General features: G+C 52.6%; 56 protein-coding genes. 27 read left to right on the forward strand and 29 right to left on the reverse strand.

What is annotated here, in order from left to right:
- The 3 genes from VE954_RS32980 to mtaB all read right to left on the reverse strand — a co-directional run.
- On the reverse strand, nucleotides 1-183 hold a 183-nt coding region (locus VE954_RS32980; protein ID WP_324961046.1), incomplete at its 3' end, for a VOC family protein.
- A complete protein-coding gene (locus VE954_RS32985) occupies nucleotides 180-1,772 on the reverse strand; it encodes an alpha-amylase (RefSeq protein WP_324961048.1) in 1,593 nt (530 codons plus the stop codon). The genes VE954_RS32980 and VE954_RS32985, both read right to left, overlap by 4 nt.
- A 239-nt stretch (nucleotides 1,773-2,011) precedes the next feature.
- Nucleotides 2,012-3,367: a tRNA (N(6)-L-threonylcarbamoyladenosine(37)-C(2))-methylthiotransferase MtaB gene (mtaB, locus tag VE954_RS32990; RefSeq protein ID WP_324961050.1), complete on the reverse strand. Its 1,356-nt coding sequence runs from the start codon at nucleotides 3,365-3,367 to the stop codon at nucleotides 2,012-2,014.
- Between the two features lie 211 nt (nucleotides 3,368-3,578).
- On the opposite strand from mtaB, the gene VE954_RS32995 reads away from it, so the two are divergent.
- The 5 genes from VE954_RS32995 to VE954_RS33015 are packed head-to-tail and all read left to right on the forward strand — an operon-like array spanning nucleotide 3,579 to nucleotide 7,377.
- The gene (locus VE954_RS32995) at nucleotides 3,579-5,582 is read left to right on the forward strand and encodes a heme lyase CcmF/NrfE family subunit (RefSeq protein ID WP_324961052.1); all 2,004 of its coding nucleotides are present in this window, start codon (nucleotides 3,579-3,581) and stop codon (nucleotides 5,580-5,582) included.
- On the forward strand, nucleotides 5,579-6,130 hold the full coding sequence (locus VE954_RS33000; RefSeq protein ID WP_324961054.1) for a cytochrome c-type biogenesis protein: 552 nt from the start codon (nucleotides 5,579-5,581) through the stop codon (nucleotides 6,128-6,130). Before VE954_RS32995 ends, VE954_RS33000 begins: the two co-directional genes overlap by 4 nt.
- The gene (locus tag VE954_RS33005) at nucleotides 6,127-6,459 is read left to right on the forward strand and encodes a hypothetical protein (protein WP_324961056.1); all 333 of its coding nucleotides are present in this window, start codon (nucleotides 6,127-6,129) and stop codon (nucleotides 6,457-6,459) included. The genes VE954_RS33000 and VE954_RS33005 overlap by 4 nt, the downstream gene beginning before the upstream one ends.
- The gene (locus VE954_RS33010) at nucleotides 6,452-7,114 is read left to right on the forward strand and encodes a hypothetical protein (protein WP_324961058.1); all 663 of its coding nucleotides are present in this window, start codon (nucleotides 6,452-6,454) and stop codon (nucleotides 7,112-7,114) included. The genes VE954_RS33005 and VE954_RS33010 overlap by 8 nt, the downstream gene beginning before the upstream one ends.
- Nucleotides 7,111-7,377, forward strand: a complete 267-nt coding sequence (locus VE954_RS33015; RefSeq protein WP_324961060.1) for a hypothetical protein — start codon at nucleotides 7,111-7,113, stop codon at nucleotides 7,375-7,377. Before VE954_RS33010 ends, VE954_RS33015 begins: the two co-directional genes overlap by 4 nt.
- A 1-nt stretch (nucleotide 7,378) precedes the next feature.
- On the opposite strand, the gene VE954_RS33020 is transcribed toward VE954_RS33015, so the two are convergent.
- The 3 genes from VE954_RS33020 to VE954_RS33030 form a co-directional block, all read right to left on the reverse strand.
- Nucleotides 7,379-8,551 carry an HD-GYP domain-containing protein gene (locus tag VE954_RS33020; RefSeq protein WP_324961062.1) on the reverse strand — a complete coding sequence of 391 codons (1,173 nt, stop codon included), beginning with the start codon at nucleotides 8,549-8,551 and terminating at the stop codon, nucleotides 7,379-7,381.
- Nucleotides 8,552-8,742: 191 nt separating this feature from the next.
- A complete protein-coding gene (locus VE954_RS33025; RefSeq protein WP_324961064.1) occupies nucleotides 8,743-9,198 on the reverse strand; it encodes a hypothetical protein in 456 nt (151 codons plus the stop codon).
- 220 nt (nucleotides 9,199-9,418) lie between these two features.
- Nucleotides 9,419-9,943 (reverse strand): hypothetical protein, encoded by a 525-nt coding sequence (locus tag VE954_RS33030; protein WP_324961066.1) that lies wholly within the window; start codon nucleotides 9,941-9,943, stop codon nucleotides 9,419-9,421.
- 207 nt (nucleotides 9,944-10,150) lie between these two features.
- Between VE954_RS33030 and VE954_RS33035 the strand changes: the two genes are divergently transcribed.
- Nucleotides 10,151-10,597 carry a hypothetical protein gene (locus VE954_RS33035; protein ID WP_324961068.1) on the forward strand — a complete coding sequence of 149 codons (447 nt, stop codon included), beginning with the start codon at nucleotides 10,151-10,153 and terminating at the stop codon, nucleotides 10,595-10,597.
- A 147-nt stretch (nucleotides 10,598-10,744) separates the two neighbouring features.
- Nucleotides 10,745-12,412 (forward strand): TldD/PmbA family protein, encoded by a 1,668-nt coding sequence (locus VE954_RS33040; protein WP_324961070.1) that lies wholly within the window; start codon nucleotides 10,745-10,747, stop codon nucleotides 12,410-12,412.
- Here VE954_RS33040 and VE954_RS33045 read toward each other — a convergent pair.
- From VE954_RS33045 to VE954_RS33055, 3 genes are read right to left on the reverse strand one after another with little or no spacing between them, the layout of a single operon-like run.
- Nucleotides 12,409-13,191, reverse strand: coding sequence for an ABC-2 family transporter protein (locus tag VE954_RS33045; RefSeq protein ID WP_324961072.1), 783 nt, complete (start codon nucleotides 13,189-13,191; stop codon nucleotides 12,409-12,411). The two genes, VE954_RS33040 and VE954_RS33045, sit on opposite strands and share 4 nt — an antisense overlap.
- Nucleotides 13,192-13,980, reverse strand: coding sequence for a hypothetical protein (locus tag VE954_RS33050; protein WP_324961074.1), 789 nt, complete (start codon nucleotides 13,978-13,980; stop codon nucleotides 13,192-13,194).
- On the reverse strand, nucleotides 13,967-14,908 hold the full coding sequence (locus VE954_RS33055) for an ATP-binding cassette domain-containing protein (protein WP_324961076.1): 942 nt from the start codon (nucleotides 14,906-14,908) through the stop codon (nucleotides 13,967-13,969). Before VE954_RS33055 ends, VE954_RS33050 begins: the two co-directional genes overlap by 14 nt.
- 310 nt (nucleotides 14,909-15,218) lie before the next feature.
- Between VE954_RS33055 and VE954_RS33060 the strand changes: the two genes are divergently transcribed.
- The 3 genes from VE954_RS33060 (at nucleotide 15,219) to VE954_RS33070 (ending at nucleotide 18,647) form a co-directional block, all read left to right on the forward strand.
- A complete protein-coding gene (locus tag VE954_RS33060; RefSeq protein WP_324961078.1) occupies nucleotides 15,219-15,680 on the forward strand; it encodes a hypothetical protein in 462 nt (153 codons plus the stop codon).
- 17 nt (nucleotides 15,681-15,697) lie between these two features.
- Nucleotides 15,698-16,663, forward strand: coding sequence for a lytic transglycosylase domain-containing protein (locus tag VE954_RS33065; protein ID WP_324961080.1), 966 nt, complete (start codon nucleotides 15,698-15,700; stop codon nucleotides 16,661-16,663).
- 112 nt (nucleotides 16,664-16,775) lie between these two features.
- On the forward strand, nucleotides 16,776-18,647 hold the full coding sequence (locus tag VE954_RS33070) for a hypothetical protein (RefSeq protein ID WP_324961082.1): 1,872 nt from the start codon (nucleotides 16,776-16,778) through the stop codon (nucleotides 18,645-18,647).
- Nucleotides 18,648-18,683: 36 nt separating this feature from the next.
- On the opposite strand, the gene VE954_RS33075 is transcribed toward VE954_RS33070, so the two are convergent.
- From VE954_RS33075 to VE954_RS33090, 4 genes are all read right to left on the reverse strand, one after another.
- Nucleotides 18,684-19,265, reverse strand: coding sequence for a YigZ family protein (locus VE954_RS33075; protein ID WP_324961084.1), 582 nt, complete (start codon nucleotides 19,263-19,265; stop codon nucleotides 18,684-18,686).
- Nucleotides 19,266-19,291: 26 nt separating this feature from the next.
- Entirely contained in the window at nucleotides 19,292-19,492 is a 201-nt protein-coding gene (gene rpsU, locus VE954_RS33080) for a 30S ribosomal protein S21 (protein WP_141736758.1), read from the reverse strand.
- A 135-nt stretch (nucleotides 19,493-19,627) separates the two neighbouring features.
- Nucleotides 19,628-20,248: a leucyl/phenylalanyl-tRNA--protein transferase gene (aat, locus tag VE954_RS33085; RefSeq protein WP_324961087.1), complete on the reverse strand. Its 621-nt coding sequence runs from the start codon at nucleotides 20,246-20,248 to the stop codon at nucleotides 19,628-19,630.
- 44 nt (nucleotides 20,249-20,292) lie between these two features.
- The gene (locus tag VE954_RS33090) at nucleotides 20,293-22,320 is read right to left on the reverse strand and encodes an HD domain-containing phosphohydrolase (RefSeq protein ID WP_324961089.1); all 2,028 of its coding nucleotides are present in this window, start codon (nucleotides 22,318-22,320) and stop codon (nucleotides 20,293-20,295) included.
- Between the two features lie 144 nt (nucleotides 22,321-22,464).
- On the opposite strand from VE954_RS33090, the gene VE954_RS33095 reads away from it, so the two are divergent.
- Nucleotides 22,465-23,190, forward strand: a complete 726-nt coding sequence (locus tag VE954_RS33095; RefSeq protein WP_324961091.1) for a 3'-5' exonuclease — start codon at nucleotides 22,465-22,467, stop codon at nucleotides 23,188-23,190.
- Between the two features lie 45 nt (nucleotides 23,191-23,235).
- Here the strand turns inward: VE954_RS33095 and VE954_RS33100 are convergent, their stop codons facing one another.
- The 3 genes from VE954_RS33100 to VE954_RS33110 form a co-directional block, all read right to left on the reverse strand.
- Nucleotides 23,236-23,517, reverse strand: coding sequence for an HU family DNA-binding protein (locus tag VE954_RS33100; RefSeq protein ID WP_324961093.1), 282 nt, complete (start codon nucleotides 23,515-23,517; stop codon nucleotides 23,236-23,238).
- Nucleotides 23,518-23,614: 97 nt separating this feature from the next.
- Nucleotides 23,615-24,532 carry a metallophosphoesterase gene (locus VE954_RS33105; protein ID WP_324961095.1) on the reverse strand — a complete coding sequence of 306 codons (918 nt, stop codon included), beginning with the start codon at nucleotides 24,530-24,532 and terminating at the stop codon, nucleotides 23,615-23,617.
- 64 nt (nucleotides 24,533-24,596) lie between these two features.
- Nucleotides 24,597-26,711, reverse strand: a complete 2,115-nt coding sequence (locus VE954_RS33110; protein ID WP_324961097.1) for a lytic transglycosylase domain-containing protein — start codon at nucleotides 26,709-26,711, stop codon at nucleotides 24,597-24,599.
- 254 nt (nucleotides 26,712-26,965) lie between these two features.
- Here VE954_RS33110 and VE954_RS33115 point away from each other — a divergent pair, with 254 nt between their 5' ends.
- Both VE954_RS33115 and VE954_RS33120 read left to right on the forward strand, forming a co-directional pair.
- Nucleotides 26,966-27,853 (forward strand): hypothetical protein, encoded by an 888-nt coding sequence (locus VE954_RS33115; protein ID WP_324961099.1) that lies wholly within the window; start codon nucleotides 26,966-26,968, stop codon nucleotides 27,851-27,853.
- Nucleotides 27,854-28,024: 171 nt separating this feature from the next.
- Complete coding sequence (locus VE954_RS33120) at nucleotides 28,025-28,762, forward strand: hypothetical protein (RefSeq protein ID WP_324961101.1); 738 nt, start codon at nucleotides 28,025-28,027, stop codon at nucleotides 28,760-28,762.
- A gap of 50 nt (nucleotides 28,763-28,812) precedes the next feature.
- Here the strand turns inward: VE954_RS33120 and VE954_RS33125 are convergent, their stop codons facing one another.
- On the reverse strand, nucleotides 28,813-30,480 hold the full coding sequence (locus VE954_RS33125; RefSeq protein ID WP_324961103.1) for a hypothetical protein: 1,668 nt from the start codon (nucleotides 30,478-30,480) through the stop codon (nucleotides 28,813-28,815).
- Nucleotides 30,481-30,681: 201 nt separating this feature from the next.
- Here VE954_RS33125 and VE954_RS33130 point away from each other — a divergent pair, with 201 nt between their 5' ends.
- The 3 genes from VE954_RS33130 to bcp are packed head-to-tail and all read left to right on the forward strand — an operon-like array spanning nucleotide 30,682 to nucleotide 33,908.
- Nucleotides 30,682-32,064, forward strand: coding sequence for a TldD/PmbA family protein (locus tag VE954_RS33130; RefSeq protein ID WP_324961105.1), 1,383 nt, complete (start codon nucleotides 30,682-30,684; stop codon nucleotides 32,062-32,064).
- Nucleotides 32,064-33,413: a TldD/PmbA family protein gene (locus tag VE954_RS33135; protein WP_324961107.1), complete on the forward strand. Its 1,350-nt coding sequence runs from the start codon at nucleotides 32,064-32,066 to the stop codon at nucleotides 33,411-33,413. The genes VE954_RS33130 and VE954_RS33135 overlap by 1 nt, the downstream gene beginning before the upstream one ends.
- A gap of 18 nt (nucleotides 33,414-33,431) precedes the next feature.
- A complete protein-coding gene (gene bcp / locus VE954_RS33140) occupies nucleotides 33,432-33,908 on the forward strand; it encodes a thioredoxin-dependent thiol peroxidase (protein WP_324961109.1) in 477 nt (158 codons plus the stop codon).
- On the opposite strand, the gene VE954_RS33145 is transcribed toward bcp, so the two are convergent.
- From VE954_RS33145 to VE954_RS33155, 3 genes are all read right to left on the reverse strand, one after another.
- Nucleotides 33,905-34,363, reverse strand: coding sequence for a YbaN family protein (locus VE954_RS33145; protein ID WP_324961111.1), 459 nt, complete (start codon nucleotides 34,361-34,363; stop codon nucleotides 33,905-33,907). The genes bcp and VE954_RS33145 overlap by 4 nt on opposite strands.
- 10 nt (nucleotides 34,364-34,373) lie before the next feature.
- A complete protein-coding gene (locus VE954_RS33150) occupies nucleotides 34,374-36,344 on the reverse strand; it encodes an alpha/beta hydrolase family protein (RefSeq protein ID WP_324961113.1) in 1,971 nt (656 codons plus the stop codon).
- Nucleotides 36,345-36,461: 117 nt separating this feature from the next.
- Entirely contained in the window at nucleotides 36,462-36,965 is a 504-nt protein-coding gene (locus VE954_RS33155; RefSeq protein ID WP_324961115.1) for a hypothetical protein, read from the reverse strand.
- 303 nt (nucleotides 36,966-37,268) lie between these two features.
- Here VE954_RS33155 and VE954_RS33160 point away from each other — a divergent pair, with 303 nt between their 5' ends.
- From VE954_RS33160 to VE954_RS33175, 4 genes are all read left to right on the forward strand, one after another.
- On the forward strand, nucleotides 37,269-38,087 hold the full coding sequence (locus tag VE954_RS33160) for a TIGR02147 family protein (protein ID WP_324961117.1): 819 nt from the start codon (nucleotides 37,269-37,271) through the stop codon (nucleotides 38,085-38,087).
- A complete protein-coding gene (locus VE954_RS33165; RefSeq protein WP_324961119.1) occupies nucleotides 38,084-39,844 on the forward strand; it encodes a Kelch repeat-containing protein in 1,761 nt (586 codons plus the stop codon). Before VE954_RS33160 ends, VE954_RS33165 begins: the two co-directional genes overlap by 4 nt.
- 148 nt (nucleotides 39,845-39,992) lie before the next feature.
- A complete protein-coding gene (locus VE954_RS33170) occupies nucleotides 39,993-41,534 on the forward strand; it encodes an ATP-binding protein (protein ID WP_324961121.1) in 1,542 nt (513 codons plus the stop codon).
- An 18-nt stretch (nucleotides 41,535-41,552) separates the two neighbouring features.
- Nucleotides 41,553-42,509: an alpha/beta hydrolase gene (locus VE954_RS33175; RefSeq protein WP_324961122.1), complete on the forward strand. Its 957-nt coding sequence runs from the start codon at nucleotides 41,553-41,555 to the stop codon at nucleotides 42,507-42,509.
- 8 nt (nucleotides 42,510-42,517) lie between these two features.
- Here the strand turns inward: VE954_RS33175 and VE954_RS33180 are convergent, their stop codons facing one another.
- Nucleotides 42,518-42,931 (reverse strand): hypothetical protein, encoded by a 414-nt coding sequence (locus VE954_RS33180; protein WP_324961124.1) that lies wholly within the window; start codon nucleotides 42,929-42,931, stop codon nucleotides 42,518-42,520.
- Nucleotides 42,932-43,123: 192 nt separating this feature from the next.
- Nucleotides 43,124-43,825, reverse strand: coding sequence for an energy transducer TonB (locus VE954_RS33185; RefSeq protein ID WP_324961126.1), 702 nt, complete (start codon nucleotides 43,823-43,825; stop codon nucleotides 43,124-43,126).
- A 112-nt stretch (nucleotides 43,826-43,937) separates the two neighbouring features.
- Here VE954_RS33185 and VE954_RS33190 point away from each other — a divergent pair, with 112 nt between their 5' ends.
- The 4 genes from VE954_RS33190 to VE954_RS44530 all read left to right on the forward strand — a co-directional run bounded on the left by VE954_RS33190 (nucleotide 43,938) and on the right by VE954_RS44530 (nucleotide 48,474).
- Nucleotides 43,938-46,196 carry a TonB-dependent receptor plug domain-containing protein gene (locus tag VE954_RS33190; RefSeq protein ID WP_324961128.1) on the forward strand — a complete coding sequence of 753 codons (2,259 nt, stop codon included), beginning with the start codon at nucleotides 43,938-43,940 and terminating at the stop codon, nucleotides 46,194-46,196.
- Nucleotides 46,196-46,984, forward strand: a complete 789-nt coding sequence (locus VE954_RS33195) for a hypothetical protein (protein WP_324961130.1) — start codon at nucleotides 46,196-46,198, stop codon at nucleotides 46,982-46,984. The genes VE954_RS33190 and VE954_RS33195 overlap by 1 nt, the downstream gene beginning before the upstream one ends.
- Before the next feature lie 91 nt (nucleotides 46,985-47,075).
- Nucleotides 47,076-47,957, forward strand: a complete 882-nt coding sequence (locus VE954_RS33200) for an Hsp33 family molecular chaperone HslO (RefSeq protein WP_324961132.1) — start codon at nucleotides 47,076-47,078, stop codon at nucleotides 47,955-47,957.
- Between the two features lie 397 nt (nucleotides 47,958-48,354).
- On the forward strand, nucleotides 48,355-48,474 hold the full coding sequence (locus tag VE954_RS44530) for a DUF4113 domain-containing protein (RefSeq protein ID WP_414699051.1): 120 nt from the start codon (nucleotides 48,355-48,357) through the stop codon (nucleotides 48,472-48,474).
- Here the strand turns inward: VE954_RS44530 and VE954_RS33205 are convergent.
- From VE954_RS33205 to VE954_RS33215, 3 genes are read right to left on the reverse strand one after another with little or no spacing between them, the layout of a single operon-like run.
- Nucleotides 48,437-48,676, reverse strand: coding sequence for a hypothetical protein (locus VE954_RS33205; protein ID WP_324961134.1), 240 nt, complete (start codon nucleotides 48,674-48,676; stop codon nucleotides 48,437-48,439). The two genes, VE954_RS44530 and VE954_RS33205, sit on opposite strands and share 38 nt — an antisense overlap.
- Nucleotides 48,673-48,861, reverse strand: a complete 189-nt coding sequence (locus VE954_RS33210; RefSeq protein WP_324961136.1) for a hypothetical protein — start codon at nucleotides 48,859-48,861, stop codon at nucleotides 48,673-48,675. The genes VE954_RS33205 and VE954_RS33210 overlap by 4 nt, the downstream gene beginning before the upstream one ends.
- Entirely contained in the window at nucleotides 48,858-50,198 is a 1,341-nt protein-coding gene (locus VE954_RS33215) for a deaminase (protein WP_324961139.1), read from the reverse strand. Before VE954_RS33215 ends, VE954_RS33210 begins: the two co-directional genes overlap by 4 nt.
- Nucleotides 50,199-50,684: 486 nt before the next feature.
- Here VE954_RS33215 and VE954_RS33220 point away from each other — a divergent pair, with 486 nt between their 5' ends.
- Complete coding sequence (locus VE954_RS33220; RefSeq protein WP_324961141.1) at nucleotides 50,685-51,026, forward strand: hypothetical protein; 342 nt, start codon at nucleotides 50,685-50,687, stop codon at nucleotides 51,024-51,026.
- Between the two features lie 58 nt (nucleotides 51,027-51,084).
- Here the strand turns inward: VE954_RS33220 and VE954_RS44535 are convergent, their stop codons facing one another.
- The 3 genes from VE954_RS44535 to VE954_RS33230 form a co-directional block, all read right to left on the reverse strand.
- Nucleotides 51,085-51,348, reverse strand: coding sequence for a phage portal protein (locus VE954_RS44535; RefSeq protein ID WP_414699050.1), 264 nt, complete (start codon nucleotides 51,346-51,348; stop codon nucleotides 51,085-51,087).
- A 117-nt stretch (nucleotides 51,349-51,465) separates the two neighbouring features.
- Complete coding sequence (locus tag VE954_RS33225; RefSeq protein ID WP_324961143.1) at nucleotides 51,466-51,675, reverse strand: hypothetical protein; 210 nt, start codon at nucleotides 51,673-51,675, stop codon at nucleotides 51,466-51,468.
- Complete coding sequence (locus VE954_RS33230) at nucleotides 51,672-52,082, reverse strand: terminase gpA endonuclease subunit (RefSeq protein ID WP_324961145.1); 411 nt, start codon at nucleotides 52,080-52,082, stop codon at nucleotides 51,672-51,674. The genes VE954_RS33225 and VE954_RS33230 overlap by 4 nt, the downstream gene beginning before the upstream one ends.
- A 423-nt stretch (nucleotides 52,083-52,505) precedes the next feature.
- On the opposite strand from VE954_RS33230, the gene VE954_RS33235 reads away from it, so the two are divergent.
- Entirely contained in the window at nucleotides 52,506-53,786 is a 1,281-nt protein-coding gene (locus VE954_RS33235; RefSeq protein WP_324961147.1) for a transposase, read from the forward strand.
- 20 nt (nucleotides 53,787-53,806) lie between these two features.
- On the opposite strand, the gene VE954_RS33240 is transcribed toward VE954_RS33235, so the two are convergent.
- Nucleotides 53,807-53,992: a twin-arginine translocase TatA/TatE family subunit gene (locus VE954_RS33240; RefSeq protein ID WP_324961149.1), complete on the reverse strand. Its 186-nt coding sequence runs from the start codon at nucleotides 53,990-53,992 to the stop codon at nucleotides 53,807-53,809.
- A 251-nt stretch (nucleotides 53,993-54,243) separates the two neighbouring features.
- Between VE954_RS33240 and VE954_RS33245 the strand changes: the two genes are divergently transcribed.
- Nucleotides 54,244-54,459, forward strand: a 216-nt coding sequence (locus VE954_RS33245; protein ID WP_324961151.1) for an L-threonylcarbamoyladenylate synthase, incomplete at its 3' end; no start/stop codon positions are given.

Genomic DNA, 54,459 nt, shown 5'->3' on the forward strand with positions numbered 1-54,459 from the left:
ATCCCAATTATAGGTCAATTCCACTTCCGGTTCACCCGGTGCGGTGGCAAGAAAAATCAAAGTGAAGCGGCCCTCGGGCCCTCCGTCCTTGCGCCGTGTTTCCACGAGGCCCAGGAGATTACAAAAAAAATGCAGCGATTCGTCCACATTGCGAATCCGCAGCATGCTGTGAAGATATTTCATGGTCCCACCCAGATGGAAAACGATTTGGCGTTGACAGGAAATACGCCGAAACCTTCGTTATCGATGGTCACGCAAGGCAGATTCGGTTCGATCGTATTTTTGAAGCAAGTGCCGGCAAAACCTGGTCCGACTTCCATGCGTTTGGTGCCAGCCCCATTGTCACTCAGCACCACAGCTAAACCGGAGGGATGCTGATCATCCCCACTCCGCGTCCACCCGACAATATCCGCCGCATCAAAATAGGAGCGCTGAGGGCCGTAGGCATAATCCCGCCGTGCCTTCAGCAGGACATCCAAGGTTGCGGTGATGGCTGGAATGCGGATGTTTTCATAGGACGCGCCCGTGTAATCCGCACTGAACACTGAAGGGTAACCCTCGGCCCGTAGGAGAATCAAAGCATAGGCCAGGGGCTTAAACCAATCCGCGACCGGGGATTGCAGCGCCTGCAGAGGCTGCGTATCGTGATTGTCCACAAATGTTACGGCGGATGTGGGGGCGCGTTCCAGCAAGGTATCATCCAGGAGCGTGGCCATATTATAAGAGCCGCGGGCCTGGGCCGCCTTGAAGAAATTCATATGCAAGGGCACATCGAAGAGCGAGTGGTCCTGCTCGCTCAAATAGTCGAGGAGAACATCGATAGAAGGATCCCAGTACTCAGCGACCGTGAACAGTTCCTTGCCGCTGACCGTGCGGACATGATCAACCCATTCGCGCAAAAATCCGCTCTTCATATGCTTCACGGCATCCAGGCGAAAGCCATCGAGATCGGCTATCTTCTGATACCAGGAGCCCCAGGTCTTCATTTCCGCCACAACTTCAGAGTTGTAGAAGTCGACGTCCGCGCCTATCAGATAATCGTAGTTGCCGAATTCCTTCGACACTTCGCTGGCCCAACCTTTACCCGGCGCATTGAAGCGATAGATCCGGCCCCGCTGCTGGGTCTGCTGATCCCAATCCACGCCGGTGAAATGGCTCCAGTTCCAGCGGAAATTGGAATAACGATCGCCTCGCCCGCTGAAATCAAAGAGCGTCCAGGCCTGAATGTTATATCCAGACGAAACATCCTTGCTGCGATTTTTAGGATCGACTTCGACCGCCGTAACCGATTCTGTACGATCTGCGCCCATGCGATGATTCATGACGATATCGGCAAACACGTCGAGCCCAGCGGCCTGAGCCGTCTGAATTAATTTTAAATACTGATCCTTGTCGCCATATTTCGTGCGCCTCGAACCCTTTTGCTGAAATTCGCCCAGATCATAAGCATCATAGACCGCATATCCCACATCATTCCCACCGCCAGCGCTTTTGTAAGCGGGTGGCAGCCAGAGTGCGGTAAAACCTTTGTCGGAAAGGGATTGGGCCTGCTGGGTGAGCTGTTCCCATAGGCGACCGTCAGCTGGCGTATACCAGTGGTAAGCCTGGAAGAGAGTGCCGTTGACGCCTGGCTTCCTTTGACCCTTGGGACTGCCGGTGAGGGCTGCCGACGGCTCGGGTTGTCCGACGGGTCCCGTGTGGCCCGAACTGGAGGAGCCACAGGAAATCAAACAAACCAGGCAGAAGCTTGAAACCAAACGTGGGAGCGACATGGGTCCACCTCGTGCGGCAAGGGTTCATTCCTTGTAGCAAAAACCGAGGGGATCGAGAAGAAAAAACCCCGTCCACGCCGATGTCGAACGCCAGGGCCGGTCGTTTCTTAGCGCAATGCGCTCATCTTCGTCAACGGGGTGTGGCAGTGAGCGCAGGGCCAGAGACTGCAGTGACAGTCGCTGATGCTGCACTGCCCTAATACTAGCATCGGAACATGAAAGCGGCAGCTGTCGTTGGGTCACGACAAAATCTTGCCAAGCAAACGATGGTCTTCTACAAAACCTTTTAATTGAACCCTTTGCACAACACCGGCTTCCACCACCGCATGGCTCGGCGCACAGACTTCCAGATAATTGGTGCTTTTGCCAACGCGCCGTCCCAGGCTGTCGACATCATTTTCCCAAAGCACTTCCGTTTCCTGACCAATATAGCGTTTGGTGTATTCATGCTTCAGTCGCGTCGAGAGTTCACGCAGGATGCGTGCGCGGTCTTTCACCACTTCGGGAGCCAGATGGCCTGGCATTTTTTCGGCTGCGGTATTCGGCCGTTTGGAATAGGGGAACACATGCAAATAATTGAGGCCGGTGCTTTCAATAAATCGGAGAGTTTCGGTGAATTCCTCATCGGTTTCACTTGGAAATCCGGGAATCACATCGGCCCCGAAATTGGTGTTGGGAAAATAACGGCGAGCCATGGCGACGTTTTCCGCATACTGCTGGCTGTCATATGTTCTTCTCATCAATTTCAGAATACGATCATGACCTGACTGCAACGGTAAATGAAAATGATCGCAGAAAATATCAGGGCGTTGGCTCAAAACTTTCAGCAGGTCTTCGGTGAGCTCGCGCGGTTCCAACGATGAAATCCGAATGCGGACCATATCGGGCCAATTCAAGAGTTCCCGAATCAAAGCGACGAATCCGTCGTCATGTCCGATATCCGCACCGTAGTCGCCGATATGAATTCCGGTGAAAACGATTTCCTTGACACCGAGATCAATAAGGCGGCGCACTTCGCGTGCGACTTCAGCAGGGGCAACGCTGCGTGAGGCGCCACGAGCATAAGGAATCAGGCAGTAGGTGCAGAACCCATTGCAGCCGTCCTGAATTTTGAGGAACGCGCGAGTTTGCGTCGAGTCCGCTTCGAGCATAGTCAAAGATGATTTAAAATGTCCTTGCCGATTGCCGCTGACGGCTTTCACCTGCGAGGGGAGTTTGGTGGAAGGCTCCTGAGTCAGGCCGCGCGCCTTGCGATCGGCAAAAGCGTGCGTGGCTTCGACCACCAGATCCTTGGTCTGGTTTGGAAACACAAGGTCGACTTCATCCATCTCCACCAGTCGTTTGGAATCGGTTTGCGCATAGCAGCCGGTGGCCACGACGATGGTTTCAGGATTTTCACGACGGAACTTGCGCAGAAGATAACGCGCTTCCTTGTCGGCATTGTCGGTGACGCTGCACGTGTTGAGCACAGAGACCGTGGCGGCGGATGGATCATCAACCAGATCATAGCCTAGAGCCTTGAATTGATTTTCAATGGCATGGCTGTCGTAACTGTTGACCTTGCATCCCAAAGTTTTTACGTACACGGTTGGCATAGCGCGTTGTCCTCGATCATCCACTGAACGTCATCACACGCGCAAGATTTACGGAATTCGGGCCAGGAAGGCAAGATAAGACTTTATGAAGAGAATTCGATGCTTTATATGTGGCTCCTTCAGACCTTGGGCTGACGGGCGGGACCAGGATGAGGTAAAATGGAACCTCATTATCCCGAACTATGGGGAGTAAGTGCGGAGTGAGGTGCCAATGCTCGCGAACTACGGCTTCTTTTTAATTTTTCTGTGTTTCATCTGCAGTGTGTATGGCTTTTTATCAGCCATATTGGCCGCATTCTGGCGGCACAAACGGCTCTATGTCTCGTCCAAGCTGGCTTTGACGGTGACCTGCGTCTCGGTCGTGGCGGCAGCTGCGCTTATGGTCTACGCTTTTTATCAGCGGGACTACTCGGTGGCATACGTTTACAAAAACTCCAGTAACGATCTGCCAGCCTTGTTCACGCTGACCGCGTTCTGGTCATCGCTTGAAGGCTCGCATACGCTGTGGACGTCGTTCCTCGCGATCGTGGGCACACTCGCTGTCTGGACGAGTTCCAAAGACAACGAACACATCATGCCTTATGTGTCGGCCTCGTTTCAGGCGGTGCTCGCCTGGATGTTCTATCTGGCCATCACGCACTCGGATCCTTTCGTCGCCAACCTGCCCGCACCACCGAATGGTCGCGGCATGAACGAGCTTCTGCAGAACTTTTACATGGCCATCCACCCGCCGCTTCTATTTGCAGGTTACACACTCCTCGGTGTGCCGTTTGCTTATGCCATTGCCGCCCTCTGCTATGGTGATATTACCGAAGGCTGGTTGAAAACCACTCGCCGCTGGACTTTGGCTGCGTTCTGTTTCCTGACCGCTGGTATCACCCTTGGTGGCCGTTGGGCTTACGTTGAACTGGGTTGGGCCGGTTACTGGGCCTGGGATCCGGTGGAAAACTCCAGCTTTATGCCCTGGCTTCTGGCCACGGCGTTGCTTCACTCTCTTCTGGTGCAGGAAAAACTGGGCCACTTGAAAAGACTGACCATCGTCCTGGGCATCGGCGCCTTCTTTATGAGCTATGTGGGAACCTTCCTGACCCGATCAGGTGTGGTGTCCTCGGTCCATTCCTTCGCGGAATCACCGATTGGTCCCAACTATCTTTACTATCTGGCCGGGATGGTTTTGATCTCGTCCGGCATTTACGCCTTCCGCGCCCCCTCGATCCTGCCGTCGGATACCGAAAAGGTCTGGGGTGTGTCCAAGGAATCGGCTCTGGTGCTGACGCAGTTTCTTCTGCTCTCCTTTGCGGCCATTATTTTCATTGGCACCATGTTCCCCATCGTATCGGAAGCCGTCACGGGTCAAAGAATTTCCGTGCAGGCGCCATACTTTAATATGTTTGCCCCCTGGATCGGCCTTGGTGTCATTCTTGGCATCGCCGTCGGCAACCTCATGCGCTTCCAAACCGATAAGATGCCTCACGGTAAGAAAATCATCTTGGGCGCCATCGTTTTCGCGATTCCTGTCACGATGTTTCTCATTTACATGGGCGATGTGATGGCAACGAAGAAGACGTCGTCGCTGATCGCGCAGTTGATCGGTCTTTATCTGGCTTCATGGGCCATAGGCTGCCTCATCGGTGATCTCTACTTTAAGATGGGCGATCTGAAATTCAATTTTTCGCTCTTCTTCGACCGTAACCTGGCTTACTTCGGCGGCTGGGTCGCGCACATCGGGATGATGATCGCGATCATTGGTTTCCTCGGTAACTACCGCGGCATGGAAGAACGCGTGACGGTGAAAGCCGGTGAGAATTTCTCATTCTTTGGCTATCGCTTCGAATTCGGTGCGGAAGGGATCCAGCTCAAGCAGGTGGAAAATGCCACGCATTACGAAGCGCACCTGAAAATCTTCCGCGAGAAGGATAACGTCATGATCGAAGACGCGCATCCGGCTCAAAGTCGATACCCCACCAAGGATCAGATCTTCAACGAAATCGCCATCACGGGCAATATCTGGCATGATATTTACGTCGTGCTGGTTGACTTCGACAAGGCAACCGGCAAACGAGTGACCTTCCAGGTGAATATCAATCCCACCGTGCGTTTCGTTTGGGGTGCGGTGATGCTGATGGTCCTGGGCGGATTGATCGCTCTCTTTGATAAGTATCGAGGCAACCGAAGCCGCGATGTGGTTGCTGGCGCCTGGGAGGTGAATCCATGAAACGGCTTCGTTTGGCTGTGGCTGCAGGTTTGATCGCGTTCGGTTCCCCCATGGTCTGGGCTCAGATGCCAGAATCCAATCCAGGCATGCCACCCCCACCTGCGGCGCCGCAGGTCCAGGATAGCGGCATGAAAGGCTTGCTGGGATCGGATCGCAAAGACAATGATACTGAATTTCGCGATGTCGCCAAGGATCTCCGTTGCCCCACCTGTACCGGACTGAGCGTCCTTGAATCCGACGCCAGCTTCTCGGTTCAGATCAAAGACCAGGTGCACGAGCAGATGAAACTCGGCAAGGATAAGGACGAGATCCTTAAGTTCTTTGTCGAACGCTATGGTCCGTGGATTTTGCGTGAACCTCCCAAGGAGGGCTTCAACCTCGTCGCCTGGGGTGTGCCGATCGCTCTTTTGGTCGGCGGTCCTATTTTGATTTGGCTGTTGATCTGGCGCCGCAAGGTGCAGTTCAACGTCCACGGCGTCCGCAGTACGGAAGCGTTGATCAAGGAAATGCATGACCGTCTGCAGCTCATGAAGGAGAAGAAGGGATGATCATTGTCTTTGCCGTTTCCCTATCGGTCCTGGCTGTTCTGATCATTCTTTCGCCGTTCTTTTTCGGTAAAGGCGGCCACCTTCAGGCTGCCGCCTCCATCAATTCGCTCGACAAGCTGGAAGCGGTGAAGGATTCCATCCTGAAGCGCTTCATCGAAGACGAGCGGGCTTACGATGAGAAACGGATTTCGAAGATGGCTTGGGAACAACGTCGGCAGTATCTCAGCAACCGCTATATCGATGCCGCGCGACGTTTGGATTACCTGCAGAATCTGGCCAAGGAACAGGCCGCTGCCAAGAGCCAGGGAAAGGGATCCGCACATGGTTAAATTGAAATTTGTCCTTGCGGCTCTGCTGCTGGCGTTGACCAGTCACGCCATGGCTGCCGTTCAGGTCAGCAACAAGCACATCTTTGTTCTGTATCCTGGGGTGGATTCGGTCTTTGGCAGCTATATCTTCATGGTTCAGAATCCTGGAGCGCAGCCCGAACGTCTGAGTTTTCCCGTGATGCTGCCGACCGAGACCATCGATTTTCAAGCCCAGGAAGGTCTGGCTCCCAACGAATTGAATCTGGGTGCTGATGGTGGACTGACCATCGACAAGAACTTTCCCCCGGGCGATACGCTGATCACCATCGGTTTCAAAGTTCCTGCTGATGTGAATAACGGGCGCATGACCTTGAAGGCCGCGCAGCCTTTTGAATCGGTCGGCATGTTCGTGTTCGAAGGTAAATTTCAGATCAATGGCCCAGCGCTCGATATCAAGCGCAACGTGGACTTCTCGGGCCGGACCTATGATACCTATACCGTGAACAAGGGTGAAGCAGGCAAGACTTATCAGATGGAATTGCAAGGCATTCCCGAAGGTCGGGGGCGCCTGTGGATCATCGGTTGGGTGCTGGCTGGAACTTTGCTGGCCATTGCCTTGGCTTTGGCGTGGTTCTCGCGACCGCAACTGCCGCAAGGAGCGGAAGACACACTTTGAAACATATCATCATCAAAGGCATTCTGCTCGGCGCCCTTTTGGTTTTTCTCTTCAAGGGCGGCATCAGGGTTTTGATGTTGGGCTGGCGCTTCATTGTGCCAGCTCTGATGGTTACAGTGGTCTATTTTGTGGTTCGGCAGGTGATTCAGAAGAAGAAGGTGGGTGCCAGGCAGGATCCGGACTCATTGGGTACGGGCCAGCCGATCACCATCTGCCCGCACTGCCATAAGCCTAAAGGCTCCTGTCCCAAATGTCAGGCTTGATTCAGGCGCTGGTTTTGCGAATGCGCGTCCCCAGCCCTGGATCCACCATGATAATTCTTCCCGTATCGTGCGCTTTCTTTTCCAGGTTATCAAAGCGAACCAAGGTCTTTTGAATATTTTTTTCAAAGTTTCGAAAGATGATGGGATCATAATCGTCCGACGAGTTCTGCATGATCTGCAGAGCTTCGCTGGCGTCATACGCTTCCTTATAAACCCGTTTCATCAGCAGAGCCGAATAAACGTCGGCTATCGAAACGATCCGGGTAAACACATGAATACCATCTTCATGGTCCTCGGCGCGCCCTTTTCTGCCGAACGGATAGCCGTGTCCGCTGAACTTCTCATGATGTTCCAGGGCGACGCGGGCGACGTTGCGATCAATGACAGAACCATGCTCAATGGCCCGACAGATTTCGTCATAACCAAGTGTCGTATGGGCTTTCATGCTTTCAAATTCTTCGGGAGTGAACCGTCCCGGTTTGTTCAGCAGGGAGTGGGGGACACAGGTTTTGCCCACGTCATGGTAAAGACCGCCCTGAGTAATCAGAATGGAATCCTCACGATTCCGACCCAGCATGGTGCGGGCTATCACACCCGATATCATGGCGACAGAAGCGCTGTGATCATACAGCGTGGGATCCGCCTGGACCATACGACTCAAGGTGCCCACGGCCACTTCACATTCCATCAGGTTGCTGACCAGAATACCCGCGGCCTCACGAGCCTGCGTGGCCACCAGCGGGCTTAAGCCGCCGCGTACCATCATCTGACTGGCTCGACTCAGGTTCACAAAGGATCGAATCACCTGAGGATCCAGCAGAGGATCCCGACGCAGGAGCTGGTCGATTTTCTTTTCCCTGACATCATTGATAAGCATGTCGAACTTGCGGAAGTCCTTGGTCTCGACACAGATATCGATATTCAGGTAGTCCCGATTCCGGGCCGCTATGATCTGATGAACCAGTTGGTGGGAAAAGGATGCCCCATCGATAAACTCAATCATCTCGTCGTCGACACGGAAGTGAATCACAAAATCGATATTCTTGACATCCAGGAGGTAGTGAAAGAGTTCCAGGCTGATGCTTTGAAATTTCGCTTTATCACCGTCGGTAAGACGAGATATACGGCATCGTTCGCGAGTCTCTTTCGAGATAGTATACCGCTTGGATTTCATCACTACCGTCCTTATTAGGATTGACCTTCAAAGGATCGGTCGGCCTGGCCCCATCTTGAGACGCCGCTGAGTGACCTTGGTTTTAACTATGGTTGGACCGAGATGGGGGATACTTCCGGCGGGTAAATCTTGAGCGAGGATCCAGCACGCAACAAAAAAGCCTCCCAGGGGGGAGGCTTTTTACAGGTCAATTAGTTGTTTTGAACGGGATCGTTCTGGCCCGCGTCATCGTCAGGATTCGGGCAGGGTTTGCCTTCGTTCTGACCAGCCTGGTTGGGTTCATCACAGGCAGGTGGAACCACTGGACAATCCTTGTCACCGGCTTTGCAATCAGCAGGTGGTACAGTTGGACAATCCTTGTCACCGGCTTTGCAATCAGCAGGTGGGACCGTTGGGCAATCCTTTTCACCAGCTTTACAATCAGCAGGTGGCACGGTTGGGCAGTCCTTCTCACCAGCCTTGCACTTATCAGGATCAATAACCACACAGGTCTCGCCTGGCTTGCAGGTCACGGGTGGCTCGACCACAACAACGTCGGCCTGTTTTTTGTCCTTGTTCTTGCCTTTGCCGTTGAACTTCGCATTGCCACAGCTCGTGCTCAGAAAAACAAGGGTCAGCAAAAGGGTGTGGATCAGTGGTTTACTCATTCAAAAAACCTCATAGGGTCGTTAGTGATTGGGTTCTGTGAGAAGACGTCCTTTTAGACGTGTCGTACTTCTAGCACAAAAATCGGGCAAGTCAAGCTCATTTGACTCGTCATTAAAGAGCGCGGTACCCGGTCAGCGCAGCGTTTCGCGCTTGATGCTCAACCGGGAACCGCTTAATCAGCCGACTGATGGGGCAAGCCCCGATCAGCGTTGACTTTGTTCAATGCTGACCTGGGTCATCGTTCTGGCCTGGATCATCGTTCTGGCCTGGATCATCAGGACCTTGGCCAGGACAGTTGATGCCGTACATCGTGCACTCGTCTGGAACGGTTGGGCAGTTGCCCTTGGTGACGTCACAGGGGACTTCACAAGTCCCTTTGGCTGCACAATCCGGGTCGGTGCCGGGATTGCCAGGGGTCCCGGGAGTTCCTGGAGTGCCTGGGGTTCCAGGGGTTCCTGGATCATTATCATCCGGGTCTTCGGTGCCGGGAGTCCCGGGGGTGCCAGGAACAGGGGTTCCAGGGGTCGTGCCAGGAGTCTCGGTTCCTGGAGTGGTTCCGGGGGTTTCGGTGCCTGGCGTGCCAGGGGTACCGGGCGTTGTCGGATCGGGGGTCGTTTCAGTAGGAGCCGAGTCTTCGTCGCCGTTCAATCCGCTTTTTCCTTTGAATTTCGCGGTATTACAGGCCGTAGACAGGGTCAAAAGGGCGATCAAAACCAGTGAACAAGGGACATTCAGCAACTTCATCTTCCACCTCAAGAGTAACAGCAACAGCTTAGAGTCCATTTGCGCAACGTCAGTTCGACGTTATGAGGTAGATACGCGACCCACGCCACAATGTCAATACTATTTTGACGTATATAAGAAAGAAATATAAAAGTAAAACCAAAACAATTGGTTAGGGGCAAAATTTCCCGCTATGATGGGGGTCCTCTGCTTTCATAGGAGTCTCGAATGAAGCGCATTACTCTTATAGGCCTGTTGATCGTGGGTTTGGTGGCCGTTGTCGCGGTCAGTGTCGCGCTGAATACTGGTGAAAAATCACCTATTTACGTTGCCGGCAGCGTCGAAGTTCCGAGCGAAATGCGGACCCACGCGGAAGGTATCCGCACGATGTTTGTGACCGTTTTTGATGAAGAATCGCCGATGCCTATGCCCTATGGAGCCATGAAGGAAACCCTGCCCACGGACCTGAGTCAGCCCATTGATTTTGCGCTGACCAAGGAAAAAATGCAGATCATGAACCCGGATGCCCGGATGCCTCGCTATATGCGGGTCAAGGTGCGCCTTGATAAGGATGGTATGGGCGGGGCGGATCAGCCGGGTGACCTCGTTGGTATCGTGGAACACGTTCAATTTGGAACCAGCGGTGTTCGCTTGACGATCCAACAGAAAATCTAGTTTAAGTCTTCCCGCGTCCAAACTTCTGGATTCACTTCCCCTCCTAAGTCGGGTCACTATGGCTTATAAACAGCCGCTTGCGACCCTCGGGCCCCTCGGGTAGAAACGAAACCTTGTCCACCAACTCCTTGATGGGAGTGTCCCAAAATGATGCGTAAAATGGCTCTCAAACTTGCTGATGCGATGGACGTGGAACTTCGACGTTCGATGGAGCAGCTTCGCGCTCCTCGGCATCCACGCCCCTATTATATAAGCTATCTCGTTCGCGATATCGAAAACTACACCGTTTGGGCGCGCTATGGCTCGCTCTATCAGGATAAACGCGAGCAGAAGCGGGTCTGTTATGCTGATGTCAGGGTGGGAAGCTATCGCTATGACAACACCAGCAAGGGTGGATTGAGCGACACCAATGAAGAAAGTGAAGCCAATTACGAAATCACCGAGCTGCCGATTGAAAACGACCTCGACAGTTTTCGATTCAGTCTGTGGCGTTTGACCGACGCCAGGTTCCGCGATGCTGTCAGCAAATTCCACGGGAAAAAATCCCGTGATGTGAGTTTTTTGGACCAGAATCGCAGCTTGCCTTCCTTTCAAAAACTGCCCGGCGAGCAAAGCGTGAGGCCTTTACGCTCCTTTGCCGTCGATCAGGATTACTGGCGAACCCTGGTAAAAAAGGCCAGTGTCGTCTTTAAAAAATTTCCTGAGATCAAGAACTCGTATGTGGAATTCAGCGCCGATCTTGTCACCAAGATCTTCGTCAGCTCCGAAGGGGTGCAACGCATCTGGCAGGAACCCCTGTATAGCCTGAGCGCTTATTTCTGGTATCACACCCAGGAGCTTGATCAGGACTACAACATCGTGCGGCATGTCGCGCGCCTCGACGAGTTGCCTGATCTCGAAGAGTTTAAGAAACTCATCGAAAGAAAAGTCGCCCAATTCCGCGACGTCGCCGCAGGTGATGAGATGACCTCCTATGCCGGGCCTGTGCTGCTCGCTCCTAAAGCCGCAGGACTCTTTCTGCATGAAGTCGTCGGTCATCGTCTGGAGGGCAGCCGTCTGCTCTCTGAAAGCGAAGGCCGCACGTTCCGCGATAAGGTCAGTCAACGCATTATGCACCCCGATCTGACTTTGATCGACGACCCGGGGCTGACCGAGGTGGGTTCGCAATCCTTGATTGCCCATTATCCTTTTGATGATGAAGGGGCTCCGGCTCGCCGAGCCGTCCTGGTGGAAAAGGGTGTGCTGAAAGGTTTTCTGACAACCCGCAGTCCGCTCCAGAAACGCGGGCACCAATCCAATGGTCACGCCCGCAACCATGGGGACGAGAGGCCGATCAGCCGCATGGCAAATCTTGTGGTGCGCAGCCATAGTCAGAACACTTGGGACGATCTCAAGCGCATGCTGATGGACGAAATCAAGCGACGCCACCTTCCCTATGGCATCATCCTGCTGGACGTCGAAGGCGGTGAAACGGAAACGGAAGCCTATAATTTCCAGGCTTTTCTGGGCCAGATCGCGGTCGCGGTTAAGATTTTCCCGAACGGCAAGGAAAAATACGTGCGCGGCGTGGACTTTGTCGGAACGCCGCTGAGCAGCCTGAACGATATCATTGGGGTGGGTCGGGACCTGGTCGTTGACAACGGATTCTGCGGCGCCGAATCGGGAACCGTTCCCGTCTCGACCGTGGCGCCGGCGATGCTGCTGTCCAACCTGGAACTCCAGGCTAAAAATCCTTCCAAGGCGACCCAATACGCGATGGATCTGCCTTGGTTTGATAAAAAGCTGGGTAGACAAAGAAAAAAATCGCGGGGCTAACCCTGGGTGCCGATAACATTCAGGGCCTGGTACCGTTTCACACCCTGGCGATAGACGCCCATCGCCACCAGCCAAAGCACGAAAATCGCCGCCAAAGCCTGAACGAAATCGAGGAGGGTGCCTTCCTCAATCCATCGCATGGGCATCAGGGAAATCGCCGCGACCGGGCTCATCATCATCAGGATACGGCCGATGCCCGTTGGGAAAATTTTGCCCACGGGATAGCTGCATAGAATAATGGCGAGATTATTCGTCAGGTGAGCGATCGCATTGCCTCGGGGAATAAAGAAGGCCAGGCTCCCCGATAAAACAAAAAGGGAATAAAAGGCAAAGACGGCCAGGATGCTCGCAAAAAAAGTGCGAACGGCAATATCCGATTCGCCCATTCCCACGAGCAGGCCAACGCCCGCCAGACCCATGATGAGATCACCCAAGGCCGAGGGATGAAGCGCATGGGTGCCGACCAGAAGCAAGGGATGCCGAGGCGTGGCCAGCTTCGACTCAAAGTGCCCGTTGACGATCAGATCCCCCATTTCAATCCAGCCGCCAAAGAAAAAACAAAGAACGCCGTACGACATCATGATGAGAACGTTCAATGCTATATAATAGTTGAGCAGCTCCTGATTCTGCGATTTGCCGGCGAAGAGCATCCCCCAGAGTCCGAGCAGGAAGATAAAATTATTCAGGAGCATGCCAATCGTTGCCGCTGCCAGGTTCGGGGCATTGGAAATATGCGCGCTGAGGTTATAGCGCAAGGCCTTGCCTAGAAATCTCAGCATTCAGCCTCCCCAACTCTGATGACGTTTGCGGGCATAATGAAAAAAAACCACATTGGTCACACCAAAGATGGTCAGCCAAAGCCCAATACGAATCGACCAGGCCGTCCCACTTAATTGATAGAATTCACCCTTCAGACAGTAGTGCCCAACCTGAAAAAAGAGATCCGATGCCGGACTCTGCAGAAAGATGCTGCGGCCCGGTTCCCCATAATCGGCCAAGGGACAAAACACACCACCGAGGGCCAGGAAAATTTTGGTGATGGGCAGGACGAGGTAACGGGTTTCCTGCCAGAGCAGTTGCGCCGAAGCCAGGATGCTGGCCATCAAAGATTCCATCACCCCAAGAATGGGTAACAGCAGCACAAGCCGAAGAAAGGCGAGGCTGACCAGCGTTTCCGAGACACCGACCATGAGCAGGGCGGGGACAGCACAGATAACATAAAGACAGCGTCCGCCCAAAGTCGCCCCAAACTGCCCCGCGAATGTCAGGCCGAGCCACGAGCGCGGTCGCGCCAAACCCATGGAAAAATCCGCCTGCGACCTTTGCAAAAACGCCGACCGCAGAAAGGTCAAAAATAAAAGTTCCGCAATCGCGATATAAACATAAATTTCTTCGCGCGTGTAATTGCCTTGATAGGCATTGAATCGATTCCACATCGCAGTGAGGACGAGAATCAGCAAAGGATACAGCAGGAGATAGGAGAGCGACTGTCCCACATCGGAAAAACGTTCCTTGAGCTGAAAAAAGCCGTAGCGGCCATAAAAATTTATAGTCCTAAGAAGCGCCATATCGCGCTCCCAGCACCTCCTCGAGAGTCACCTCGCTGATGCTGATGTCCTGGAGAGATTCCCCATAATGCTGCGAAAGGGCAAAAAGGCTTTCCGACATGGGCTGCTCGTGGGTCAGAACTTCATAAATATGAGAGAAAGGATTTTCCGCGCGTGTCAGTCGAAAGCGATAGCCTTCGGTGAGGACGGGTTTTTGGGCGTCGTTGGTGGTGACCCGGATGCGCCGCAGATGCTGCAAGGGTCCTTTGAGAGCGGTCAAGGGACCATCGAAAACCTTGGTGCCATGGTCGATGAGAATACAGCGCTCACACAATGCCTCGACATCGGATAGGTCATGACTGGTGAGCATGAAGGTTGTTTTTTCATACTTCTGCCAATTGCGAATGATCTGCCGTAAACTGTTTTTCGCTACGATATCCAGTCCAATCGTGGGTTCATCAGCCAGCAGGACCTGGGGCTTATGCAAAAGCGCAGCAGCGATTTCACAACGCATGCGTTCGCCGAGGCTGAGGGAGCGAACGCGTCGTTTCACGTAAGGTTCCAGGGCGAACGCTTCGACCATTTCGCGGATGCGATGAAGTTTGGCTGGACCACTCAGAAAATAGATTTCTGCGGAAAGATCCAGGCATTGTTCGACCGTCATGTGCTGATAAAGCTGGGACCTTGTCCCAAAAACCAGACCAAGGCGTTGGTTGGCTTCCTGGCTGCCGGCTTTGAAACCAAGAATGCGTGCGGTTCCATGGCTTGGGGTGAGGATGCCACAGAGCATTTTGATCGTTGTGCTTTTGCCAGCGCCGTTGGGCCCCAGGAACGCCACCGTTTCTCCAGCTGCGATGGAAAACGTGAGCGAGTCCACAGACGGTGTCTGACTTTTTGGGAAAGTCTTCGTCAGTTGAAGGGCTTCAATGGCAACGCAGTCAGCTAGCATCAATCGTCATCCTTCGCGGAAGAATCAGCCGGGACGCTCCTTCTATCCTGACGTGGATTGCGTTCCTCTTCAATCGTTAAATCCGGTCATCGTCCTCAGGGATCCGGGGGACGCGAAGTCCCTTGCTGCATGATTTTGGATGCATCTGGTTCCTGGAGTAGACAGTCGGAAGTTCGGGAGCACTCTTATTTTTACGGATAAATCGCGGAGCGAAGCACTGCGCCTTCTTATCGAATTCTACTTTCCATTTGCCTAGGATTCGGATATCCAGGACTTGATCGAGGCCGCATAGCCAATGGAGAAAACCATCATGCCGGACCGGGAACCGCCCATATTCAGCCCTTCTGAGCCCTTACGACCTGGTCATGCGGTGGTCGCACCTGCCCCCAAGCGTTCCAAGTTGGCTATGGCTTCTATGACACTCCTGGCGATATGCATGACTTTTGCTGGGTTAATCTTTGGCTTTATCGTCGGCGATTCGTTTGGTCGGCAAAACGCGCAGTATGACAATCCTGACTTGCGTGAATACTATGCTGGCAAATGTTACGATTACTGGGAAACTCAGCTGAAACAGACTTTGTCGTCCTCATTGCAGCAGGATGCTGTGGACCGTAGGGGTCAAGGTCAGAAGCTGGATGAGATTTTTGCAAAGATGCAGGAAATGGAACGCGCCATGGCAGAATTCACGACCGGTCGTGCTCCAAAACCCGCCGTTGAATCCGAGAAAAGCTCGGTTGCAGCTACGAAGGCGGCAACACCCAGAAAAATGTGAAAAGGAGGTCCCATGTCATGCGTAAGAAACTGCAGAAGGTTCTAGTCTGTGGCAGCTTCCTGTGGTGCTCTTCAATTTTCGCGGCAACTCCAAAAGAACTGTTCCCCACATCGCCTGTGATTCAAAAGCAGGTGGATTTCTGGGAAAGAATCTTCACCGATTTCAAAAGCAACGAATTTGTCCTGCATGATCGCGATAATCTCGCTGTGATCATTGGATCGATCAAGGTCCCGTATAACATCAATGCCAAAGCGGGCAACATGAGCCTGCCTATTATTTCACCTGATGATGAGATTGAATCCTATCGTCAGGCCTTGCGTCGCTTCGTAGCGGAAGGTCCCATCGCGCGCCACAAGGGGAAACGCGAGGCGGAAATCTGGAACGCCTATTCCAAGAATAAAGCGATCCGCTCCCTGGTGTCCGGCAAAGCCACGCTGCGCGTGCAAGGCGGGCTTTCGGATACGTTCCTTGCGGCCTCGCAACGGGCCGAACTCTATCTGCCTCTCATGGAAAAAATCTTCCGGGACGCTGGATTGCCAACGGATCTGACCCGCATCGTTTTTGTCGAGTCCATGTTTAATCTCAACGCGCGGTCCAAGGTCGGTGCGTCCGGATTCTGGCAGCTCATGCCAGGAACCGCCCGCGAATATATCAAGGTCACGAGGAAACGTGATGAACGCAACTCACCGCTCATGGCAACAAGGGCTGCAGCTGGCGTGCTCAGAAGCAATTATAATGCGCTGAAGGCGTGGCCTTTGGCCGTGACGGCTTATAACCACGGGCAAGGCGGTATGAAACGTGCAGTAGCGAAATTGAAAACAAAAGACCTGTCGGAGATCATACTCCTGTATGATGCTCCAAGCTTTGGTTTCGCGAGCAGGAATTTTTATTCGGAATTTTTAGCAGCCGCTCAAGTGCATCGAGAGCGTCTCGAAGGGCCAGCACTTTCCAGGTTGGCCGATGAAAATCCGGATAAAGGCTGACTTCATGTTCAGCAGTTGACATAAGACCTGCAAATTATTACTAACATCCGATCGGGAACGAAAACTTTTCGCTCCCGATCTTCATTCACACACTCTTTGAGTTGGGAATTCCATGGACGGATTACACAAGCTCAAGACTCCGGGCCTCTTTGCGTCTTTGTTCTTACAGGTTTCATCCATCTATCTCTTGTTCCAGGCGGCCACCCTGCGAAGCAACAGTATTGTCGAGGAGGGTACGACGCGTCGCATTCAGCGTGAAGGACAGAGGTCCACAGACAATGTCAGTCGCATTCAGGCCCAGCAGTACAGCCAAAGTCTTGCTGGTTATCAGTGGGGCGCGATGGGTGGCATACTTTTGTCTATAGGTTGCCTCAGTCCTCTGGTTATTTACCGTCGTAACGAGGAGCAGGAGGAGAAACTCGAAGAAAAGAAAGCCGTGGTGCCACGTGAACCTGAGCTGCCTTACCGTTCAGAGCCCGAGATTGCCGATCCGATGGCGACCGGTATGTATAAAAACCTGAAGAAGGGTCTTGAGGAACTTGAAATCTGTTTGAAGAATCAGCCCATGACCATTGTGGGTGACGGCATGCTGGTGAAAACTGTGCATGAGAATGTACGCGTCCTGGAGAACCGGAACCGTGCGACTTACGAGACTTTGATCGCGGGACATGATGAGATTCAGAAAGCCGCCACCCGTTTGCAAAGGCTGATGGAACAGTGTCGTGAAAGTGCGAACTATTCCGCCACCAACCGGGTGGATTGGAAGAAGAACAAGCTGATCGATATTCTGAGCCAGATGCGGCAAAACCTGGATGTTGTGGTCGACCTGTCGAAGAATATTAACAGCATGCACGCCTCGACCCTGCGCCTTCTGGGTGAATCGCTGCATGGGGAAAGTATTCTGAATGATAAGATCAGTCGAGCTCAGGAGCATCTGGAAAAGATTCAAAACAGCGCCCACGGCGGCAACAAGATTCACGATACGATCATCTCCATTATTGGTGAGTCGCGTGACAACATCACCGGTGCCACCAAGTTTGTGGGCTCTCTGAATCAGAAATGGGATTCTCTCGTTCATATGACCGATCAAATCGATGAAGTGGCGGAAAAAATCAACGCTCAGTCCCTGGCGGCTTCGCTGGAACTGGTGCGCGGTCAGACGAACAGTCAAGGGGTCACGGATCTCTTCCCACTCGGGACCGAATTGCGTGGACTGGCAGCGAAGTTCCATACCTATGCCCGGCATATCAAGGATGCGATCCATGATGTGCGGGATGAGGTGAACAAGACCACCTCCTATCTGTCGATGGCAGGTTCCAAGGCGGATCAAGCTTTTGTTTCGGTCAACCAGTGCGGTGAATACTATCGCAGCAGCGTGGCTGCGGTGAAACACAGCGCTTCGGAACTGATTCTTTTGCAGCAGGAAGTGAACATCCACATAAAGAAGCTGCAGGAAACCCGGGTGATGGGGATGAGTTCCACGGAACTTATGGGGCAAATGGATCGGCATCTGCAGGGTCATAACGGAATCGGCATGAAGATCATGGAAGAGACGAGCCAGATCACGGTGCATTCTGAAAAAATTTCGACTCTGCTCGCCAAGCAGTATCATGAGCTGAATCACTGCCAGAAAATTTTGGCCTCGAGTGCTCCCATGCTCAGTGATTCGATTCGTTTTACGACGGAAACCAAGCAGACGATTCACACGCTCGCGGCTTGTCTGGACCGCGTGCAAACATCCGACGACGTTCACGGCCGTGATGCTCTGCCGCGTACGGATGAAGTTTTGGTGGCGAAAATCGAGGACTTCAAGCAGCTGATTGCCAGCCTGAAGAACAATGATGAGCCCGGCGTGCCGACCAGCGCGCTCAAGCAGCAACAACAGCAGCAGCTGCAACAGCAACAACAGCAGTATCTGCAAAGAACGCTGGCTGTTCAGCAACAGCAGCAGCGGACTCCTGCCACATGGCGGGTCATGAACTGATCGCTCAGGCAAGCCAGGCTGCTGACCGCGGCCTGGCTATTTTTTTAAGTAGGGCGTGATGTTGTCCAGAAAGCCGTTTTTTTCCGCCTCTGGCAACTCCAAACAAGCTCGAAGATTCTCGCCAAACTCCCGATCCACAATCACAACTTTGTGTTTGCGAGCCAGATAATCGAGGCGATTCTGTTCTGAATAGGGCAGGGTTACCTCGAGATTCACCATGGGGACGTGTTCCTCCAGGGGCGCTTCCAGGATGAACTGTTTCGCCGTATTGCCATAAGCGCGAACCAGTCCGCCAGCGCCGAGCTTAATCCCGCCAAAGTAGCGAACGACAAACAAAACCAGGTTGATGAGGTTCTGACCGTCGATGTGCATGAGGATGGGTTTACCAGCCGTCCCGGATGGCTCCCCGTCATCGGAAACTCTCTGCTGCAGTTGGCCCTGTTCAAAAAATTTGTAGGTAAAGGTGATATGAGACGCATCCGGAAATTCCTTTTCCAGATCCGCCTTATGTCGCTTAAACGCATCGAGGGATTGGCACGGAAAGCCAATCCCAATGAAACGCGAGTGCTTTTCTATGAGTTCAATGCGATGAGATCTGAGTAGGACGCGCTGAGGCACACCTTCAACTTATCGTTGGAGGGAAATCAGGCCAGGCCCAGTTTTCTCAACTGCTTCATCAGACGCTTGCGAGCAGCAGCCTGCTTCTTCTTGCGCTTGATGGAGGGTTTTTCGTAGTGCTGGCGTTTCTTGAGCTCCGAAATAGTTCCGGCTTTTTCGACCTGCTTTTTCAAAGCTTTCAAAGCTCGTTCGACGCTGTCACCCTCTTTAAGTCTTACTCCTGGCATAAACTCCCCAAGATATATAGCATTCAACATTCTATCCTCGGCCCCATAGGCGGAGGGAAATTTGGAGCCCAATCCTAAACAATATTACAGGTGATTTCCAGACAATATTTACCCCATCGCATGTTTTTGGGCCTTTTAAGTCTCATGGTCGGGCTTGAGGTCAGACAGCACGAGGGGTTCAAAGCTGACTGACTGACGTACAGCATGCTGCAGACGCAGTTCATAGTCCCGGGCCGGGATCTGAATGGCGCCCAAGGTGCGCAAATGAGGCGTGAGGAATTGAACTTCCAAAAGGCTGAAACCCTTGGCGCGCAGGTGTTCAACCAGATAATAAAGGGCTGCTTTGGAAGCGTCAGTCACAGTGTGGAATTTTGACTCCGCGAAAAATGCCGCGCCAATCGCTACTCCATAGGTCCCACCGACCAATTCTTCATTCAGCCAGACCTCGAGCGAGTGGGCATGCCCATGGCGATGCAGCCGCTCATATGCTTCGGTGATCTCGGCATTGATCCAGGTTTCCGGGCGCGTGGCACAGCCTGCCATGACCCCCAGGAAGTCCTTATTGATGGTGACATGAAAGGAACTACGGCGCAGAGAACGCCGGAGGGAGCGGGAGCAGTGAAATCCATCCAAGGGTATGACGGCCCTTGGATCGGGATTAAACCAGATGATCTCTTCGGTTTCCGGATGCGGCATCGGAAAATAACCGTGTCGATACGCAGCAAGCAGCAGTTCAGGCGTCAGGATCGGTTGCATCAGCGGGGCCTTTGTATCGGAACGTGCAGGGTCCCGTTTCAGTCTTAAGATGCCTGCTGACTTTTATCAATCACAGCCTGATAAACTTGAGATTCCACAAAGAGTTTGAACAGATCGGCATCGACCTTGCCGGCCTTCACTTCCATTTCGATGATTTCCATCGCGCGTGGCACTGGCACCGCTTTTTTATACGGACGATCGGCTGCCGTCAGAGCATCGAAAATATCGGCGATCGTCATCATGCGGGTCTGGACCGGGATTTCATCGTCATGCGAACCACCCGGATAACCTGTGCCATCGAGTTTCTCATGGTGCTTGGCAGCGATCTGCGGCACGTTCGGGAACGAGCGGCCCCAGGGAATCTTCCGCAGGAATTCATAGGTATGAACCACGTGGCTTTGGATTTCGGCAAATTCCTCGCGCGTCAGCGATCCGCGTGAAACCGAAAGCGCTTCCAGCTCCCGGTAATTGAGGAACGGGCGGGTCCGCTGCCGGCCATCTCGGAAGGACATATTCGCAATGTCCTTGAGACGTTCGAAGCCACCCTGTTCAAGAACGGTGGGTTCGTTTGACTTCAAGATGAACTGCAGGAAATCCTCAAGTTCATTGACTCGATTTTCGTAAGTGGTGCGGAAGGTTTCAGGACCAAAGCCAGGCGCGATGGTGGTCTTGCCGCTCAAAAAGGCGATGTATTCCCGCAGATACTCGATTTCGAAGCGGGCGCGGATATGTTCAAAGCGCTCCAGCAAAAGATCGAGTTCCCACGGATAGAGCTTCTTGGCCTTGATAAGGACCTGTTCGCGCACGCCCAGCTTGCCGAAGTCATGCAGGAGTGAAGCGTATTCGATCTCTTTCAGCTGCTTTTTGTCAAAGCGCATATCCTTGAAGCGGCCGTTATCGACCTTGTTGATGATTTCAGCCAGACCCACGGTGAGCTTGGCTACGCGATGCGAATGACCGCTGGTGGTCGGATCCCGCTGTTCGATGGCGGTTACGGCGGCATGCACGAAGCCTTCGAAGAGCTGCTCCTTCTCCAACGTCAGCATAGCGTTTTCGAGCGCGATACCGGCCTGCTGGGCGACGATTTCCGCGTATTCCACATCGGTCTCATCAAAGGGCAGGACGTATTCGGTGAAATCCTTGATGCCCTTCAGATTCTTGGTATTGGGCCGCTTCCGGTTGATGAGCTGGATCACGCCGATCACGCGGTAGCTGATATCGTACATCGGAATGGTCAGCATCGAACGGCACTGATAGCCCGTGCGCAGGTCAAAGGTCTTATCATGCTTGGCATGATAGGGATTTTTGGTGGGGTCCTCGTCCAGATGATAAAGGTCGATGATATTAATCGCCTTCTGATGAATCACGGCACTGCCGACCATCGAATGTTCGCTGACCGGAATCACGAATTCCTCGAGTTCCTGGAACACGGATTCGTTTTGCGTCACCTTGAAGATGATTTTACTATCCGACTCGCGCTGATCGTTCCAGTCCACCGTATAGATGGAACCTGCATCGGCGTTGGTGATTTCCCGGGCTTTTTGCAAAATGAGCGAAAGCAGTTTTTTGCTGTCGCGCACCCCGTTCAGTTCGCGGGACACTCGGAGCACATATTTGACGTGCTCGTTGGTTTCCTTCACGTTTTTATTGGTTCGCTCGGAACGCAAAACCAGGGACTGCAGGCGGTGAAAGTTCTGGACGTCGATAATCAGCTGGCGGATACGACAGGGAAAGGCGAGCGAGCGAAAGTTGGCGGCTTCCAAAGTCGGAGGCAGGGCTTCCAGTTCTTCATCGATCCCGGTGCAAATAAAGCAGAGGCCGGAATCATTGGCTTTTGATAAGAAGACACTGACGGATGCCGCATCCTGCCAGGCTCGATCTTCAAAGAAGATCAGAGTGATGTCATCCTTCTGCAGACTGACCACGCCGTCCATGGGAACTTCAAATTGAAATCCCGACAGCTCAGGTGCCTGGTTCAAAGCGGCCGTGAGTTCCACAAAACTGCCGACCTGGATCGGGGATGTCTTGCTACTTTTGCCGTGGGGCTTATGCTCTTTGGCTTTTGAAGTCATGGGTGCTCGCTATAAGATGAGATCCCCAAATAGGGCCGGAGGCCGGGATCGTCCGCATGCCTTTATTTTACATCAATCTGGCGGTGCTAGCAAAAGAGGCAAAAACTCCCTAGTGACCGCCACCCTCTTTCTTAGGAGTCATGCATGGATTACGGTGTTGTTTTGGATTTGGAAACAACGGGAATCAATTGCGAAAGTGATCGCATTATCGAAATCGGCCTTATCGAATTCGGAGTGGGTGAGTCGGGAAAGCCTTCCATCACGACCATGTATAGTGGCCTCGAGGATCCCGAGCAACCGCTTACGCCGGAGATTCAGAAAATCACCGGTTTGAATGATGAGATGCTGCAGGGGCAAAAAATTGATTGGCCCCTGGTCCGGAAAATTCTGGAGCGGGCTTCCATTGTGGTGGCGCACAATGCGGAGTTTGATCGTAGTTTTATGCAGAAGCGCGGCGAGTACAGCGGACTCGAGGTGCATTGGGCCTGCAGTCTGAAGCATATCGATTGGGAAAATAAAGGCTATCGCACCCGCGCCCTGAATTATCTGGCGGCGGATCATGGCTTTGTCAACCCTTTCGCGCATCGCGCCCTGTTCGATTGCGCTACGACCTTTCGCATCATGGAGCCCTATTTCGCCGAGCTCGTGCAAAGAAGCTACTATCGAGAGGTGAGAGTCTTTGCCACCCGGGCTCCCTTTGAAACCAAAGATAAGCTCAGAAATAATCGCTATCGCTGGGACAATGAGCGGCGTGTGTGGTTCAAGGATGTGCTGGAGGATCAGTTGCCGGTCGAGCGCGACTTTTTAAAAGCAGACGTCTATACCGGGATGCAGGATATGCATCAGGAAGAAAATCTCGGCGGTTGTTGAGAGATAAGCGTTCCCGCCTCAAGGGCGGGAGCGCCTATTCGAAATTCATTTCGAAACGTTGACGGCTTGCTTCAGAAGCGCGCCTGGACGGAACACGGGAACCGTACGGGCAGGAATCTGAATTTCTTCACCAGTCTGGGGATTGCGACCCAGACGGGCCTTGCGCTTGGACACCGAGAACGTGCCGAAGCCGACCAGTTTTACGCCTTCTTTTCGCTTGATGTTTTTCTCAATCACAGTTGTGAATGCATTCAGAAAGCGGTCTGTATCAGCTTTTGTAGCCCCGGTTGACTTCGCGATAGCGTCGATAAGCTCGGAACGGTTCATTGTGAACTTCCTCCAAAACTAGCAGAGAATGATAATTTTCCCTGAAGGTAGCCTGATTAATCGCGCTAGGCAAGTGTTTTGCGTGCATTGAATAAATTTAGTGGTCACGGAATGAATAAAGATCCTTCAGGTCACTATCGAAGAAGGTGAATGTGCTGCCGGCCTTGCTGACTTTTACCCGAAGGAAACCATGGTTGGATTGCACGAACTGCGTTCCTGGATCATCCTTTCTGGTTTCATAAAGAGAGGCCCCACCACCGCCGCTGATAAACAAATCCAGCGAACAATCTGCGTCCTGTCGATGCTCAAGATGATGGGAATGGCCGGCAATGTAAGTGGCCCCCGTTTTGCACATGAACCAACGCAAAACACGACCAAGAACAGTGGCACCATACTTTCCGCTCGAACTGAAGATCGGGTGATGGCCTAACACGATGCGGACGGGCACCGACTTATCCATTAAAGACTCACGCAGAAAATCCAGCACGCAGTGCTCGGAAAACCCACAGATATCAGCGACATTGGTATCCAGGGCAATGAATTTTGCGATTTCGCCAAATTGCACGCTATAGAAGCGATGGGGCATACGCCAATGATTTTGGATTTGGGAGTAAGCGATTTGCGCGGCAGGATGACCTTTATAATCATGATTGCCGAGGATGGGGTAGAACGGAACCTTGCCAAGGCAGGCCTTTTCGTAGGGGTCACGGAATGCGGTTTGCCATTGAGGATCATCGACTGACTTTACGCCCGAAGGATAAAAGTTGTCGCCTAACATGAACACCGCTCGAACCGGATGAGTCAGGCAGTAACGTTCCAGGGCGTCGGCAAGCTTATATTGTTCGGGCAGTTCGCTGCCACTGTCGCCTAGAATAAGAAATTCCATCGTCTCCTCGCCTGGTTCATGGAGGACGATCGGATTTTCTTTGCGCAGGGGAGCCCGGAATCTCCAGGTCAAAAAAGCGACCAGGAAGGCCGCCGAAAGAATGGCGAGACATAGCGGAACACGGCGCATGTTCAAGATCCTCGGTAATGGCTGGAATTACTTAGAGGATAACAGCGCCGGTCCGGGTATGAAATCAAAAGATGTTGGTGTCAGGAAATTCCGTAGGCAGCTCTTTAAACAGGTAATTGGGCTCGCTTTGGGGCTCAGCCTGATAATAGCTGCTGTAGGTGTTCAGTACTTTTTTGACGTAATTCCGTGTTTCCGCGTAGGGAATGAATTCCACAAACGCATCGACTGGACAATTCTGGCATTCACGCAACCACTTGTTCACGGCCTGAGGACCGGCGTTATAAGCGGCCACAGCGGGAACTTCATGGCCGTTGTAGTAGTTGAGCAACAAGGCTAGATACAAACTACCATAAAGAAGGTTGGTATCAGCGGCCTGCAACTGGTCCAGTCTAAAATCCTGATCATCCAGCAGGCGGGCCAATCGAACCGCCGTGTAAGGCATGAGCTGCATCAAACCCTGAGCGCCCGCGGTGGACAGGGCGCGGGAATTGAACGCGCTTTCCGATTTGATGATACTCAGGATCAGATAGGGGTTCATTTCCGTGACTTTGCTAATCTCATAAACGTAATTGGCAAAAGGAATGTTTTCATTCCTGGCTCCACTAGCGGGAACGGTGACCGTCGATTTGAGGTTCGGCGAATCCAGACGTTCCTGCGGTTTAAAAGCAGCCAACAAAGCTTTGGGAGAAACGCTATCGTCGGTTGGAGCCTCGTCGGTCTCGGCAACGGCAGCAGCTTTATTCTTTTCAGCCAGATTGCGACCCTGGGTCAGGGCACTTTTGGCCAGCATTCCGTAATAGCCAGGCTGGGCCCGCTCGGTCAAAGTTTTAAAGAGCTGCTGAGCTTCATCCAGCTGACCCCCGCTGATCGCGGCACGGCCTCGCCAGTAGAGAGAGGCATCGCGGCGGAATTCGACTTCATTGAAAACATGTTCACCCTTGGTGCCCATGAAGCGACGCGCGATATCCAGGTTGCCACCGGCCAAAGACGTCCAGAAATAGTACCAGCGATAACGGGGATGATCCTTGCGTTTCATGAGTTGACTATAGAGTTGAGCCGCCTGAGGGAACTGACGCGAACTCATTAAGCTTTTGGCCTGGGATTCCTGAAAGAGGACTTCCAAAGGACTTGTGCCCTTGCTGGCTGTGGGATAGCGGGCCAGAGCTGTCTGGTGCTCACCCTTTTCAGAAAGAATGTAAGCGCTCCAGTTGGTCAGGTCATCCTTTAAACGCGCGGGCAAGTTAGGCTGACTCAGTCCAGTTTGCACCAGATTCAAGGCTTCATCATAAAGCTGCAGGTAGCTGTAAAGGCGAATCTGATCGACGATTTCCAGCTTTTGCGGCTGATCTTTCGAAGTGCGACGCATAGGAGTCGACACCAGACCCAGAATACGCTTCTGCTGATCCGGATCATGGGATGAGTTGCGATAGACTTTCTTCAACAGAGGAAAGGTGAATGCATAGGCCGGACTTTTCTTGCCTTGCGCATGTTCAATCAGACGATCCAGGCTGGCCTTGGCTTCTTCACTGACGGGATACTGATCCAGAAGGCCTTCGAGCTGCTGAAAGTAGGCGATGTTTTCGCCTTGGGCCAGATAGATGTCCGCAGCCTTGCGCAGGAAACGGTCACGGCGGACCGTCCGAGGGTAGCTCGTATAATAGCGTTTATAAACGGCGATGAAATCCGTATTGAGCTTCAGGGCATCATTGGTGTCGAGCAGCATTTCCACCAAAGACAAACGCAGCGGCTCCGGAGGATTGGCTTTCAACTGGGTTTCCAGCTGAAGTTTGGTCTCGGCATCGAGCAGCGCCGCATGGCGGAAACGGACTTTCATATGATCGATTTCCGCATCGAAGCGGTTCAATTCCGGCACGGTTGGATTGCGGAGGGATTCGGCAATCCCCAGGTAGGTCCGCGACAGCCGGTAATTGCTGTCCCAATAAAAGGCAGCCAGCATGATCGCAGCCTGCAGCCGCTTGGCCGGCTCCATATCGCTTTGCACCTGTTCTGCTAATGCATTCAGGGCGTTACGCGATTTTTCCTGCTGCTGTTGTTTCAAGGTGCTCAGCGCTTGCTTCAAAGTTTGGTCATAACTTGAATCCGCGAAAACAGTCGATGAGTTACCCGAAGTTACCAGGGTTGTGGCGAGCAGCAGAATGTGTTTCAGGTAGCGGCGCATCAATAGGGACTCCTCGAGGAAAGGCTCAATAAATTATCGGAAGCTTTTGGACATGACTTTATCCAAGCTTCGGGAAGCCAGTTATAGCGGGGTGTTAAAGGGTGAATATGGATCTCCCCCTATTTTACGGCAGAATCCTGACTTATGAAAATTTTTCCGTACATGGGGTCACAGCTTTTTTTCTTTAAGAAATCTTCGAAAATGTCGAAAAGGAAAGGATAAGATTCCATGCGACTAGGATGGGAGACTGGGCCTTGAAAAGCTTATGGACGACTTCGGCAGCTATGGCTTTGCTTTCATTGGCGTTTGGCTGTTCCTCGGAATCAGTCAGTCGACGCGGTGAGGCGGCTGCGGCCCGAGCTGTGGCCGCTGAACCCAAGCCGGGCGACGGCGATATTCAAACCGATCCGGGAAAATCAACCGATTTTGTGGCTCCGCCTCTGACAGAAGCTAAAAACAATGCAGCGCTCTCTGCTGAATTTAAAGCCAACATCGGTCTGGTCAGTAAAGTCTCGGCCACCGAGATTGTGCTGTTTGGTAAAGATGGCAAATCCTGGCTTTATAATCCGGCTGCAGATGCGCCGCCGACCCAGTTGGATGCTGTGATCGTGCAGCCCGTGAATTATAGCCTCTACACCCTGCCCGATGGCAAATTCTGGCTGGTCGGTCCGCAGGCTTTGGGACGACGCAAGGCTGGTGAGGCTGGAGCATCAGTACCGGTGGAAAACTTCAATACTTCGACCATCAAAGGCGACTGGGCCAAAGCCCGCGTGCTCTATGCCGCCGTTGATACCATCATTCTACAGCTCGATACCAATGTCGCCATCCTCGCGATTCGCAATGGTTCGCCCTCTGTGAGTCAGTTCAGTAGTACTCTGCCGGTGCCGCTCGAGGGCGGTATCGTGGCTGCGGGTGAAACCGAAGCCGGTGGCTATTGGTTTGCGGGCAAGGAAACCGTGGCCCTCCTGGAGATGTCTGGTTTAAGCCTGGCCTGGTCACGAGCCAAGGTTCCTCTTCAGGATCGTGCCGATTATTCACAGATCGCCATGCGGATTGACTCGACCAAGAAGGAAGTCACCGGTGATGCCCTATTATTTCAGGGTGATAGGTACTGGTCTGTGAGCGGAGCTGCGATCCAGTAAAGGTGGTTTCCGTAGACCGGGAACCTCCTGAAGATTTACAGACTGTCAGCATTCTGATTACCCCTTTGGATAGCCTAGCCTACGGGGCGAACAACCGCCCCGTTCAGAACCCCCTCCCTCTTCCCGATAAGTGTTCATACCTCTAGATCACTTCTCTTGAAGGGAATGTTCATGAACAAGTTTCTCGTAGCCATACCCATGATCCTGCTGGTGTCCTGCGGCAATCCCAAGGCACCGCAGCAGACGCAAGGCGCGCACGCGCAGTCGCAGATTCTGGGTGATACGGGCGTGACGATTTCGCGTGATATGTCCTCGACCCAGGAACACGACCTCACCGTGATCGTTGGCGACAAAAACATAGATATCAGCTACCACGATAGCGGTTTCAGCAATTTCGATGGTTATGGAGCCACGCTGAGCGAGGACGACAAAGCCGCTTTGAAGAAAGCTGCTGAAGTTTTCGCCCAGGCTTCCAATCTGAACGAGCAGTCTTCGGCCGATGATCAGGTTACTTATAAGATCCTGGACTATCTGTCCTATGCCCCATCCAATTATGCTTTCGAAAGCAATCGCTACGACAAGCAACTGGCTTTGAAAAACGAAGGCATCACCTGTATTAAGAAGAATACAATCGTGAAAGCGGAATGGAATACCTTGGCTGCGAGTTATGTGACCGAAAATATCCTGGTTGGTACCAACTGGCCGAACAGCTATGGTTGCATGGGACGGTGCGGAGCTAATTGCGGCAACTGGTTGCCCTCGTCATGGACCAAAGATTGTATGGACCATGATGCCTGTTCCTATCGCAACACGTCCAGCGGCGGTGCCGCGGATCCCAACTGCGGTGATGAATTCACAGAATCGGCTGATGACTGGACGTTTGGCGTGATCAACGGCTGTCGAGGCTAAGCAGGAAGACAGGGCCTTCGCAGCAGCGAAAGCCCTGTTTCACCATCTTCCTATAAGGTCTTGAGGAACATAATCAGATCCGCTTTCTGCGCTTCTGAATACATCTCCTGTCCGCCCTTCAAGAAAATCCCTTCATCATGACCCTTATTGCTCAGCCCGGCTAGGGTACTGTTGTACCGGCGAGCAGGATCAATTTTCCATTCAGGTGGCACCTGGTCACCTTCCGGATAGCCGTTACAGATTGTATCAAAGTCCAGGTCCTTATCGCGAGCTTCTCCAGCAAAATATGTGGTAGGCCGCTTGTCGCCTGCGGTCAGGACCGCGCAAAGGCTGGGAGCTGCATTATTGTGAAAGTAGGGCCAGCGGGCCCAGATGCCTTCCAATGGTGGCGGCACGTAACCCGATTGGACCTGGATGAGCACACCCTTGCGTTGCGAAATCGCCAGATCATTGAGCTGGAGAAGAGACTTCATCGAAGCCGCACGCTGGGGGTCGGTGCCAACATCAATCACAGGCGTATTAGTGAAGTAGCGAACGCGGATCGTCGCTAACAGCTCTTCTGCACTGAGCAGTGCCGCATCGGGTTGATCCCACGCTTTATCATAGGTCCCATGACATCGAACGCAGTTACCATTGAAAAGTTTCTGGCCGCGCTGGGCAGAGGCAAGATCAAGGGAGGCTGCTGGAAAAAAGTCGGTGTAACGAGGAGCCCGGGTCGAAAACACGGCAGCGGTGAGCTCATCGATGGCTTGCTGATTCTGATCGAGCCACGTTTCAAGGACCTTAAGATCAGTGCCGCGACCGATTTCATTCCACAGGATATTGGTATAAATGGGATTGCCGGACACGACGGAGCCATCGAGCAGGAATTTATTTTTATATTTAACATTCCACCAGGGCGCAGGTTTGCTGTCGGACACGATCGGGCGAATGGCATCGGGCCGAGGGAAGGTTTCGAACCAGCCTGAAGGTGTGGCATAGGCATCCTTCTGCCGATGCGAGAGCGAAAGCGCCACGTGGGCCAGGGATGTGTCCAGACCATCCTTGGCGGGCAATCGTGCTTCGACGCGAGCCAGGGAACGCTTCACCGATTGCAGCATGCGGCGTGACTCGCTGCTTAATCCAAGAGCAGCGCTGGCGAGGTGCGGTTCCACAAGGCTAAGGGCCTTTTTGCCTGTTACAAAAAATTCGTTGGCGCGGGGAAACCGATTGGTGAGTCCCGGAACGGGCACACCGAAGAGCTCACCCATGTGACAGGCCGCGCAACTGAAGCTGACGCCGGGCCCATTCTCCGTGTCGATGATGGACGTTCCGAGACGCCTGGCAAAATCGTGAGGAACCAGCGGGACATTGTAGATATTGTGCGCCGCGTCCGGCTCCGCAACGAGGCCTGCCAACGCTTCAAAATCATCAAAGGTCCTGATGCCGGAAAGGGCCTTGAATGCCTGCTGCAGAAGTTTGCGCAGGGGCGTTTCGTAGGTATCGATGAGAAGATCCTGAAGCAGTTCCAAAGGCACGGTGACACCTGTGACCTGCACAGGATAATTCAGACTATGCTGCCATCCCTTGTGTACATAATGCGCCTGCTGCTGCGGATCCAGCTGCAGAATGTTGGGACGCCCTTCCCGCGGAATGGATGCATCCTGGGTCCAGTCAGCCGCTCCCAGTTGCGTGGCCAAGGCCAGTGAACCCCAGGCCATCCAAAAGCCTAAACGCATAATGCCCCCTCCTGCAATGCGCCATAATTTTTTTCGTCTCGATTTGGTCTGCAGAAGATGTAGCCGAAGCGAGACGCCAATGTCAGTCAGCAATTTTTATCGCGACTTAATGACTGTGGCCAAAAGCGGCAGGAGTGGTTAAACTCCGGATAGAAGAGTGCTCAGTCTCATTGTGCCCTCGCGATGGAGTAAAGCCAAACCATGTTAGACGTCCAGATTGCTCAGGAATTGATTCAACAAGGACTTTCGTTTGGAGCTGATTTTGTCGACATTTATGTCGAGCAAACGGTTCACAGCGTGATCGCGATCAAGGATCAGAAAGTCAAAGATATTAAAACCGGAACCGACTTCGGCATTGGGATCCGTGCCCTGTTCGGTGACAAATCCGTTTATGGTTACACCAACATTGCAGAACGCGCGGAGCTGCTCCGAATTTTGGGCCTGATCTGCGGCCTGGATCAAAAATCCGGTTCGGGGCGGGCGCAGGCCTTGAAACTCCAGCGTACACCTGATCGCCAGCCTGCGAAACAAGGTCTGGATCGTGATGCCGGCTATGAAGAAAAAATCGCCTGGCTCATGAAAATCGATGAATATGCCCGTAAGAATCCGAAAATTGTGCAGATGGATATCGGCAGCCTTCAGAAGTGGCAGACCGTCCAGGTCTTCGATTCGGATGGTATGGCCATGGAAGATCAAAGGCATTACACCCGGCTGCCGCTGACGGCGATCGCTGCGGATGGCAGCAAACAGGCCCGCGCGTTTCATGGTCCTGGTGGCGGCAGTGGTTGGGAGTTGACGCAAGGCTGGGAGCCTGAGGAGATGGCGGATCTTTTGGTGAAGCGTGCGCTCACGGTTCTGCATGCCGATCCTTGTCCCGCAGGCAAGATGCCCGTGATTATCGATAACGGTTTCGGTGGGGTGATTTTCCATGAAGCCTGCGGGCATCTTTTGGAAACAACCTCGGTCGAGAAAAAAGCTTCGGTCTTTCACGATAAGATGGGCGAGATGATAGCCCACGAAGCCGTGAGTGCGGTGGATGATGGAACCTTGCCAGGTCTTTGGGGTTCATTGAATATGGATGACGAAGGCATGCCAACGCAAAAAACTCAGCTGATCAAAAACGGTCGATTGGAAGCGTTTTTGGTGGATCGCCTGGGTCATATGAAAACCGGCCACGCCCGCACTGGATCCGGCCGTCGTCAGTCCTATAAATTTGCCCCGGCTTCCCGGATGCGCAACACCTATATTGAAGCCGGTCCGCATAGGCTGGAAGCGATGCTGTCGACAGTGAAAGAAGGTCTGTTTGCCAAGGTCATGGGCGGCGGTAGCGTCACCCCAGGAACGGGTGACTTCAACTTTGCTGTGGAAGAAGCCTATCTGATTAAAAATGGAAAAATCGATCGACCTGTTCGTGGGGCGACGTTGATCGGCTCAGGTCCTGAGGTCCTCAGAAAGATTTCGATGGTGGGTCAAAACCTGGAACTGTCGCCCGGCATGTGTGGATCGGTGAGTGGTTCCATTCCCGTGACTGTTGGCCAACCTTCTTTGAAGGTGGATGAAATTCTGGTGGGAGGGGAAGCCTGATGGAATGGAAACAAGGTCGCGATATTTGTTTCAAGGTGCTGGATATGGCCCGCGATCTGGGGGTGCAGCAGTGCGATGTGATTTTGGAACGGGGCAAGTCTTTTTCCCTGAATGCCCAGCAGGGACGCATCGATAAATCCAAGGTCACGAGTACCCAGGTCATCGGCATCCGCGTTCTGCAGGATCAAAAGGCCGGCATTGCGGCCAGTGAATCTTTGGAAGATGCGGCGCTGAAACTTTTGGTGAAGCAGGCGCTGGATACCTCACGCTATTCCAGTCCGGATCCCTATCAGGCGATTGAACAAAAGAATGCCAAGGATCTGATTGAAATCCAGTCATCGATGAATCATCCGGATTCGGCAGCGGTGAAAGAAAAAGTGGATCTGGCCCTGCGGCTGGAACATGAAGTGCTGGCGAAGGATAAAAGAATTCGCAACGCTCCCTATAATGGCTATGCCGATGGCGAAGGCGAGCATTTCTATGCCAACCACCTCGGGACGTTTTGCTATCAAAAGGAACGCAGCTATTCCTGCTACACCTCGGCCCTGGCCAGTGAAGGCAGCACCCAGGCGATGTATTCGGGATCGAGCGTGAGCCGCACGTTTATCGGTCTGGATCCTATTTACTGTGTGAAGCAAAGCGCCGAAACCGCTGTGCATCTGCTCAGTGCGAAAGCTGTGTCGACCGGACGTTACGATGTGATCTTCGACATTGATGAATGGCAGAGTCTTTTGGGAGCCTTCCTGGGAGCCTTTTCCGCCAAGGCTGCGATGGAAGGGACGGCGTACTATCGCGATAAACTCGGACAGAGCATTGCCTCGAGTGACATCACCATCCGCGACTGTCCCCAGTATTCCGAAGGATTTTCCTATACTGGTTTTGATGACGAGGGTTTCGTTCGCAAGGATATGGTGCTGGTCGACAAGGGCGTGATGAAAAGCATGTTCCATAACAGCGCCACCGCCCGCTACTTTAAAGTTCCCAACACCGGCCACGCGGCACGTGGTCCACGGGGATCACTCGGGACGAGCAGCACGCAGCTTGTTCTGGATAAGGGGCGCACGCCGGTCAAGGACCTCTATACGGGCACCGTTCTGAAAGTGATTTCGCTGAAAGGCCTGCACTCCGGCACCAATGCGATCTCCGGATATTTTTCGCTGGCGGTGGAAGGGCTTTTGATGCGTGACGGACGGACGGATCAGTACGTGAAGGACGTGACCCTCTCTGGAAACTTCTACGAACTTTTGCAGCAGATCCAGGCCGTCGGGGATCGTCTCGAGCCCAGTTCATCGTTCAGCTTTTTCAGCCCCCAGATCCGTTTCGGTGGGCTCAGTGTCGCGGGCAGCTAACTTAAGAAAGGACAATGGATGAGTGATTTCCTGGAAGTCGGAGCCAAAGCCCCTGCTTTTTCCCTGCAGAATCAAGACGGTGAAACCGTCAGCCTTAAGGATTTCAAGGGTGAAAACATCGTGGTGCTTTACTTTTATCCTAAAGCCATGACCCCAGGCTGCACCACGCAGGCCTGTGGCCTTCGGGATAGCAAACGGAAATATACGAACAAGGGCATCGTTGTGCTTGGCGTAAGTCCGGATGCCCCTGACAAGCTGGATAAATTCCGCGTCAAGGAAAAGCTCAACTTTGACCTTTTATCGGACCCGGACCATGCGGTGGCCGAGTCCTATGGTGCCTGGGGCTTGAAAAAGAATTATGGGAAGGAGTATATGGGTGTGATCCGCAGCACCTTTATCATTGGCAAGGACAGCAAGATCATGCATGTCATGCCCAAGGTGAATACCAAAACGCATCATGATGATGTGCTGGAATGGATTCAGGCCAACTCTTAACGGAGCGACCCATCCTGCGGCTTGATCGGTCGATCGGGATTGGGGCGCGTGGCGATAAACGCGGCCACCAGAAGGCCGATGACCGCCAGCAGGATTTTGACGCCCATGATGGGCACGATGAAGACCACAGTGGGGGTCATCGTGAACGTCAGCAGCGTGATTGCCAGGATTTTGTTTTTACGCCTGATGCCACCGGTGGTTTTCCAGTCGCGCAGCGAGGGACCAAACCACTGGTGATTCATCAGCCAGTTATAAAAGCGTGGAGAGCTGCGGGCGAAGCAAACCGCCGCCAGCAGAACAAAAGGCATGGTGGGCATGATAGGCGTGAACACCCCAATAAAGCCCAGCAGCAGGAAAAACATCGCGAGGCCGGTCATCGCATAGCGTCCGGAGCGCGACTGGATGAGCCGCACCTCGTGACTGTAATCGATTTCTTCCCGCTTGCTTTTGTTCAAACACGATTCCTTAGACGGACTGTGACGGTTGCTCGCGCTGACCGTACTGCAAAGCCAGGGAACTGGAACTTGTTTCCATCAGACTTTTCACAAAAAAATCCGTGACCCGTCGCGCATAATCGTAGCGTGTGGTCTCGTGCTTCCACCCATGGCCTTCGTGCTCATAGGTTTTCAACTGCACGGACGTGCCTTGTCTTTCCAATAAACTCTGCAGCTGCTGCATTTGTTCCAAGGGAACCAGCTTGTCTTTGGCTCCGTGAAACAATGCCAGGGGTGTTTTGATCCGACCGGCACGCAGCAGCGGCGAGCGAGCCAGCATTTCATCACGCGTGCAGTCACCCAAAGCCCATTTCATTTCGGCCCTTTTCAGGGGAGCGCAGCGCTGGAGAAGATCTGGTAAATCCAGATAAGGATACACGGCAACAGCCGCCTTGATCAGTCTGGGAAAACGGATGAGGATATTCAAAACAGTCATGCCGCCAGCGGCTCCGCCCCAAATGCCAACCCGGTTAGGATCGATGAGGCCCTGATCACCCAGAGATTTCACGGCCGATGCCACATCTTCGGCATCGATCAAACCCCAGCGTCCTTCCAGGGCCCTTTGATAGGTCGAGCCATAGCCCCAGCTGCCGCGATAATTCACGTACAGAAAGGCAAAGCCCAGCTGCGTAAAGAACTTGGCTTTCGCGGGCCAGCCGGCGCTGACCTGATCCACAGGTCCACCATGAACGGCAATAATTAACGGCAGCGGTCCACTGCCATCCTTGGGTTGATAGAGAAGGCCATGCACGGTTTCCCCATCAAGGCTGGGCCATTCCACGCGCAAAGGCGTTTGCGATTGAGCGCGATAGGGCTGCTTCAGGCGCACGCGATTGGCTTCATACCAAGTGTCGACATCATACTGCCAGGACCGAAGTCCAGGCAGGCTTTGACTCGATGCGCTGATCACAGAAAGGTGCCGTCCATCCGGTGAAAAACGCGGCTGATCCAGCCAGCTGTCCCGGGTGCGTGGGGCTTTCCACTTCTGCGGATATTCGTCGGTTGCATAATGATAGTGGACGAAGTGCGACGCGCCTTTTTCTGCGGCGATACCCAAAACCAGAGGGCGATGCGGATGCAGTGCGAATTGCGGTTGCTCGGCGCCACGCGGCGGCTTCGCCAGCTCAGCCTGAGCATGGCTGATCTGCTGCCAATGCTGACGGGCGATGTCGTAGGACCAGAATTGATACCATTCTCCCGTACGAATCAGCGCAATCACATAGCGGCCGCACGGACTGAATGCGGCTTCTGAACAGCTCATCGGCACCGTTCCCACCTGGGGCGGTTGCAAGGGGCGGCCTGCACGCGGTACGGGACGCAGGTCCTGCATGTCATAATCAGCAATATAAAGTCGGGCGGATTCCCAAGGGACATCATGAAGCGGCCAGGAAATATACAGCATCATGGCTTTATCGGGGTGCCAGCGCACATTCCGAAGAAAGCCCGGGACACGGAGAACACTGCGAACTTCCCGGTCCTGACGTAAGCGTGAGAAAATCTCCAGTTCCTCTTCATGGCCATGCTCGCTGATCCACGACAGCCAGCGCTCGCGCGGATCAATCTGCAAACCTAAAGAGGGTGGGATGCGAGCCAGGACGGTTTTGCGGTCGTAGCCAGTTTGCCAGAGCACCAGCTCCTGAGCCCGCACCGGTCGAAATCGGGAGCCATCTTTGGTCCAGGAATAGAGGGTCAAAGCCTGGGGAGCCAGACCGTAGGTGCCACTTTTGGCCGCAACAAAGGAACCGCCTCCCTGATCAAGTTCGGCGTGAAAGTCGACGGGTATCCGAGGGTCTTCCGTCAAAGACGACGATGAGCCGTCCATATAGCGGACGCCATGGTCGCGTGCGGTCAAAAAAGCAAGCTGCTGCTCTGGTGTCCAGAGATACTCTCGCACGAAACTTTTTTCCGTCATGCTGAGTAAGGTATCCGCAGTAATTCGCATTATGATTTGTCTCTTCAGCAAAAAGGTCGCGCGCTGAAGATGCTAGCAGTGCAGGATCCAAAACACAAGGAATACAGATGTTTTATGCAGGTGGTTCTGGATCGCCGTTGCGGAAAATTAACGAAATCCTCCCGACTCGCCTTGTGAACGCAAAGTCAGTTGATTGGCGAGTAGCGTCAAGAGGATGTCTCGTGCGCTGGTCTCATCCACGCTGAAGCTGGATTGCAGACGCTCGATACATGCTTCAAAAAGTTGACGGCGACGGACGCCAGGAATCGATTCATCACGCCGATCGACGAAGACCACGACCAGAGTTGTTTCGCAGGGCGGCTTGCAATTGCGATGCAGGTAAAAGTCGTTGCCCAGGATGGGATAGCTGACTGTTCCGCGAGCGATTTCTTCCGTGCCGTAAAAGAAATCTTCAAAGGCCTGATACACAAACCCGCACTTCGAACAGGTCTTGGGAAAAGGTGTTTTCAAACGGCTTTTCAAAAATCCAAGCGACTTCGAAAGGGTTAGGGAAATTTGAACGATTTCGTCAATTTCCCGGTGCAGCATTTCCTGAGCAGCATCATGAATGGAGGGCTTAGGCGCGTCAGCAAAGACGGGTACACTACTCATAACACGAACCTCATCAGCCGGAATTCTATTCCTCACAAAACACCCTTCGGCAAACTCGAGGGGCTGGCCATTCTGTGTGCAGTCCCGGAGACTTGCGTTGGATAGGGCTTTCCGGCTGTCTCACACGATAGTGATTTCCTGACGCTCGGTCATTTATTTCAGAAAGTAATTAATTTCGATTAGGTTTTTTACGCCAAAACGGCTCTTCCTGTCGGCCAGTAAGCTTACAGAACACTTTGTTCCGTGCAGCTGGACAGAAGTGTTCTGTGTGCGTTATGAAAATAATGAGGGAGTCATATTCATATGGAAGCAAGAGCTACTGACTATCGTCTGATTTTGCAGAAGGAACTGACCAATCGCTGCGATCAGAATCCCCGGTATTCGCTGCGTGCTTTCGCTCGAGATTTGAAATTGTCTCCATCACGTCTGAGCGAGATTCTGAATCGAAAGCAGGGCCTTTCCCGCACGGCCGCGCAGAAGATCGCCAGTGTTCTGGGATTTGATGAGCGTGAAACACTGTACTTCTGTGACTTGGTTTCGATTCGACACGCCAGAAGTGTGAAAGAACGCGAGGAAGCCAAACTCAGATTGCTCAAAGTGGACTTTGAAAAGGAGCGGGATAGTCGGTTTCAGTTGCAACTCGATGCCTTTAAGATTATTTCTGACTGGTATCACCTCGGAATACTGGAACTCATGAAGTGCAAGGACTTCCGGCACGATACCAAATGGATCGCCAGACGGCTTGGTATTCCACTGATCCAGATCGAATTGGCGGTCGACCGATTGATCCGCGTGGGTCTTCTGAAAAAAGAAGACGATGTTTACGTTGCCATCCAGGAGGACGGCTGGGTGCCGGGCGGAGTTCCCTCGGGAAGCATCCGCAAGTTTCACCGCCAGGTTCTGGAAAAAGCCATCCAGGCCATGGGCGTGCAGCCCGTTCAAGAACGATTGTTTTCGACACATTTTCTGACTGTAGATCGAAGTGATCTTCCCGCGGCCTTTGAGGCCATCCAGGATTTTCAACGACGATTCTGCGCTCAGTTTCAAGGCGAACAGCCTAGGGAATTGCTCTACTGCATATCAATGCAACTCTTTAAGATTGTGGAGGAGGGAACGGTATGAAAAAGTTTGGAATAGCCGCGCTCTTAATCGGCCTCAGCCCGCCTTTTGCGATGGCGCAGCTGAAAAACCTGAAACCGCTGCCGAATCTTGACAAGGATATTCCTGTTAAGGTGGGCATTGAACCCGACCTGCCTTACGTGACGCCAGGCGGCAAGCTCGGACACTGGGGTGTGGGCAATGGCGGCGACTGGATGCGTATCAACTTCGCTCGGGCGCGTGAGTACGCGGCGAACGTGGTGCTTCGCATCAATCCTAATTCTCTATCGCGCATTCAATCGGCCAGCGTTCGCGAATGGATCATCAAGAATCAAAAGTTCCTGGCTGCTGATATTTTGCAGACCGAACACGTATGGGTGAACGAGGCCAAGCCAACCTGTGCGTTTACCGTTCCCCCCGGAGACGATGGCAAAATTCCTACGGCCAATCCTATCCAGTTTTCCTATCCGACCTGCCGGACTCAGTTGCAGTGCTCCGCGGATGACAAGCCTGCGGATCCCAATGCACCGATCAACTTTTTGGAAGTGGCGCAGCTTCTGATTCATGAAGCGGCGCACCATTTCAATGCCGATGAAACCACAGCAGATCTGATCGCCATTGGCATTATTGATGCGTGGCGGAGCGGTCTGATGGATGCCATTCCTCTGGGTTTGACAAATGCTCCGGTCAGTAGCCAAAAGCATGCTGCGGTGTGGACCGGTGATCGAATGATTGTGATCGGTGGTTTCCGCGATGAGAATGCAGCGGCATCCCAGCCTGCTCATTTGAATGCGGCGCATTCCTACGATCCGGCCACGGGGCAGTGGACCGATCTGAATCCACCCGCCTGGTTTACGCCTCGAAGTCAGGCGAATGCCGTCTGGACCGGTTCGGAAGTCTTGATCTGGGGCGGTTATAACGGAACGACCGATAGCACAACCTGGTCGTTCGATGGCGCCCTTTATAATCCAAGTACCAAGGTCTGGACGCAAGTGGGCAAGCCTGACTTTTGGACACCAGCACAACCTCTGGTCACCCTTTATCCGGCCCAGACCGCCGTGTGGACTGGTGACAAGGCGATCATCTGGGGCGGCTACGATGCCAGCAATTATGCGCTCGGGGCCATCTTCGACGTTGCCACACGTACCTGGTCAAAGATGAGCACAGGAGCCAATGCGCCGCGCACTCAGGCTGGTCATTCGGCGGTTTGGACGGGTAAATCGATGATCGTCTGGGGCGGTCAAACGGCGAACAATGCTATCACTGATTACGGCGCCGTTTACACGCCAGCGACCAACAGCTGGAGCCCTATGATTGACAACGCGCAAAAAATGCCAACCGCGCGCGCGGGACACCAGGCCGTGTGGACCGGCAGTAAGATGGTCGTGATCAGCGGCGGTGGTTCGGGAACCAGTACGGATCTGACTTCCACCGGCGGACTTTATGATCCTGATAAGAAACAGTGGACCCCCTATAGCAGCGAACTCATGACCGAACGTTGGGGCCATCGCGTTGTGTGGAACGGCGAAGAGGTTCTGCTCATCGGCGGGCAATCCAAACGTTTGTCCACGTTCTTTGGCGAAGTCTATGCGTTTAATCCCGAGACCATGCGCTGGCGAATTCTGCCAGGGACTGTGCCACCGGCAGAGTCACCAGAGGTCACCACACCACCTAAACGTTCGTTCTCTTCCATCGTTTGGACGGGAAGCAGCGCCCTGGTCTGGGGTGGGTTTGCCGGAGACAAGACAACGCAGCGTTCAGGGGCCCAGTATTTCCCCTAATAACACATAAAAATCAAAGAGTTCCATCACGCAGCCCTCCCTCCGGGCTGCGTTTTTTTTGGTCCCCTTTGAAATCTTTAATGTTTATTGAATTCACGCCGATCCCCTTGCCAAGAGAAACCGCGCATCATGCGTAGGCGAGGTGGTAATGGAAGGCAATAACGGGGACAAACTACTGGTGGCCGATGCCATGGATACCAAGCCATGGACCATTCCGCAGGACACCAAAGTTGAATATGCCCTGACGCAGCTTGTTCAGATGCAGCTGGAAAGCTGTATTGTTATCGAAAAAAACGGCAGCATTCGCGGTCACCTGGACAGCCGCGATCTCGGTGCTGCCCAAGTCGATGGCAGGAAGCGTAAAACCGTTGCTGAACTTCTGACCCAACCGCCTTTCACAGTGGGCCCCAAAGCTGATTTGCTGCAGACCCTGGACGACATGAAAAAGCGCGGCCTGCGCTTCGCCGTTGTCATGGATGGGACCACTCTGGTCGGCGAATTACGGCTGAGTGGAGTCGGCGCTCGCCTGTCTGAGCTTCTCGGACGACAGGCGAAAGAAGTTGTTGAACTGCGCGCCGACAGCGATCGCAAAGATGAATACCTCGGCCTCGTTTCCCATGATATGCGCGCCCCTCTGACTGTGATTTCCTTATCCACGGATTACCTTCTGGCTGAAGAAAGCTCGCGAACGCTGAGCCAGGATCAAAGGTCCTTTGTCGAACGTATCAAGCGTAACGGGGAAATGGCGTCCTCGATGATTCACGATATCTTGGATGTCGTGCGCCTGGAACATGGCTTTCGGCTCGACTACCACGTCATCCGCTTCAGTGAATTACTGAATGAAAGCATCCAGAACCTGCAGGTTGTGGCTGCGAAAAAGAAAATTACCTTTCAGGTTACGCATGATCAGGACATCCAGGTGAATCTGGATCCCAATCGCATGCGGCAGGTGATCGAAAACTTGCTGATCAATGCCATCAAGTTTTCACCCCAAAGTGGTCAGATCTTCATCCGGACATTTCTGGCTCAAAAGGCCAGTGGCACGCACCTCGCGTTTCAGGTTCGCGATCAGGGTGAGGGCATCCGCAAGGAAGACGAATCCAAGGTCTTTGAAGCCTTTGTTCAATCCGGCCGTTCCAATCAGGGCAAGGATGGTGTGGGCCTTGGCCTGGCCATCGTGCGTAAATTCGTGGAATTCCATCAGGGCACGATTGAACTGGACGGCGGCTGGCAAAAAGGTGCGAGCGTGACCATCTTCATGCCGAACGCTTCCGCTGTCTCGATCGCTCCGCAAAAAACGGCTGCGATTCAGGGTCCTGTGGTTTTGCTGGTTGAAGATGATGAGGCCATTCGCGAATTCTATAAGCAGTCGCTCGAAGATTACAAATACCATGTGCTGGAAGCCGGCGACGGAGCCGAGGGCTTCGCCCTATTTCAAAAGCATGCGGTGGATCTCGTGCTCTCCGATATTCGGATGCCCAATGTTGATGGACTGGAATTCCTGGCCCGCATCCGCAGCTCGGGCAGTGATGTTCCGGTGATCCTCTGCAGTGGTTACTATGTCGGCCTTGAAAATGACCTGACCAAAAGCGATCACAAACCCAATCGCATCATAGATAAGCCGTTCAAAGTCAAAGACATGGTGGAAGCGATCGAAGATCAATTGCGACGCTATAAGCAGGCCTCATAAGTCAACGGAGACGATTCGATGAAATTGGCACTCGCTCTGCGGGATGAACTTCTACGGAATATTCCAGCTCGCTGGAAAGAGAATGTTGGCGAAGATTGTTATGAGCAGTATCTGAAACTGCGACTTAAATTTCTGAAGGCCCGCGTGGAGCAAGCCGGTGGCGAGCACAAGATCGAATATATGATCGCCGATCAGGGGCGACCCGAGAAGTTGATTTTTCTGCCGGGTTTCGGTGACAGCAAGGAAAACTTTTACAATGCCGCTCAATTCCTGGTGAATGAGTGCGATGTGATGATTCCTGATATGCCCGGTTTCGGCCGCAGCTTCAAACGCAAAGGTGAAACTTACAGTCTCACCAATTACGCGAAATGGATGACTGCCTTCATCGAGCAGACCGGCTGGGTTGACTTTCATCTGGTCGGCAACTCTTTGGGTGGCGCCGTGGGCGTAAAACTAGCCCTCAGCATGCCCGAACGTATCAAATCGCTGACACTGGTTGATTGCGCCGGCATCGTTCTGCCCGACCAACCGTCGATCTATCAGGAATTTTTGGACGATCGCAATATTTTCGCGATCGATACGCCGCTGCAGTTCGAGTACTTTCTGAATCGCGTTTACCATACGCCGCCCGTGATTCCACCCTTTATCTGGGATCATATTTATCGAGATTACCAGAAACACTCCAAGTGGCACAAGAAAGTCTTAACCGACCTTTTGGAAGGTGTTCAAACCCTGGATGATCCTCGTCTGGATGAATTCACGTTGAACCGCCATCTCAAACACATCAGCGTCCCCACCATGATCGTATGGGGAGACGAAGACACCTTTTTCCCGCCCGCGACAGCTGATTTTGTGCATAGCCAGATTCCAGGGTCCGTCCTCTACCTGCTGGCCGATCGCGGCCATGGTCCTCAGGTTGAAGCACCTTTGCAGTTTGCGCAGCTCATGAAGAAGTTTATGCGGCGTCACCGGTAGCCTTAGGGCTACATGTGCCACTGATCGCGAATTTTCGCAGCATCCTGACCTTCCCAGGCCAGCGAAGAAACCTTGGTGCGGGTGCGAAAGCGTGGCAGCTGACGAGCGGCTTCAAGAGTCAGTTGACTGTGCGTGCCTCGATGCAAAAGTTTGGGTTTAAAGTTGGCTGGCTCTCTGTGTTGCGGTAAAGACTGGACCGGTTCGGTGTGGTTCCGAACAAAGCCGAGTTCCAGGGCCATCCTTTTCATACGCCATGAATAGATCCCCCAGAAAGCCACGACCCCGAGCGGTAAACCCAATGTTAAACTCATCGTGGGAATGTCCCCCTTCGACCGCCACGCGGCAAAGAGAGCAACTCCCAACATTCCGACAGCAAACGATAACGCCGATTTAGTGAAGTCCCTATGATCAAACGTAAGCATAGTGGTCCCCTCCTCTATGCAGGCTCCAGTTCCTGTCTTCGGATTTCGGTTTCCAAAAACTGAACGAGGGCTTTGATCTCAGGTTCTTCAGGCTTTTTCGTTTTCAGAGATATTGATGCAAATCGATGAGCCTTACTTATGAATCGTGAATTCCTCCTTCAGGCCCTCGATACGACTTGGGAATCCGTCGCCTCACTCCAGGTTCAGACGAATTTTAACTTCGGTCCAGCCTGCCAGCGGTTGTCCTAAAGGGTTTTTACGCGGAGAAAAGCGGGCATTGCGCGCGGCATTCAAGACTCGTTCATCCATGCCGAAGCCGATTTTTTTTCTGAGTTCCGCCTCGACGACTTTGCCCTGGGTATCGACGTAGACTTCCACTACGAACGAACCTTCCAAAGCATTTTCCTCGGCCTCGGGTGTGTATTCTGGCTCGATGAAACTGCCGTTGATCAATTTCGCGTCGGCACTTAAATCACGATCGAGCTTTCTAATCTCTTCGGGTGAAAGACGTTTGCCCTCGTCGGGCACCATGGTGGTATTGCCGGCCGGTGCACTGAATGAACCTTTGCCGCCTTCCACAAACGATTCCTTGCTCAGTCCCATCACCGGTTGGGGTGGGGGCGTATTGTCCGCGGTCTTGACCGCTGGCGTGGCTTTGGGCTGCGGCGCGGGTTTCGGTTTGGGGGCTTCGGTCGGCTTGGGTTCGGGCGTGGGCGGGGCCGCTTCCACGGGCTTTGGCTTTTCGACGACGTTGACCGCGACCTTGGTGTAGGTGCGCGCGGGTTCGGGACGAGGGATATACTGGACGACGGAGAAAAACATAAGGTGCAAAACCAAAGATGCACCCCAGATGCCGAGGGAGATGGAAAAACCTGTTCGTCGCAAGATGTCCATGCACGATCCTATTTTATGAAAGCCCGGTGTTGACTTGACCGGAGCGGCCGCGTCCCTATAATACCTCAGGTGATCGGGATCCGAGTATAACGGAAAGCAATGAGGCGTCCTCATGTTGATGATCAGCTTAAAAAAAATGCAAAACATGACACTTCTGTGCTGCTGTGCAGCGGCGGTCCAGGCAGTGTCCCAAACTGAGGAGCCGCCACCGTCACCGGTGGTGACCACTCCCGCTCCTTCGGCGGTGACCAAAGTCCGCTTGAAGGTGATGGCCAAGGGATCCGGGCGGATTCTGAAACGAGCTGAAATTCGCGTCGGCCAGGAAATTCTGGCGACAGGACCCGACGGCACATTGGAGTTGGACGTTCCTGGCCGCGAGGGATCGATCCAGGTTTTACGTCAAGGCTACGAAGCCGTCTTTATTGATTTCAAAGATCTGCGCGGCAAGTCCAGTTATAGCGTATATTTGCCGCCTGGCAAACCCGACGACAGCGAAGTTGTGATTACGGGTCAGCGCCGTCCGGAAACCTCACGCAAAACCGTGACCGTTCAGGAAACATCGCGCATCGCGCCCGGCGGTGATCCGGCCCAGATCGCTCAGCTGCTGCCCGGTGTGCAGAGCAGTCCCGGACGTACCGAAGTCGTCATCCGCGGTTCAGGCCCGAATGATAGTCGTTACTTCGTCGATGATATTCTCGTTCCCAGTATTTTTCATCAGGTGCAGAACCTGAGTGTCGTGCCCGCGCAACAGCTGACCGATGTGGATTTTAATTCCGGCGGTTTTGGTGCGCAGTATGGGGATGCCACCGGCGGCATTATCGTGCTGCGTTCCAAGGATACCTTGCCGGAAAATCCCCGCACGGAATTTGTGGTCAACGTTCCTTTTTATTTGGGCATCTATCATGAGAGGCCCTTGGACGAAACAAGTTCGATCGCGGTCTCGGTTCGTAAAAGTACCATCGAGGCGATCCTGCCCATGGTCCTGCCTGACGACAGCGACATCACAGTGATTCCCCTGTTTGCTGACGCCTACGCCCGTTATCTAACCAAGAGCGAGACCACCAATCATAAACTGACCGTGATCGCCAGCGAGGATGGCCTGACTCTTTCCGCGCCTTTCGACTCCAGCACCGAAGTCGATGGCAAGGTGGACGTCAGCTTTAAAAATCGCTTTGCGGTGATCGGCTGGGAGCGCGACCACAATCTGGGTGAAGGCTGGCGGTATCGGACCACGCCGCAGTATGCCTACTCGCGGTTTCAAATCGGCTTTGGGGAAGACAAGGTCTATATCACCAGCAATGAAATTCAGATGCCGACCGAATTCACCAAACGGCTGGATAAAGGTCGAAATCTTTATTTAGGCTTTTCACCGCAATATACGGTCGGCAAGTTTGATATCACGGCACCGGCTTTCGCCACGGATGATCCCTACTACGATCCCGAAGATGCGCCGCGCATTTCCGCGAACTCGACCTTTTCTTTTTCAAGTTTCGCGGCGTGGAGCAGTCTTGACCTGCAGGCTGGTCCCATCGTGTACACGCCCGGCGTGCGAGTCTTCAAAACGGGATTTGTGGACGAGGTCGGCGTGGATCCAAGGCTTGCCGCTCGTTACCCCATCGATGCCAACAATACGATCAAAGCTGCGACAGGACAGTATTCCATCGCGCCTGAGCCGCAGGAAACGAACGAGGATTTTGGTGATCCCGATATCGGTTACGAGCGGGCCAATCACTACGTGCTGGGCCTTGAAACCCGATGGACCGATCGCTGGATTACCGAATTTCAAACCTTTTATAAGAAGACCTATCGCCTGGTGGTCTCGGGCGGCCCGAATAACTATCAGGATACCGGCAGCCGACGCAGTTATGGCTTCGAGGCTTTTATTCGCAGGAATCTGACCGAACAATTCTTTGGTTGGCTGGCCTACACCTGGTCGGTTTCCGAAGAAAGAAAGTCGGATGAGGACGATTGGTATACGAGTCAGTACGATCAGACTCACATTTTGAACCTGGCGGGCTCGTATAAAATCAGTGCCTATTGGGATTTGGGAACGCGACTCAAGTACAACACCCAAAGTCCTTACACGCCGGTCACGGGATCCATCTATAACAGCAACCTCGACAAGTACCAGCCCATTTATGACAACTCCAACCCGAACAGCGCGCGTGCTCCAGTCTCGCATTCGATCGCCCTCTTTGCGACCTATGATTCACTCTATGATACGTACAAGCTGAAATATCAGTTCGGCGTGGATTATCTGAGTGTGGGGCGCAGGGTGGATAGCGTGCAGTATAACTACGACTATTCGGAAAAAGAGGAAATGTCGAGTCTGCCTCCCATTCCTTATATCCAGATCAGTGGAGAATTTTGATGCGAACACTTTCTCTGATAGGGCTGATGACTCTGCTGCTGGCCTGCTCTGAACCTAAAACAAGGCCGGAAACGGCCGATAAATTAAAGCCTATCCTGGTCCTGGTGAATCCACCCCCCGGCGTGACCAACTTCGAGCAGCCATTGGATGGCGCCACACGGCCTGTGCCGGTCGCGGGTGGAACGGTGACTCTGCAATTTCATTTCATAGGACCCACGGGCATGGGAGCGCTGACGCTGACGCCGGGTGAGCCCGAGCCAAGGCCTTTGACTCTGCCCATCACCAACTGGACCGTGGCGGCTCCGGCTCCGACGGAATACCCGGGACTGCAGCACGTGACTATCGCAGCGCAGGCTAACCTGCCCACCGCGGTTGAACTCAGTGCTGCCTGGCCTGCCTTTGCCACCGAAGGGTTTGCGCGTCTGCGCTATACTTTGGTCGTGACGGATGGAACCCGGGAACTGCCTCTGGCCGGGGACTTCGTCGTGTATCGAGATACCGGTGTGGCGGGTGCGACCGAGCATCTCTTTGGTTCCAGCATCGATTATCCCGTGGCCAATGAGAATGTCAGTGAAACGAAGCTCACCATTTCGAGCAGCCTCCAGAATACCCAGGGCGAGCCTGTGAAAATCGGCTGGTATGTCAGTGCAGGCGAAATCAAAAACCGCCGGGCGGCCACGACGGAATGGGAACTCCCAGGTTCCGGAGATTACACGCTGATTTTCACGGTCCGTGGCAAGGAATCGCGCAACGGGGATCTGCAGATTCGGAAGGTAACACTGCCTTGATGGCGTGATTGGGTATCCCCCTTGCCAAGCGTCAGAAGTTCAAATAAAGAATGCCCTGCAGAATTCATTCGTTTATGCAGGGATAAAAAGCATGGCGGACCTCAAAAAGTTTCTATCCAAAGACGGTACCATACGCATCGCCACAGTTATCAGCACCGAAACTGTGAACGATGCGTTTCGTTATTTTGAAGCCTCGCCTCTGGCCAAGACTCTGATGGCCCGGGCACTTACGGGTGCGATCCTGATGGCGAGTCAAATGAAAGAGCGGCTCGGCACGGCGCTGCATTTCATTGGCGAAGGACCTCTGAAAAGCATTTTTGCTTCGGCTCAGTATGAAGGCGGAGCCAAGGTTTATTGCGAGAATCGGAGCGCGGAACTTCCCACCGGCGTCACCAATCTGGGCGCAGGTCTGGGGGCTGGACGTTTGGATGTGATTCAATCGCGACCCTTTGAACGCGAGCCCCTGCGCGGCACGGTGGAAATTTATACCGGTGAGATTGGTGATGACATCGCCTATTATCTGAATCAATCGCATCAGATTCCGGCGATTGTTTCCTTGGCCGCGCTACCTGCGGAAAAAGGCGTGGAAATCGCTGGCGGGTATTTGATCGAACTCATGCCTGGCTACACCGAGGAAACGATTCAGAAGCTGGAAAATCTGCAGCCTCTGCTCGAATCCACGGCCAAGAAACTTCAGCGAGGCGCAACTCCCGAAGACCTGATCGATATCTATCTCGACAACTTTGAGTTTGAAGAGATCACGCACCCTTATAAACCGCATTATGAATGCGGATGCAGTATCGAACGCGTGGAACGCTCTCTTGTGCTGCTGGGTCCGGGCACTTTGGATGAAATGATTGAAGAGAAGGAAACGGCGGAAATCGGCTGTGAATTCTGTGGCCGCAAATATGAATTGTCGATCGCGGAATTGCAAAAGCTTCGCGATAGTCTTGATGAAGTGCCTGTTCATTGATGAAAATCTGCCAACGGCTGTCGGCTTTCTGGATGGAATCTGAGAAGCCGGCTGGACCCGGCTTGCCTCAGTCAAACCCTCTATCGGATTGTCGGCAAATACTCCTGTCGTAATCCGTCCCGAGCCAGCGAGGAATCAGAGGGGTTTGGCTGGCGGTGAAACAGAGCTGCCGTGATCCGAGCCAAGCGAGGTGAGCGGCCTATTCCACTTCGGCTTGATTGGAGCCACACTTAGTCTGTTCACGCTTCGATTCAGGGTAGCTGGCGTTGCCAACGAGATCGATGATCTTCGATGCAAGCGGAGAGCCAGTTGAATTCCTCCCCGGCATGACCACGGCCAGGACACTTTCCAGATCCTACCAGAGCCTCCACTGATGCCGCTGATGGACCAAATGAAAATGGGCCGCGACACTGTCAAGATAGAAGCATGCCGAACGGAAATAAGCTGGGAGATGGCATCGAATTTTTACTCTTCGAATATTACGATAAGGTGGGCTGATTTGCCGAGCTTCGGCTGATTTTCCAAATATCCTGCTTGACGCTGTCAAGCTCATTTAGATGCCGAATATTGGCTGTATTTTTCTGCCATTCCAATTTGCGAGTTGGCTTTAGAACCAAAGATTCAAAGAGTCGTTGACGATCTTTCACTGTGCCGCTCTTCAGAATTCGAGCATACAAAGCCAATCTATTACGGTGATCCCAGAAAATATCGTCAGTCATTTCATATCTTCATTTCTGATCTTTTGTTCAAATGCTTCTGTATCCAAGGCTGCATCTCCTTCTGCATCTCTTATCGCTTGCAAGGTTGCACTAAACCTGAGAGGTGCTGATGTGGGGCTGTAAGAAATAACTTGGCCTTCATCACCTTTCTTTCTTTTAATAGCATCGCCGACGCCCAATTTCATAGAGAATAAATCAAGAAATCGTGTAGGAGAAATTCCGATAAAGGGCTTAAACTTCCCTGGCTTTCCTGCTCAATTGGTTTCCCCAAAACGGTAGGATTTCCACCTATTTCCAAAACTTCATCGATTAGTGCGTCTCGATGCAATGAGGATGCCATGCTTTTCGGATAAGGCTCGATGTAGAATACTTCCGTAATACCAGAAGCAATGATGTGCTTCGCGCAATTATGACACGGATAAGTTGTACAATAAAGCGATGCATTCAATGTTGAAATCCCGGTGCGAGAGCAGGCCAAAACAGCCGACATTTCTGCATGAACAGGGCGTCCATATTCAGTTATGTCGTTGATGCATGACTTCTTCATCGCGCGCTTAAATTCCTGATCATCAACATTCTCCTTTAGAAGTGGTCGCAATTTCTTCAAAGTATCGTCCAAGAGAAAGTTCAGCCGATTCTTGTTCGCATCAAATCCAAGCCAAGAATCTCGGCGATCATATTCATCGTCTGCCCAATACTGTCCGCCACCGAACCTGGGAACATCGTTTACACCAATCCCACAAATTTCTCCGCGTTGGGAAACCACAACTGCACCAACTTGTCGAGAGAGGTCGCCTGACCGGAGAGCGCTTGCTTGGGCAAGGAACATATAATATTCGGACTGGAATGGGCTAATTTTTGGTGCACCATGCAAGGCATCGAAAAATCTTTCAAGTGCCTGAATGATGCTGTTGTCATCGTCTGAACCATCAACCAAGAAGTCAGCCATCTGAAAAGTATCCCGAGTTTGCTGGCCAAAGAGGGTGGCATCGTCGGTGCTAAAAAGTTCTGAATTTGATTCATCTTGATCTCGTTCGATAAGTTTAAGAGCTTCTTCATTTTTGCTTTGTACACCGTTTGTAAGATAGCTGATTTGATTTTTAAGTTTCTCGCTGACGCCAATCAAGAAGAATAATGAGCCATATACGTTCCTCAGAAATCTGACTTCTTCCGGATGCTTTAGCTGATGAAGGACAAATACCGCTCGCTCTTCAACGCCTATTTCACGAGCGCGATTGATCTGAGCTGCGGAATATTTCGCGAGTATTGCCGCATCAGCTGCTTTGGTCCTCACCTTCGTTCCAAGAGACATTTTCTGACCCATACGAACGATCTTATCTTTGGATCCAGTTTCATTTGGAAAAATTTTCTGAACCAGATCAAGAATGTCGATGACGTTTGCTGAAATATTGAATTTTTTTAGTGATCTCTTAAGGCAGTCCTCAAATTTTTCTAAATTGGCGCCAGATGGAGCTACAAGACCGAGGACAATTTGTCTGCTCTTCTTGGATTGTGTGGCCATATGATCCTCCCATTGGAGGACTATCGTCCTTACAGGTTCAAAGCTTAGAGCACGATGGTTAAGAATTTTGGGACGACCTTCGATGACTGCAAATATTCAGGACTTGTCTCAAGTTTTCAGAGGCTTGTAATGGAGACAGTCCATTACAAAGTGCCCTAACTCGGTCTACTCGATGGGGACACTCGCGAGCCACTCTACAAACTTCGGGTTCAGAGGCTCACCAAGTAGATTGCTGAGTGGTAAGCGAGTTCCGTCCGCTGCCCGGCATTCCGCGTTTCTCGGGGATCTTATAGCCATAAGCCTTGGTAGCTGTAAAGCGCCTGTACATCCCAACCTTGCCCACGGCACTTATATTCGGAGATGTAATTCCCCCAATATTCACCTTCTCAGTACGAACGCTGAACGGCATGCACAATTTATGAAATAACCTTAAATGCAAATTCAATTGAATTAGGCAATGCGTTTCGTATTGCCAGAAAGTTAAAAATGTCAAATATTTTAATTACTTATGACATAACCTCGCATCACAGTGAGGTTAAACGCATCATGATTGAGGAACATGGGTGCCTCGATTACTTTGTTCACAAAGAAACCGCATGGAAGCTTCCGAACACGACGCTTTGGAAAGCTGGTTCTAACGCAGTCGAACTTCGGGAAAATTTGAAAAGCGCGGCGGCAAAAGCAGGCACAGAGGTTAAATCCGTTTTGTGCTTGCCTGTCGCATTCCCCAAGGGAATGTGGGCGGTGTTTGGTTCATCAGAGCCTGCCTCTGAATCTCAGAAAGTCATCTATGAGTTTCGACTGTTAGCAGAATTCCTAAAGGGCTAAGGCAAAACCCAACTTCCCTTATCATTAGGGCCAGGGTAAAGCACCCTGGCCTTTTTTATCAGGTTCCGAACCCTAAAGGGTTCAGCCGCCGAAAGTCTGAGTCGGTCGATTGGCAATGGAGCTCGTATAGCTTCTCGGCGGTCTTCTCAAATCGACGTGCTGCAGTTTCTGAGATCCCTAAAAACTGGTGGTCGAGCTTTGCCTGTGGTCGGAGTCCATCCCCGACCAAATTGCCAACTATGTTTTCCGTCGCGCCACGGGCAATTGCCTCGTTGCGGTCGAGATCCCGCGATTGTGCCCTTAGGGTCGCCAGAGAAGGCAACGGCCCGGTTAAGAGCTGGCGTGCTGCGATAGGGGCTGTTCAGCAGTCTGGCCCGAAAGATCGGAAGGCACCAGGATACCGCCCGCGGAGGATACGAATTGTCTCAAAAGGGGATTCCTAGATGGGAGTGATTGGGGTGTAGCCAGACCCGGTTTCGCGATGGATGGCCCGGATCAGCCATGCTTCGCGCTTATAGAGAGTCGCAAGATCACCTCGCCTGACCCGGCGCCGATTCCCGTTCACCTCAATTTCGCACTCAGCGCCGTTGGTTTCTATTTCATGGATGGCCCGCTGGACATTGGCAAGCTGCTCGTCATAAGACTTCAATCTGCAGCCTCCAGCCCATCGCAAATTGCGTCAATATTTCGATTCATAAACTCTCTCGCGGCATCGGCATACCGCATGCAATCGCGTGCGTGATCAGCAACCCCGGCAGTCGTTTCATAGGAAAGCTGGGTTTTACTCCCTTTTTTAACCCATTTGGCTTTTGGAGCTGTGAGTTCCTTGAAAAAGGAATCCTGAAGCCCTTTGTGAAAGTGAATCGTTCCAGGCCCACCATAGGCGAGTGCAACGCCCTTCTTCAGGGCATCCTTGATTTCAACAGCCTTCGCTACGGATTTATTAAGGGCAGAATAGAGGCGACCATGAGTGGCGAGCTTTCCAACCGGAAAAAGATGAGATTGGCCAGCGATCAGGAGTGATAAATAAAAGCAGGGTTCACAATGCGACTTCATCGCAAATTATTCTAGAAGACAAGAATAAATTAATTCTTGAAAAGATTGCGACTTTCTCCCAGCGAAAGACCTCCGTAGAAGATTGCCAAATAGAAAAAATAGGTATTGGTGCACAATTGGTACCTGCATTCCATCAGAAATTGGAGAAAAATATCGCTAAAGAATGCAGGTTTTAGGGGTGGCCACAAATATTGTCATCCAACTCAGTTATCAGTAGTCGGAAGTTTTTTAAGGGGGCCGCAGTTCGCAAACCATTTAACGCGCAGATGGTTCCGTCGGGATCAAGGCTGAGTTAAATGAGCACTGCAGTGACTAAACCAAAACAGTCCAAGAGGTTTTCGGATAGGCACTTAAGCCATAGATGCAATGATGTAGGGTATTTAAGCCTTGATTGTTTATAGCAACCAAGTGATACTTTAGGGTATGGAAACGATCAAGAGAAAAGTAACCTATCGTCTTTATCCATCTCAAAAACAGCAAAATCAGATGATCGAAACCCTGCGTCTTCATCAGAGACTTTATAACGCTGCACTTGAGCAGCGGATGGAAGCGTATTCAAGGCGTGGTATCAGCGTCACTTATAAAATGCAGGCCAAGGATCTGACTCAGCTTAGGGCAGAATTTCCCGAGTACAAGGCACTCAATGCTCAGTCCGAGCAGGTGACACTTAAAAGACTTGATAGGGCCTTTGATAACTTTTTTCAAAGAGTCAGGGAAGGCAAAGCAAAAGCGGGATTCCCGCGATTCAAATCCTTTGATCGCTTCAAAGGTTGGGGTTATGCAGCCCATGGGGATGGCTGGAAGTTTCTTCCGCGCGAAAATCAGGTCAACGGTACAATTCGAATATCCGGCATTGGTCAGCTTCAGGCCAGGGGCCGTGCCCGGTTTGTCGATGAAGAGCGTACGAGTCGAAATCCAGGCCAGCCAAAAACCATGGAAGTCATCAGAAAAAATGACAAATGGTATGCGTCGGTCACCTTCGAAACAATAAGACCGTTCCGAGCCAGTGGCGATACCGGTCTTGGTCTTGATTGGGGAACGGCGAAGTTTTTGACTGGGGTGACGGAGCAAAAGGAAGTCCTTGCTATCAGAAACCCGCGTCATTTAAAAAGGCGTGAGAAGTCACTCAAGTCAGCACAACAGGACCTTTCACGTAAGAAGACGGGCTCTAAAAATAGGCGAAAAGCCAGGAGAATCCTGGCCAATTGCCATGAGAAAATCGCCTGGAAGCGGGAGGATTTTCTGCACCAAACCAGTGCGGGAATCGTTAAAATGGCAAGACTTATTGCCACTGAAAACCTCAGTATCAAAGGCATGACCGCATCAGGCGGGGCCTACAAGAGAGGTCTTAATCGCTCCATTCTCGACTCCTCCCCTGGAAAGTTCTTCCAATTATTGGAATGCAAAGCGGCAGATGCTGGTATTCCATATATCGAAGTACCGACCAGAAAGATCAAGCCTTCACAATCATGTTCAGGCTGTGGCTTTGTCCTGAAAAAGCAGCTTTCAGAACGGGTCCACGATTGCAAGAAATGTGGCCTTGTGCTTGATCGGGATGTGAATGCGGCTCTTGTCATTTTAAATTATGCTTTGACAGGCTTTGTCACGGGTCGGGAACCGACCTCAGGTGTGGAGGAGAAGAACTCTTTTCCTGTGAAACACGAAACTCCATCCCATACCGGAGCAAGCCCGCAGGGCTTGTGAGGATTGGGTGGAGCAGTTCATTAAACTTTGCCTTCTGGCAATTTCGATTGTTCTTTAAGAGCTTCACGCTCACTGTCAGCCATGGAGCGTTTGAAGTTACGAATTCCTTCGCCCAGGTTTTGGCCGAGTTTAGGAAGTTTGCTCGTGCCGAACAGCAATACCACGACGCCAGCAATCATGCACATTTCCATAGTCCCGATAGGCATAAGTCCTCCTCAGTTCCTCAAATGAATAGCACACGTATCGGCTTTTTCACAAAAAAATTGAGTAAAAAAGCACATTTACGATTTTTTTAGGCGCGACCTTTTGGACTCAGGCAGGGGTTTTCGCTAACCTGGCTAATCCTTTGACAAAGAGAGGACGTCGGCGGGCATTCCGGTAACCGCGTCCTTGTGAATTCTTTACAGACATGGCATCTGTGAGGTTCTTTAAACGTGGAAGACCGAGGATCAACGTTATGACAGGTTCCCCTCATATCACGCAGTCCACCCAAGACGCCATTCAGGCTGCTGCCCGTGCGTTGCGTGCGGGTCAACTTGTCGGAATGCCTACAGAAACTGTCTATGGTTTGGCGGCCGCCATCGACCAGGATGCCGCCTTGGAGGCCGTTTTTGCCTACAAACAAAGGCCCTTTGAAGATCCTTTAATCGTCCATGTTCTGGCGCCAGACGAC

The sequence above is a fragment of the Oligoflexus sp. genome, assembly GCF_035638955.1.
In the GTDB taxonomy this organism is placed as follows: Bacteria; Bdellovibrionota_B; Oligoflexia; order Oligoflexales; family Oligoflexaceae; genus Oligoflexus.

Bases quoted from the DNA above. Each gene is read 5' to 3' on its own strand.
- VE954_RS32995 (WP_324961052.1), top strand. From the start codon at position 3,579: ATGCTCGCGAACTACGGCTTCTTTTTAATTTTTCTGTGTTTCATCTGC.
- VE954_RS33025 (WP_324961064.1), bottom strand. From the start codon at position 9,198: ATGAGTAAACCACTGATCCACACCCTTTTGCTGACCCTTGTTTTTCTG.
- VE954_RS33125 (WP_324961103.1), bottom strand. From the start codon at position 30,480: ATGCGTTTAGGCTTTTGGATGGCCTGGGGTTCACTGGCCTTGGCCACG.
- VE954_RS33160 (WP_324961117.1), top strand. From the start codon at position 37,269: ATGGAAGCAAGAGCTACTGACTATCGTCTGATTTTGCAGAAGGAACTG.
- VE954_RS33210 (WP_324961136.1), bottom strand. From the start codon at position 48,861: ATGAAATTGGGCGTCGGCGATGCTATTAAAAGAAAGAAAGGTGATGAA.
- VE954_RS33200 (WP_324961132.1), top strand. From the start codon at position 47,076: ATGGCGGACCTCAAAAAGTTTCTATCCAAAGACGGTACCATACGCATC.
- VE954_RS32985 (WP_324961048.1), bottom strand. From the start codon at position 1,772: ATGTCGCTCCCACGTTTGGTTTCAAGCTTCTGCCTGGTTTGTTTGATT.
- VE954_RS33020 (WP_324961062.1), bottom strand. From the start codon at position 8,551: ATGAAATCCAAGCGGTATACTATCTCGAAAGAGACTCGCGAACGATGC.
- VE954_RS33070 (WP_324961082.1), top strand. From the start codon at position 16,776: ATGGACGGATTACACAAGCTCAAGACTCCGGGCCTCTTTGCGTCTTTG.
- VE954_RS33155 (WP_324961115.1), bottom strand. From the start codon at position 36,965: ATGAGTAGTGTACCCGTCTTTGCTGACGCGCCTAAGCCCTCCATTCAT.
- VE954_RS33235 (WP_324961147.1), top strand. From the start codon at position 52,506: ATGGAAACGATCAAGAGAAAAGTAACCTATCGTCTTTATCCATCTCAA.
- VE954_RS33230 (WP_324961145.1), bottom strand. From the start codon at position 52,082: ATGAAGTCGCATTGTGAACCCTGCTTTTATTTATCACTCCTGATCGCT.
- VE954_RS33065 (WP_324961080.1), top strand. From the start codon at position 15,698: ATGCGTAAGAAACTGCAGAAGGTTCTAGTCTGTGGCAGCTTCCTGTGG.
- VE954_RS33030 (WP_324961066.1), bottom strand. From the start codon at position 9,943: ATGAAGTTGCTGAATGTCCCTTGTTCACTGGTTTTGATCGCCCTTTTG.
- VE954_RS33175 (WP_324961122.1), top strand. From the start codon at position 41,553: ATGAAATTGGCACTCGCTCTGCGGGATGAACTTCTACGGAATATTCCA.
- VE954_RS33035 (WP_324961068.1), top strand. From the start codon at position 10,151: ATGAAGCGCATTACTCTTATAGGCCTGTTGATCGTGGGTTTGGTGGCC.
- VE954_RS33180 (WP_324961124.1), bottom strand. From the start codon at position 42,931: ATGCTTACGTTTGATCATAGGGACTTCACTAAATCGGCGTTATCGTTT.
- VE954_RS33095 (WP_324961091.1), top strand. From the start codon at position 22,465: ATGGATTACGGTGTTGTTTTGGATTTGGAAACAACGGGAATCAATTGC.
- VE954_RS33165 (WP_324961119.1), top strand. From the start codon at position 38,084: ATGAAAAAGTTTGGAATAGCCGCGCTCTTAATCGGCCTCAGCCCGCCT.
- mtaB (WP_324961050.1), bottom strand. From the start codon at position 3,367: ATGCCAACCGTGTACGTAAAAACTTTGGGATGCAAGGTCAACAGTTAC.
- VE954_RS33005 (WP_324961056.1), top strand. From the start codon at position 6,127: ATGATCATTGTCTTTGCCGTTTCCCTATCGGTCCTGGCTGTTCTGATC.
- VE954_RS33055 (WP_324961076.1), bottom strand. From the start codon at position 14,908: ATGCTAGCTGACTGCGTTGCCATTGAAGCCCTTCAACTGACGAAGACT.
- VE954_RS33010 (WP_324961058.1), top strand. From the start codon at position 6,452: ATGGTTAAATTGAAATTTGTCCTTGCGGCTCTGCTGCTGGCGTTGACC.
- VE954_RS33105 (WP_324961095.1), bottom strand. From the start codon at position 24,532: ATGCGCCGTGTTCCGCTATGTCTCGCCATTCTTTCGGCGGCCTTCCTG.
- VE954_RS33205 (WP_324961134.1), bottom strand. From the start codon at position 48,676: ATGACTGACGATATTTTCTGGGATCACCGTAATAGATTGGCTTTGTAT.
- VE954_RS44530 (WP_414699051.1), top strand. From the start codon at position 48,355: ATGGGCCGCGACACTGTCAAGATAGAAGCATGCCGAACGGAAATAAGC.
- VE954_RS33060 (WP_324961078.1), top strand. From the start codon at position 15,219: ATGCCGGACCGGGAACCGCCCATATTCAGCCCTTCTGAGCCCTTACGA.
- VE954_RS33185 (WP_324961126.1), bottom strand. From the start codon at position 43,825: ATGGACATCTTGCGACGAACAGGTTTTTCCATCTCCCTCGGCATCTGG.
- VE954_RS33190 (WP_324961128.1), top strand. From the start codon at position 43,938: ATGTTGATGATCAGCTTAAAAAAAATGCAAAACATGACACTTCTGTGC.
- VE954_RS33130 (WP_324961105.1), top strand. From the start codon at position 30,682: ATGTTAGACGTCCAGATTGCTCAGGAATTGATTCAACAAGGACTTTCG.
- VE954_RS33240 (WP_324961149.1), bottom strand. From the start codon at position 53,992: ATGCCTATCGGGACTATGGAAATGTGCATGATTGCTGGCGTCGTGGTA.
- VE954_RS33090 (WP_324961089.1), bottom strand. From the start codon at position 22,320: ATGACTTCAAAAGCCAAAGAGCATAAGCCCCACGGCAAAAGTAGCAAG.
- VE954_RS33215 (WP_324961139.1), bottom strand. From the start codon at position 50,198: ATGGCCACACAATCCAAGAAGAGCAGACAAATTGTCCTCGGTCTTGTA.
- VE954_RS33045 (WP_324961072.1), bottom strand. From the start codon at position 13,191: ATGCTGAGATTTCTAGGCAAGGCCTTGCGCTATAACCTCAGCGCGCAT.
- VE954_RS33195 (WP_324961130.1), top strand. From the start codon at position 46,196: ATGCGAACACTTTCTCTGATAGGGCTGATGACTCTGCTGCTGGCCTGC.
- VE954_RS33000 (WP_324961054.1), top strand. From the start codon at position 5,579: ATGAAACGGCTTCGTTTGGCTGTGGCTGCAGGTTTGATCGCGTTCGGT.
- rpsU (WP_141736758.1), bottom strand. From the start codon at position 19,492: ATGCCAGGAGTAAGACTTAAAGAGGGTGACAGCGTCGAACGAGCTTTG.
- VE954_RS33110 (WP_324961097.1), bottom strand. From the start codon at position 26,711: ATGCGCCGCTACCTGAAACACATTCTGCTGCTCGCCACAACCCTGGTA.
- VE954_RS33150 (WP_324961113.1), bottom strand. From the start codon at position 36,344: ATGCGAATTACTGCGGATACCTTACTCAGCATGACGGAAAAAAGTTTC.
- VE954_RS33120 (WP_324961101.1), top strand. From the start codon at position 28,025: ATGAACAAGTTTCTCGTAGCCATACCCATGATCCTGCTGGTGTCCTGC.
- VE954_RS33100 (WP_324961093.1), bottom strand. From the start codon at position 23,517: ATGAACCGTTCCGAGCTTATCGACGCTATCGCGAAGTCAACCGGGGCT.
- VE954_RS33220 (WP_324961141.1), top strand. From the start codon at position 50,685: ATGTCAAATATTTTAATTACTTATGACATAACCTCGCATCACAGTGAG.
- VE954_RS33135 (WP_324961107.1), top strand. From the start codon at position 32,064: ATGGAATGGAAACAAGGTCGCGATATTTGTTTCAAGGTGCTGGATATG.
- VE954_RS33170 (WP_324961121.1), top strand. From the start codon at position 39,993: ATGGAAGGCAATAACGGGGACAAACTACTGGTGGCCGATGCCATGGAT.
- aat (WP_324961087.1), bottom strand. From the start codon at position 20,248: ATGCAACCGATCCTGACGCCTGAACTGCTGCTTGCTGCGTATCGACAC.
- bcp (WP_324961109.1), top strand. From the start codon at position 33,432: ATGAGTGATTTCCTGGAAGTCGGAGCCAAAGCCCCTGCTTTTTCCCTG.
- VE954_RS33040 (WP_324961070.1), top strand. From the start codon at position 10,745: ATGATGCGTAAAATGGCTCTCAAACTTGCTGATGCGATGGACGTGGAA.
- VE954_RS33050 (WP_324961074.1), bottom strand. From the start codon at position 13,980: ATGGCGCTTCTTAGGACTATAAATTTTTATGGCCGCTACGGCTTTTTT.